We start from the raw sequence: 46717 nt of genomic DNA on the forward strand, positions 1-46717 counted from the left end.
ACCCGGCGGCGTGTGTGCCGTTGTTCCGTGTCAGTGGAGGCGCATTATAGGGAGTAATTCCGAAGCTGCAAGGATAAAGTGAAAATTATTTACTGACTGCTCACTTTCCAGGCGAAACGCATCCCAGACCTCAATTTTCGCCTGGTTTTTAAACAAAAACGAGCCGCAAGCGGCTCGTTTTTGCGTTTTGTGACTTACTGCACTGCCACAATGCGATCGTCGTTGGCTTCCAGACGGATAACTTTGCCCGGAATCAGCTCTCCGGAGAGGATCTGCTGCGCCAGCGGGTTTTCGATCTGCTGCTGGATAGCACGTTTTAATGGACGCGCACCGTACACCGGATCGTAACCATTCTCGCTCAGCAGCTTCAGCGCATCGTCGGAGATGTGAATTTCATAACCACGCTCTTCCAGACGTTTGTACAGACGCTGCAGCTGGATCTGCGCAATCGACGCAATATGTTTCTCACCCAGAGGATGGAATACCACCACTTCATCAATACGGTTAATGAACTCCGGACGGAAGTTATGGCTCACCACACCGAGCACCAGATCCTTCATATGGCTGTAGTCCAGTTCACCGAAACGTTCCTGAATCAAATCGGAACCCAGGTTCGAGGTCATGATAACTACCGTATTACGGAAATCGACCGTTCTCCCCTGCCCGTCGGTCAGACGACCATCGTCCAGCACCTGCAGCAGGATGTTGAACACATCCGGATGCGCTTTTTCCACCTCATCCAGTAGAATGACGGAATAAGGACGACGACGCACCGCTTCGGTCAGGTAACCACCCTCTTCATAACCAACATATCCCGGAGGCGCACCGACCAGACGCGAGACGGAGTGTTTCTCCATAAACTCGGACATATCGATACGCACCATCGCATCGTCGCTGTCGAACATAAAGTTAGCCAGCGCTTTACACAGCTCGGTTTTACCGACACCGGTTGGCCCCAAGAACAGGAATGAACCAATCGGACGATTAGGATCGGACAGCCCGGCACGGCTACGACGAATGGCATTGGATACTGCTTCAACCGCCTCGTCCTGACCAATCACCCGCTGATGCAGATCCTGCTCCATGCGCAGCAGCTTATCGCGTTCGCTTTCCATCATGCGCGCCACCGGAATACCGGTCCAGCGCGCCAGCACCTCAGCAATTTCCGCATCAGTCACTTTGTTACGTAACAGACGCATGGTTTTGCCTTCAGACTGCGTGGCGATTTCAAGCTGTTTTTCCAGCTCAGGGATTTTGCCGTACTGCAGCTCCGACATCCGCGCCAGGTCGCCCACACGTCGCGCCTGCTCAATGGCAATTTTTGCCTGTTCGAGTTCTGCTTTAATAGTCTGCGTGCCTGACAGGGAGGCTTTTTCTGCCTTCCATTCTTCTTCCAGCTCAGAATACTGGCGCTCTTTATCGTCCAGTTCCTCATTGAGCATATCGAGGCGTTTTTTACTGGCCTCATCAGACTCTTTCTTCAGCGCCTGCTGTTCCAGCTTGAGCTGAATGATGCGTCGGTCAAGTCTGTCCAGCTCTTCCGGCTTCGAGTCAATCTGCATACGAATGCTTGAAGCCGCTTCATCAATCAGGTCAATGGCCTTATCGGGTAACTGACGGTCGGCGATGTAACGATGCGAAAGCGTCGCCGCCGCAACGATGGCCGGGTCAGTAATCTGCACGTGGTGGTGCAGTTCATAGCGCTCTTTCAGACCACGCAGGATCGCGATGGTATCTTCAACGCTAGGCTCAGCGACAAACACTTTCTGGAAACGACGTTCCAGCGCAGCATCTTTTTCAATGTACTGACGGTACTCATCAAGCGTAGTGGCACCAACGCAGTGAAGTTCACCGCGCGCCAGCGCAGGTTTCAACATGTTCCCGGCATCCATCGCGCCGTCCGCCTTACCGGCACCCACCATGGTGTGCAGTTCGTCGATAAACAGGATGACGTTGCCTTCCTGTTTCGCCAGGTCGTTCAGCACGCCTTTCAGACGCTCTTCGAACTCCCCGCGATATTTCGCACCGGCCACCAGAGCGCCCATATCCAGCGCCAGTACGCGGCGGCCTTTCAGCCCTTCCGGCACTTCGCCGTTCACGATACGCTGTGCCAGCCCTTCAACGATGGCGGTTTTACCGACACCCGGTTCACCAATCAGCACCGGGTTGTTCTTGGTACGACGCTGCAGTACCTGAATCGTACGGCGGATCTCTTCGTCACGGCCGATCACCGGGTCAAGTTTGCCCTGCTCAGCGCGTTCGGTCAGATCGACCGTAAATTTCTTCAAAGCCTGACGTTGGTCTTCGGCTCCCTGATCGTTCACGCTTTCACCTCCGCGCATTTTCTCAATCGCCTGAGTCACATTGGTGGTGGTTGCACCGGCAGATTTCAGCAGGTCGGTCAAGGTACCGCGTGATTCAAGCGCCGCCAGAACAAACAGCTCCGACGAAATAAAGTTATCCCCACGTTTTTGCGCCAGCTTGTCGCAAAGGTTCAGCACTCGCACCAGATCCTGAGACGGCTGCACGTCGCCGCCGGTACCTTCTACCTGCGGTAAACGGCTCAGCGCCTGATCGATAGCGGTGCGTAACTGGCCAGCATTAATGCCAGCAGACGTTAATAAAGGACGTACCGATCCCCCTTCCTGATTTAGCAAGGCGCTCATTAAATGAAGAGGTTCGATAAACTGGTTGTCGTGCCCCAGTGCAAGGGACTGGGCATCGGCGAGAGCAAGCTGGAATTTATTAGTAAGACGATCCAGACGCATAACTCCTCCCATAACAGGTCAAATTTGCTACTGGAGATTAAATGAGGTCATCCCTCAATTATTCAAGGTTAATGACCTGAATTATGTGAAAAGAAAACGGCACGTGCCGGATCGTCTTGATTCTTTAGGTTATATCAGCCAAATGAAACTTGCCATACGCCCCGTCGTCTTGTCGCGGCGATAGGAGAAAAAATCACCCTTTTCGGTGAACGTACAGCGATCGCCACCGAAGATCTGCGTTACGCCAATATTATTCAGGCGCTGACGGGCAAGCTGATAAATATCCGCCAGATATTTTTCCCCGGCAGGCAGGAAGGCCTCAATGGCTTGCGGATCTTTATCTATAAAGGCTTCGCGAACCTCTGGCCCCACTTCAAAAGCACGAGGCCCAATCGCCGGACCAAGCCACGCCATGATATTGGCGGGATCATCATTAAAGCAGGCGACAGTCTCTTCCAGAACGCCCTCACACAGGCCACGCCAGCCCGCATGCGCGGCAGCCACTTCAGAGCCTGCGCGATTACAGAACAGAACCGGCAGACAATCGGCTGTCATGACGGCACAAACCGTGCCCGGTGTATTACTGTAAGAGGCATCGGCGCGTTTAGAAGCGCATGGTTCTCCCGTCAGCTTCAGTACCGCTTTACCGTGAACCTGCTCCAGCCAGACCGGTTTCGACGGCAGATTTCCCGCAGCAAAGAGACGCGTGCGGTTCTCTTCAACGTGCTCCAGGCTGTCGCCGCAGTGCGCGCCGAGGTTTAAAGACTCCCACGCGCCCTGGCTCACGCCGCCAATACGGGTCGAACTACAGGCGGCCACGCCTGCAGGCAGCGGCCACTCCGGGACAATCAGTTTGGTCATAGCCAGTCCACTTGATCCTTATGTTCTTCGAAATCGGCACGCATGGCGTCAATAAGTTCCACCATATCCTGCGGGATAGGCGCATGCCACTCCATCTGGATTCCTGTAATCGGATGATAAAGACGCAGCATGGTCGCGTGCAGCGCCTGACGATCGAATTTACGCAATACGCTGATGAACTCATCCGATGCGCCTTTTGGCGGACGCGGACGCCCACCGTACACCTGATCCCCCACCAGCGGATGGGTAATGTGCGCCATGTGAACGCGGATCTGGTGAGTACGCCCGGTTTCCAGGCGCAGACGCAGGCGGGTATGAATACGGAAGTGCTCCATAATGCGATAGTGCGTCACCGCAGGTTTACCCATCGGATGCACCGACATATGGGTACGTTTCGTCGGGTGACGGCTGATCGGCTCTTCTACAGTGCCGCCAGCAGTCATGTGCCCAATCGCCACCGCTTCATATTCGCGGGTGATTTCACGCAGCTGCAGTGATTCCACCAGACGAGTTTGAGCAGGAACAGTCTTCGCCACTACCATCAGACCGGTGGTGTCTTTATCCAGACGGTGAACGATGCCTGCACGTGGAACATCCGCGATCGGCGGATAATAATGGAGAAGTGCATTAAGCACCGTACCGTCAGGATTACCCGCGCCCGGATGTACAACCAGGTCGCGCGGCTTGTTGATCACCAGAATGTCATCATCTTCATAGACGATGTCCAGCGGGATATCCTGCGGCTCGAAGCGGATTTCCTCTTCGATTTCAGCATTGATGGCAACAGCTTCCCCACCAAACACTTTCTCTTTTGGTTTGTCCCAGATCTTGCCGTTTACCAGCACACGCTGGTCAAGGATCCATTCTTTTATGCGTGAACGCGAATAATCAGGGAACAATTCGGCCAAAGCCTGATCTAAGCGTTGACCGAGCTGATTTTCGGAGACTGTTGCGGTGAGTTCTACTCGTTGTGCCATAAACTGCTTCTTTGTTTAACGTTGGGTTTTACGGCTTTGCCGTTTAATATAGTGTGCTATTGTAGCTGGTCTTAATCGGGAGCAGGAACAGAGTTTCTCCCGGACAAACATTTGAGGAAAGTCAAAACGTCATGACGCGCATGAAATATCTGGTGGCAGCGGCCACGTTGAGCCTGGCTTTGGTGGGCTGCTCCGGTTCGAATGAACAGGTCCCTGACAATCCGCCGAATGAAATCTATGCGACTGCACAACAAAAGTTGCAGGACGGTAACTGGAAACAGGCGATAACGCAACTGGAAGCGTTGGATAATCGCTATCCGTTTGGTCCGTATTCGCAGCAGGTACAGTTAGATCTCATCTACGCCTACTACAAAAATGCCGATCTGCCGCTGGCTCAGGCAACTATCGATCGTTTCATGCGTCTGAACCCGACTCATCCTAACATCGATTACGTCATGTACATGCGCGGTCTGACCAACATGGCGCTGGATGACAGTGCGCTGCAGGGCTTCTTCGGCGTGGATCGTTCCGACCGTGACCCGCAGCATGCGCGCGATGCCTTCAATGACTTCTCCAAGCTGGTGCGCGGCTATCCGAACAGTCAGTACGTCACCGACGCAACCAAACGTCTGGTGTTCCTGAAAGATCGTCTGGCAAAGTATGAATACTCCGTTGCGGAATACTATACCCGCCGTGGCGCATGGGTTGCTGTGGTTAACCGCGTAGAAGGTATGCTGCGTGATTATCCGGATACTCAGGCAACGCGTGACGGCCTGAAGCTGATGGAAAATGCTTACCGTCAGATGCAGATGACCGCTCAGGCTGAAAAAGTGGCGAAAATCATCGCCGCGAACAGCAGCAACACCTGATATCGCTTCAATGCAAAACGGCAGCCAGAAGGCTGCCGTTTCTTTATTCATTTCAGACATCCGCTGAAGCGCTTTAGCCTCAACACATCCCGTCAACTATGACCGCAATTCGTACCTTCCACAAGGTAAATCTCACCTCTTCCTGCCCTGCCTCACAAAAAAGATTCCCTGACAAAAACCGACAAAATAACGTGATCTAAATCACACATTTTGACATTAGGTCGGGTATGCTGGAATCACCAAGACGGAAAGACAAGAGGTAAAATTTATGACAATGAACATTACCAGTAAACAAATGGAAATTACTCCGGCAATTCGCCAGCACGTCGCAGACCGTCTCGCCAAACTGGATAAATGGCAAACTCATTTGATTAATCCACATATCATCCTGTCCAAGGAGCCCCAGGGTTTCATCGCTGACGCAACTATCAATACTCCAAACGGCCATCTGGTCGCCAGCGCAAAACACGAGGATATGTACACCGCTATTAACGATTTGATCAACAAGCTGGAACGGCAGCTCAATAAAGTGCAACACAAAGGTGAAGCCCGTCGCGCCGCAACATCGGTGAAAGACGCCAGCTTCGCGGAAGAAGTTGAAGAAGAGTAATCCTTTAAATTGAGTGTACCGCCAACGCGCCTTCGGGCGCGTTTTTTATTGACAGGGTGAAAACAGTACGGGTACTTTAACGGTATCAATCACAGGATGACTTTATGAAACTTACGCCGTTCTTCTTCGCATTCTTTTTTACCTTCCCCTGAACGGGAGGCGTTTCGTCGTGTGATAAAGAATGCGAAGACGAACAACAAGGCCTCCCACACCGGGGGGCCTTTTTTATTGATAACGATAAAATGAGACAGGCAACACTATGACACCGGAAAACCCGTTACTGGATCTGCGAGTAAAAATCAGCGCGCTGGATGAAAAATTGCTGGCGCTGCTGGCCGAACGCCGCGCGCTCGCCATTGAAGTAGGCAAAGCCAAACTGGACTCCCATCGTCCGGTGCGTGATATCGACCGCGAGCGCGACCTGCTGGAGCGTCTGATCCAGCTAGGCAGAGCGCATCACCTCGATGCCCATTACATCACCCGGTTGTTCCAGCTCATCATCGAAGACTCCGTTCTCACCCAGCAAGCGTTACTCCAGCAGCATCTGAACAAAACCAACCCGCACTCGGCACGCATCGCCTTCCTCGGGCCTAAAGGCTCCTACTCTCACCTGGCCGCACGTCAATATGCCGCGCGCCACTTCGAAGAATTTATTGAGAGCGGCTGTGCGAAGTTTGCCGACATTTTTAACCAGGTCGAGACCGGCCAGGCCGATTACGCCGTCGTGCCGATTGAAAACACCAGCTCCGGTGCCATTAACGACGTCTATGATTTACTGCAGCACACCAGCCTGTCACTTGTCGGCGAGCTGACGATCCCTATCGATCACTGCGTGCTGGTCTCCGGCTCAACCGACCTGAGCACGATCGAAACCGTGTACAGCCATCCGCAGCCGTTCCAGCAGTGCAGCCAGTTCCTGAACCGCTATCCGAACTGGAAAATTGAGTACACCGAAAGCACCTCGGCGGCGATGGAAAAAGTGGCGCAGGCCAACTCCCCAACCGTTGCAGCGCTCGGCAGCGAAGCGGGCGGCGCGCTGTATGGACTGCAAGTGCTGGAACGCAACCTGGCAAACCAGACGCAAAACATCACCCGTTTCGTGGTGCTGGCCCGCAAGGCAATCAACGTGTCAGACCAGGTGCCGGCGAAAACCACGCTGCTGATGGCAACCGGCCAGCAGGCCGGCGCGCTGGTTGAAGCCCTGCTGGTGCTGCGCAACCACAACCTGATCATGACCAAACTGGAATCACGCCCAATCCACGGTAACCCGTGGGAAGAGATGTTCTACCTCGATATCCAGGCCAACCTGGAGTCAGCTTCCATGCAGAAAGCCCTGCGCGAACTCGGCGAAATCACGCGCTCCATGAAAGTGCTGGGCTGCTATCCGAGCGAAAACGTCGTCCCGGTTGACCCGGCTTAACGTTCGATAAACTGGCTTTTCTTCATCCCTGCTACGCTGACAGGCAGGGTGAAGATGCCGCCGGAGAGCGGATACTTCTCCACCTCCTCCGCATCCATATTTTCCCGCGTGGTGGTAATGAACAGCGTTTTCATGTCATCGCCGCCAAAGCAGACCATCGTCGGGCAACGCACCGGGATGCGGTATTCTTCCAGTTGCTCCCCTTGCGGAGAAAAACGCGCAATACGCCAGCCGTCAAACAGCGCGCTCCAGTAGCAGCCTTCCACATCCATCGCCGCGCCGTCGGGTATCCCTTCTCCCGCTTTAAACTGACGAAACACCTCGCGCCTGCCAGGGTCACCATGCTCATCAAGCGGCGTACGGTAAATTACGCCGTTTGGCGTGTCGGAGGTAAACATCCACCGCTTATCCGGGCTAAACGCTAAGCCGTTGTGCCCGTGAATATCGCACTGGATCACCTTCGGCGCCAGGTCGTTGTCGATGCGCATCAGCAGGGCACCGTTGTAATCTCCCGGCCCCCAGAACGTGCCCGCATAGAAGCGTCCCTGATGGTCGGTCCCCCCATCATTAAAACGTGCGAGCTGCGGGTTTGAGGGGTTATCGCACACCTTGCGCTGCAGGAGCCCATGCTTATCGGCAAGCCAGATGCCGTTGCGCATGGCGACAATAAAGCCGCCGCGCTCGCGCAGGGCAAAGCAGCCCACCTCTTCATGGAAGGAAAGCACGGTATGTTCCGCCGTTGACAGGTGGTAGCGGTGGATCTCCCCTTCCAGAATATCCGCCCAGTAAAGCGCATTTTCTTCTGCGCTCCACGTCGGGCATTCGGGCAGATGCCCGGTGTAGTTCAACAGCAGCTGCGGTTCAGCCATGACAGTTCCCCAAAATGAAAAAAGCCAGCATTGCTGGCTTTCAGTATATACATCATTGGATTACTGGCGACTGTCATTTGCCTGGCGCAACAGCGTGCGGCTTTCACTCTGGAAACGCGTGGCGTAATCGCCGAACCAGTGCTCCACTTTGCGGAAGCTGTCGATAAACGCCTGCTTGTCTCCGTGCTCCAGCAAGGTAATGGCTTCACCAAAGCGCTGATAGTAGCGCTTGATCAGCGCCAGGTTATTTTCAGACGACATAATGATGTCGGCGTAAAGCTGCGGATCCTGCGCAAACAGACGCCCGACCATCGCCAGCTCCAGACGATAGATAGGTGAAGAGAGCGCCAGCAGCTGTTCAAGCTGCACGTTCTCTTCCGCCAGATGCAGACCGTAGGCAAAGGTCGCAAAGTGGCGCAGCGCCTGAATGAACGCCATGTTCTGATCGTGCTCGACCGCGCTGATGCGGTGCAGCCTCGCGCCCCATACCTGGATCTGCTCCAGGAACCACTGGTAGGCTTCCGGCTGACGACCGTCGCAGTAAACCACCACCTGCTTCGCCAGGCTGCCGCTGTCCGGGCCAAACATAGGGTGCAGGCCCAGCACCGGGCCGGTATGTGCAGCCAGCATCGCCTGCAGAGGACCATTTTTGACGGAGGCCAGATCCACCAGAATGCAATCTTTCGGTAGAGGCGGGAGCTTTCCGATGATCTGCTCCGTCACGTGGATCGGCACGCTGACGATGACCATTCCGGCATCTTTCATGAGTTCCGGAGCATGCGCCCAGTCCTCTTTTTCCAGAATGCGCACCTGATAGCCAGAAAGCGTCAGCATTTTCTCGAACAGACGCCCCATCTGTCCTGCTCCGCCGACAATCACCACCGGCCGCAGGGACGGGCAGAGGGTTTTAAAGCCCTTGTCGTTTTCGCTGGAATAGGATTCCCGCATCACGCGACGCAGAACATCTTCAATCAAATCCGGCGAAACGCCCAGCGCCTGGGCCTCTTTACGACGGGAGGCCAGCATTGAGGCTTCGCGCTCCGGGACGTAAATCGGCAGGCCGTATTTGCTTTTCACCTCACCGACTTCGGCAACCAGTGCCATGCGGCGCGCCAGCAGGTCCAGCAGCGCCTTATCCACTTCATCAATTTGATCGCGCAGTGCGGTCAATTCAGCAACCATAACTACCCTCTTAAGCCAGACGCGTCGCCAGCTGGCCGCTTAAATCTTTATGGATCTCACGCAGCAGCGCATCGGTGGTTTCCCAGCTGATGCAGGCATCCGTGACGGAGACGCCGTGCTTCATCGCGCTGCGCGGCTGTTCTGATGACTGATTGCCTTCATGAATGTTGCTCTCAATCATCAGACCAATAATCGAACGGTTTCCGTCTTTGATCTGTGCAACCACGGATTCCGCAACCGCTGGCTGGCGACGGTAATCTTTATTCGAATTACCATGACTGCAATCTACCATCAGTGCCGGACGCAGTCCCGCCTGTTCCATCTCTTTTTCACACTGCGCCACGTCCGCCGGGCTGTAGTTTGGCGCTTTACCACCGCGCAGGATCACATGACCGTCCGGGTTGCCCTGCGTTTGCAGCAGACACACCTGGCCCGCCTGGTTGATACCGACAAAGCGGTGCGGCATGGCGGCGGCGCGCATGGCGTTGATCGCCGTCGCCAGGCTGCCATCGGTACCGTTTTTAAAGCCAACCGGCATCGACAAGCCAGACGCCATCTCGCGGTGGGTTTGCGATTCAGTCGTACGCGCACCAATCGCGGACCAGCTGAACAGATCGCCCAGGTACTGCGGGCTGTTCGGATCCAGCGCTTCGGTTGCCAGCGGCAGCCCCATGCTGACCAGCTCCACCAGCAGGCGACGCGCAATCTTCAGGCCTGCTTCCACATCAAACGAGCCATCCATGTGCGGATCGTTAATCAACCCTTTCCAGCCGACGGTCGTACGTGGCTTCTCAAAATAGACGCGCATCACCAGATAGAGGCTATCGCTGACCTCCTCCGCTAATGCTTTAAATCGACGAGCATACTCAATGGCGGTTTCAGGATCGTGAATAGAGCAAGGACCACATACCACCAGCAGGCGCGGATCGCGGCCGGCGATTATGTCAGAAATGGTCTGGCGAGAGTGCTCGATCTGAGCCTCCTGCGCGGCGCTCAGCGGAAACTCCGCTTTCAGTTGATCCGGGGTAATCAGAACCTGTTCGTCAGTGATATGTACGTTGTTCAGCGCGTCTTTTTGCATGATAGCGATCCTGTAAAGCTCGTTTGCGATAGTTGTTTTCCTCAGTGAGGTGAAACCACGATACCATAAAAAGTAAACATTTCAATCCAAAATACGTACACATTACTTTACACAAACCAATTAATTGCAAAAATTAGCCGCTAAAAACGTAAAGTTAAAATTACACCCTAACTTTCTTCCGCCAGGCTATGCTGAAGAAAAAGGAGAAGGATTATGCGATCGATTGCTCTCGTCCTGCTGTCGCTGTTTTTATCGGGCTGCCAGATTAATCCTTACACTTTCCAGCCCAACTGGACGAGCCCGGACTGGTTCAGTGCAGGTAAAGAAGACGCCATGAATGGCCTGCCGGTTAAAGATAATCAGACCCTGGCCGATAGTTTTAACGACCCCAATATCGATCGTAGTGAATATCTCCGTGGCTATGCTGATGGTCAGAAAAAAGTATGCGAAGAAGGCTTTATTCACGCATGGGGATTAGCGGGCAAATCTTATCCCGCCAGTTGTGATACCGTTGAAAATGCAGCGAAACTGCACGCGTCATGGCAAAAAGGAATGGATGAAAGTATGCGTTCCAGCAGGCTTAATTAAGTTTGCTTTTATTCTTTGGAAAATAAACAACTGTAGGATTTAGCTTAGGTCAGCCATGGGCTATTTCTGACATAATGACGGCTCTGATAAACAATGGTATTCTGCCCGCAACTCTTAAGGACATCTATTTCCGGAGCGGTACGGCGGATTCTGGTGAGAAATTTATACTTGAACTCTTTGTTCCGACTCACTCTGGTGCTAATGCTGTTCCTTATGGTGGGCCCGGCGATGGCAGGCGCGCTCACGGAGACAGATAAATCGGTACGTTCGATTGTCTCAGGCATAGTGAGCTATACGCGATGGCCGTCGCTTTCCGGTCAGCCTAAGCTCTGTATCTACGCCACTTCTCACTATACGCACGCGCTCAGCGGCGACCAGGGGAATAACGAGTTACCCTATACCCCCGTTATTGTCCGTAACGATCGGGAAGCCCTGGCCGCGACATGCGATGCTGTTTATTTCGGGACTGAACCACCTGCGAAACAACTTGAATTAATAAGTCAATATCAGGGCAGAGCATTGCTATTAATCTCAGAGCAAAATCCGGAATGTGTTATTGGCAGTGCCTTTTGCCTGATAATCGATCGTGGCCAGGTGCGGTTTTCCGTCAATCTGGATGCGTTGACACGCAGTGGCGTCAGGGTCAACCCGGATGTATTAATGCTTGCACGGAATAAGCAGCATGGATAAAGATTTCACCTCGACGCCACGTCCGACGTTTAAAAGAACGCTGAGGCGAAACAGCATGATAAGCGTCATCATCACGATGACGTTAATATGGCTGCTGCTCTGTTTTGCCTCGGTCGTAACATTAAAACAGTACGCGCAAAAAAATCTCGAATTAACCGGCGCCACAATGAGCCACAGCCTGGAAGCCTCGCTGGTTTTCAACGATTCACTGGCGGCCAACGAAACGCTCGCTGCGCTGGGTAAGCAGGGGCAGTTTGCCGTAGCAGAAGTCATCAACGGGCATAAAAAGCGCTTCGCCTACTGGTCCTGGAACCCGAAGGATAACAATGACACGCTGGGCGCGCTGGTGAGCCGCTGGCTTTTCCCCGTTCCGGTTGCACAGCCCATCATGCATAACGGCGCGGCAATCGGCGAAATTCGCCTTACCGCGCGTGACAGTCTGATCGGTCATTTTATCTGGATGTCGTTTGCCGTCCTCACCGGCTGTATTCTTTTTGCAACCGTCGTCGCGCTTACTATTACCCACTCTCTGCACCGCGGCATGGTAACGGCGCTGCAAAATATCACTGACGTTGTGCATGACGTGCGCACAAACCGCAACTTCTCCCGCCGGGTGAAAGATGGCCGTATCGAAGAATTTCACCAGTTTGGTGAAGACTTCAACAGCCTGCTGGATGAGATGGAGGAGTGGCAGCTTAAGCTCCAGGCCAAAAACGCCCAGCTGCTGCGTACCGCCATGCACGACCCGCTCACCGGTCTTGCCAACCGTGCGGCGTTTCGTAACAGCATTGCGGCCTTAATGAACGACCCTTCAGCCAGAAAAAACTCGGCCCTGCTCTTCCTCGACGGTGACAATTTTAAATTTATCAACGACACCTGGGGACACGCGGCAGGAGACTGCGTATTGATTGAAGTCGCCAGCAGGATGATGGAGTTTGGCGATAAACGCCATCAATCCTATCGCCTTGGCGGTGACGAATTTGCCATGGTGCTCTACGGTGTGCATTCTGAGACTGAGGTTCAACACATTTGTGCTGCGCTAGCGCAGCAGTTTATCCGTCCGTTTGATCTGCATAACGGACAAAAAGCATCGATGTCACTCAGCATTGGCTTTGCTCTGGCGTGGGAAAATGCGTCCGTTGAAGCATTACTGGAGAAAGCCGACCGCAATATGTACCAGGTTAAAAACCAGCGTACAAAAACAATAAGTTAGAAAGGAAATGCTATGTTAAAACGATATTTCGCGCCGTTAGTTATGGCCTCACTGGTTCTGGCTGGCTGCCAGTCGCCGCCCCAGGGCAAATTCACACCTGAACAAATCGCGGCGATGAAGTCATACGGTTTTAACGAACTGAACGGCGACTGGTCTTTGGGGTTGTCGGATACCATCCTCTTTGATAAAAATGACGCCAGGCTGCGCCCGGACAGTGAAGCACAGATCCAATCCATGGCCTCTCGCCTGGCGAAAACTGGCCTGAATCACGCGCGAATGGACGGTCATACGGATAACTACGGTGAAGAAAGTTACAACGAAGCACTGTCGTTAAAACGCGCCGATGCCGTTGCCGACGCGTGGGCGAAGGGAGCGAATATCCCGCGCACTAATCTCACCACCCAGGGATTAGGAAAAAAATACCCGATTGCGAGCAATAGTACTGCACAAGGGCGTGCTGAAAACCGCCGGGTGTCAGTGGTTATCAGCACGCCATAGGATTATTTAGCGGATGATTCGGTGAGCGACACGCCTGTTGCCGCTCGCCAGCGCAGCCAGTCAATCAGAACAAACAGTGTCAGACTCACGCCCATCACCGGCAAAGCCAGCCCCAGCAGTATGCTGATTATCACCGTAACGCCTCTTCCCCACCCTGACAGCGCAAGCCAGCTCTGAGAGAGCGTCTGCACCGGATTCATTGCAGATCGCGCCGGACGACGCATCCACCACATCCGGTATCCCCAGATGATGAGCACGCACAGGGCAAGGCCGAAGGCTACGAGCAGCAGCTGATTCACCAGCCCGAATAAGATCCCCATATGGAAATCCACGCCCCAGCGGGTCAGTTTTGCCATGAGCGGGAAATCTTCAAATCGGGTTCTGTCCAGGACCTGCATCGTACCGGGATCAACCGCAACGGCGTCCACCTGAGTCGGCCAGCTGCGGTCGATTTCCGTCACTGTCCATGCGCGATCCATCGTTTTCGCCGGGCGGATCTCCAGCCTGTTGGCATCAATCCCCGCCTTACGCGCCGCGCTTAACACGCCATCAAACTGCGCCAGATCCATCGCTATTTCAGGCATCACCATTCCGCCATGGTGACCACGGTGTTCAGCGTGCTCATCCACGTTCTCCGGCACGCCGGAAAGCGCCGTATTTACCTGCGGAGTTAGCCAGTTCATCTCAGCGCGCAGCTTATCAACGTTTCCCCCCGCCCACTGGGACCAGGTCAGGCCGGTTGCAGAGAAGAGCAGCATGCCCCCCAGTAATATCCAGCCGAGCGTCACATGCACCCGACGACGGTTCTGGAAGGAATTGTTAATCCGGCGTTTTGGCCGGGTATAAAACCACAGGGCAATCCCTCCCAGCGCGGCAACCCACATCCAGGAGGCGGCCAGTTCGCTATACAGTCGCCCGACATCGCCCAGCATCAGAGAGGTATGCAGATAATCAATGGTCTGACGCAGCGGTAAAATCCCGCTGGTGCCGTATACCGTCATATCCCCCAACACCGCCAGGCTTACCGGATCGATAAAGATCGCCCGGTTTTCCGAGGGCCCCAGCGTCGGATCAGCAAACATCACGCGGGTGGTTTCGCCTTCAACCAGCCCCGGACGAACGGCGTGCAAACGCAAATCTGAGCCAATGGCTTTTTCCGCCACGGTAATTTGTTCCGCCAGCGGCTTCGGCTCGCCCACAGAATCCGTATGGAGCGCTTGCCGGTAGAGCGCATTCTCGAGCTGCGGGGTCGCCACGTACAGCGTACCGGTCAGCGCGGCGAAGAAGATAAACGGGCCGACAAACAGCCCGACGTAGAAATGGAGGCGACGCAGCAGGTTTCCCCATGCCACGCGCGGCGTGCAGGTAGTCATACTTTTCCTTTTTAAGGCAAAAAGTTATCGATTTAGTTTTTAAAGGGAAAAAGCAGGCTGCCGCGGCGGCGCGCGGGTATCGGGGTAAAGCCAGGGGAAAAAGTGCCAGTGGCTGACCGCCTGACGCGGCGGCTTAACGCGAAGCCTCTGCAGCACTACGCTGAGCAGAACGATCAGCGCCAGCATCACGCCCGGCACGTGGGCTAACAGCACGCAATAGCCACAGGCTACAGCATGGTCGACAGGCATCGTGTGCGGCACATCGCTATGGTTCTCGTCCATCGACATCATACTCATGTCATGATGCATGCCCGGCATAGCGCTCATAGGGTCTTTCTGCAGCGAGACAGAGATAAGCGGCGCCACCACGATCAGCAGGATCGCAAACAGCGCGGTCAATGCCGCTGCGCGTTTCCTGTCAGGCTGATGCAGTACGTTATCCACTTCCCCTCCATTCAAGAGGCAAGCATTGTAAATGATTTATGACGAAAGGGTTAACGCGAGAGGTGCGATAGGATAAAAAAAGGGCCAGCCTTTCGGCCAGCCCTTTCTAACAGGATGTCGCTTAAGCGAATCTTAGTTCAGACGCTCTTTAATACGAGCAGACTTACCAGTACGCTCACGCAGGTAGTACAGTTTAGCTTTACGTACAGCACCACGACGTTTAACAGCAATGCTGTCAACTACCGGAGAGTGAGTCTGGAAGACACGCTCAACGCCTTCGCCGTTGGAAATTTTACGAACAGTGAATGCAGAGTGCAGACCGCGGTTACGAATAGCGATAACCACGCCCTCGAATGCCTGCAGACGTTTTTTGGAACCTTCAACAACCCATACTTTCACTTCCACGGTGTCACCTGGACGGAAGGAAGGTACGTCCTGCTTCATCTGCTCTTGTTCAAGTTGCTTAATAATGTTGCTCATAATTTAATCTCTTATCCTGGGTAAACTGATATTCGGGAGCGTATTACGCATTCCCATCATGTTCATGCTGCTGTTGCGCGTGTTCAGTTTTGAACTCGGCCAGCAACTTTGCTTGCTCTTCAGTCAGAGCCAGGTTTTCCAGAAGTTCAGGTCTTCTAAGCCAGGTTCGGCCCAGCGACTGCTTCAAACGCCAGCGACGTATCTCGGCATGGTTTCCAGACAGTAACACCGCCGGTACTTCCATCCCTTCTAACACTTCAGGACGAGTATAGTGTGGACAGTCCAGCAATCCATCGGCAAAAGAATCTTCCGTTGCCGAAGCTTCATGGCCCAGAACCCCCGGAATGAACCGGGCGACGGAGTCAATCAGCGTCATTGCGGGTAACTCACCACCGCTGAGAACGTAATCGCCGATAGACCATTCTTCGTCAATCTCGGTTTGAATTACGCGCTCATCTATCCCTTCGTAGCGTCCACAGACCAGAATCAGCTTTTGATTCGTCGCCAGTTCGCTCACGCCCGCTTGATCAAGCTTGCGTCCCTGAGGTGACAGATAAATCACCTTCGCGCCTTCACCTGCCGCGGCTTTTGCTGTGTGAATAGCGTCCCGTAAGGGTTGCACCATCATTAGCATCCCCGGTCCGCCGCCGTAAGGACGATCGTCCACGGTACGGTGCCGGTCATGAGTAAAGTCACGAGGACTCCAGCTCTGGATGCTCAGCAGGCCATTCTTTACTGCCCGGCCAGTTACCCCGTAATCGGTAATCGCGCGGAACATTTCAGGAAACAGGCTAATTATGCCAATCCACATAGCGCCGTCTTTTACCGTTTATCCGGAGAATTTAAAAACCAGGATCCCAATCTACTTCAATGGTTTGAGTAGTGAGATCGACTTTCTTGATAACCTGTCCATCGAGGAACGGAACCAACCGCTCCTTGATGCCAAATGCATCTTTCAGGTTTGCCTTAATGACAAGAACGTCATTTGACCCGGTTTCCATCATATCGATGACTTTCCCCAGGCTGTAACCTTCAGTGGTAACTACCTGGCAGCCCATAAGGTCTTTCCAGTAGTAGTCGCCCTCTTCCAGCTGTGGCAACTGCGACGAATCCACGACAATTTCACAATTAGTCAGCGCATTCGCGGCATCACGATCGTCAATGCCTTTCAGCTTGATGATGATGTCCTGATTGTGGTGACGCCAGCTTTCCAGCTCGACCTCTTCCCACTTACCGGCTTTCTGGATGAACCAGGGCTGGTAATCAAAAATGCTATCAGCGTCTTCAGTGGAGGAAAACACTCTGAGCCAACCACGGATACCGTAGCAAGAACCCATTTTTCCCAATACGATCGGTTCAACAGGTGCTTTATTGCTCATCATGACCACCGTGACAGATTAAGCTGCTTTGTTTGCTGCTTTGATCAGCGTAGCAACGCGATCGGAAACAGTAGCGCCCTGGCCAACCCAGTGAGCGATACGATCCAGATCCAGACGGGTTTCTTCTTCTGCGCCAGAGGCCAGTGGGTTGAAGAAACCAACGCGCTCGATGAAGCGACCGTTGCGTGCATTACGGCTGTCAGTCACAACAACCTGGTAGAACGGACGCTTTTTAGCGCCGTGACGTGCTAAACGAATAGTTACCATAACATCCTCTTGTGTGAATAAAACAACCGGGCCCCATCGAGGAACGGAGCCCGGGTGTCATATTAAAAGCCCGAAAATTTTACTGATTTTTGGGGAAAATGCAATCAGCAGTTGATAAGTCTGCAGTAAAAGGCCGTCGGCGAGCGCGCAGAAAGCGGAGCGTACACGTAGTACGTGAGCATTTACTCGCTCCGCTCGCCCTTCGGGCCGCCCTAAAGGGCGTTCAAAACACTATCGTGTTTTGTCGAGCACTCCCCGGCGTCAAAATGGCAAACAAGCCAGGCCGATCAACGTCCTGGGAATCCAGGGGGCATCATCCCTTTCATGCCGCGCATCATCTTCGCCATACCGCCTTTCTTCATTTTCTTCATCATGCGCTGCATGTCGTCGAACTGTTTCAGAAGACGGTTAACGTCCTGCACCTGCATGCCGCAACCGGCTGCGATACGACGTTTACGGGAACCTTTGATGATGTCCGGGTTAGCGCGCTCTTTCAGCGTCATCGAGTTGATGATCGCCTCCATACGCACCAGCACCTTGTCATCCATCTGCGCTTTCACGTTGTCTGGGATCTGGCCCATGCCCGGCAGTTTGCCCATCAGGCTTGCCATGCCGCCCATGTTTTTCATCTGACGCAGTTGCTCAAGGAAGTCGGTCAGATCGAAACCGTCGCCTTTTTTCAGCTTGCTGGCCAGCTTCTCGGCCTGCGCGCGGTCAACCTTGCTCTCGATATCTTCGATCAGCGACAGCACGTCGCCCATGCCGAGGATACGGGATGCGATACGGTCCGGGTGGAACGGCTCCAGCGCTTCAGTTTTCTCGCCCACGCCGAGGAATTTAATCGGCTTACCGGTGATGTGACGAATGGAGAGCGCCGCACCGCCGCGGGCGTCACCGTCCACTTTGGTCAGCACCACGCCGGTTAACGGCAGCGCTTCGTTAAACGCTTTCGCGGTATTCGCCGCATCCTGACCGGTCATGGCATCGACAACGAACAGGGTCTCTACCGGGTTGATAGAGGCATGCACCTGTTTGATCTCGTCCATCATCGCTTCGTCAACGTGCAGACGACCGGCGGTATCCACCAGCAGCACGTCGTAGAACTTCAGCTTCGCTTCTTTCAGCGCGGCGTTAACGATGTCGACAGGCTTCTGGGCAACGTCGGACGGGAAGAAATCCACGCCGACCTGCTCGGCCAGGGTTTCCAGCTGCTTGATCGCCGCCGGGCGATAGACGTCCGCTGAGACCACCAGCACTTTCTTCTTGTGCTTTTCACGCAGGAATTTACCCAGTTTACCGACGCTGGTAGTTTTACCCGCCCCCTGCAGGCCCGCCATCAGCACCACGGCCGGCGGCTGAGCGGCCAGGTTAAGCACCTGGTTCTCTTCGCCCATCGCCGAAACCAGTTCGTTACGAACGATTTTGACGAACTCCTGACCCGGGGTCAGGCTCTTGTTAACTTCATGACCAACCGCCTTCTCTTTTACGCGGTTGATAAAATCACGAACAACCGGCAACGCCACGTCTGCTTCCAGCAGCGCCATGCGCACTTCGCGCAGCGTTTCCTTGATGTTCTCTTCAGTAAGGCGTCCGCGGCCGCTGATGTTGCGCAGCGTGCGCGACAAACGATCGGTTAAATTATCAAACATTGTCTCTCGCCTGAGTAGAAACGTTGGGCCGCATTGAGCGACACATACACAGAATTTTGCCGGAGTATAACATGAAGGCGCCTTTGTTGTTATGCAACGGTTGGAGCAGGCGTCACGTAACGTTATACTGCTTCTCTTTCTTATTAAGACAACTGTCGATGCCTATATGCCTGTTTTCGCACTGATCGCCCTTGTTGCCTACTCTGTCAGCCTCGCGCTGATTATTCCCGGACTGCTGCAAAAAAACAGCGGCTGGCGGCGCATGGCTATTCTTTCGGCGGTCATTGCACTGATAAGCCACGCGTTTGCGCTGGAATCACGCATTATTCCCGGCGACGGCAGCGTGCAAAACCTGAGCGTCCTCAACGTCGGCTCGCTGGTCAGCCTGATGATCTGTACGGTAATGACCATCGTCGCGTCTAAAAATCGCGGCTGGCTGCTGCTGCCGATTGTCTATACCTTCGCGCTGATCAATCTGGCCCTCGCCACCTTTATGCCTAATGAATTCATTACGCATCTGGAGGCGACGCCGGGGATGCTGGTGCATATCGGCCTGTCGCTGTTTGCCTACGCGACGCTGATTATCGCCGCGCTTTACGCCATGCAGCTCGCCTGGATTGACTACCAACTGAAAAACAAAAGGCTGGCGTTCAACCATGAAATGCCTCCGCTGATGGTCATTGAGCGTAAGATGTTCCACATCACGCAGATAGGCGTGGTGCTGCTGACGCTCACGCTCTGCACGGGCCTGTTTTACATGAAGAACCTGTTCAGCGTGGAGAATATCGATAAAGCAGTGCTCTCCATCATCGCGTGGTTTGTCTATATTGTCCTGTTGTGGGGCCATTACCATGAAGGCTGGCGCGGTCGTCGCGTCGTCTGGTTCAACGTCGCGGGTGCGGGCATTCTCACCCTTGCCTATTTTGGCAGCCGCTTCATACAGCAATTTGCTGGCTAAGTAACAAAAGGAGTTCCCCCTGGAACACATCTCTACCACCACGCTGATCGTTATCCTGATCGTCATGGTGGTCATCTCCGCCTATTTCTCCGGCTCGGAAACCGGCATGATGACCTTAAACCGTTACCGGTTGCGTCATCGTGCTAAACAGGGTAACCGTGCCGCCCGTCGCGTTGAAAAACTGCTCCGCAAACCGGATCGGCTGATAAGCCTGGTGCTTATCGGCAACAACCTTGTCAACATTCTGGCCTCAGCCCTCGGCACCATCGTTGGGATGCGTCTGTACGGCAACGCCGGGGTGGCGATTGCCACCGGCGTGCTGACGTTTGTGGTGCTGGTGTTTGCCGAAGTACTGCCAAAAACTATCGCCGCGCTTTACCCGGAAAAGGTGGCCTACCCGAGCAGCTTCCTGCTGGCGCCGCTGCAGATCCTGATGATGCCGCTGGTCTGGCTGCTGAACATGGTGACGCGTGTTTTGATGCGGATGGTGGGAATCAAAGCGGACGTCACTATCAGCAGCGCGCTCAGCAAAGAAGAGCTGCGCACCATTGTGAACGAATCCCGCTCGCAGATCTCCCGGCGCAATCAGGATATGCTCCTGTCGGTGCTGGATCTGGAAAAAGTGAGCGTGAACGACATCATGGTGCCGCGTAACGAAATCGTCGGTATCGACATCAACGACGACTGGAAAGCCATTGTCCGCCAGCTGACGCACTCCCCGCACGGGCGCATCGTGCTGTATCGCGACTCGCTGGATGACGCCATCAGCATGCTGCGCGTGCGCGAAGCCTACCGTCTGATGACCGAGAAAAAAGAGTTCACCAAAGAGGTGATGCTGCGCGCCGCCGACGAGATTTACTACGTGCCGGAAGGAACCCCGCTCAGCACGCAGCTGGTGAAATTCCAGCGCAACAAGAAGAAGGTCGGCCTGGTGGTCAACGAGTACGGCGATATTCAGGGGCTGGTGACGGTCGAAGATATTCTGGAAGAGATTGTTGGGGATTTTACTACGTCAATGTCTCCTTCCCTTGCGGAAGAGGTCACCCCGCAAAACGACGGTTCGGTGCTGATTGACGGTAGCGCGAACATTCGGGAACTCAACAAAGCCTTTAACTGGCATTTGCCGGAAGATGAAGCTCGTACCATGAACGGGATGATTCTGGAAGCGCTGGAAGAGATCCCGGCGGCGGGCACGCGGGTGCGCATTGAGCAGTACGATATTGATATCCTGGACGTGCAGGACAATATGATTAAGCAGGTGAAGGTGCTGCCCGTCACGCCACTTCGGGAAAGTATTGCCGAATAAAACGTAGGCCGGGTAAGGCGAATGCCGCCACCCGGCACTACAGGTAGCAAATTACGCTTTCGCTTTCGCGACGGTCACCATCGCAGCGCGAATGGTACGGCCGTTAAGGGTGTAACCTTTCTGCATCACGCCCAGCACTTTACCGGCTTCAATCTCTTCAGATTCAACCATCGCGATGGCTTGGTGAACGTTTGGATCCAGCGGCACATCGGTATCCGCAATCACTTCCACGCCAAACTTACGCACCACGTCGAGCATGGATTTCAGCGTCAGTTCGATACCTTCGATCATCGCCGCGTTGTCCGGATTTGCTTTGTCAGCCACTTCCAGCGCGCGATCGAGGCTATCGATCACCGGCAGCAGTTCGTTGACGAATTTCTCCAGCGCAAATTTATGCGCTTTCTCAACGTCCTGCTCGGTACGACGACGCAGATTTTCCATTTCCGCCTTGATGCGCAGAACGGTGTCGCGTTCGCGATTCTGTGCTTCTACCAGTTGGGCTTCCAGATTCGCAATTTTTTCATCGCGCGGGTCCACCTGCTCAGCAGATGCGTCTGGCTCTACAGCCTCAACCTCATCGTGCTGTTCCGTGATAATTTCTTCAGGGGCTTGCCCCTCAGGCGTTTTCTGTTCTTTACTACTCATGAATTTCTCCGCGTTTTTCTGCATTCATCTCGCTAACTTCGCTTATTATGGGGATCAGTTTCCTGGATTCAAGGGAACAAGAGAGATTGTCATCATTCATCAGGCACAAGGACCTCCAGAAAATGAATAATCATTTCAGGTGTATTGGGATCGTCGGGCATCCGCGTCACCCTACCGCATTGACGACACATGAAATGTTGTATCGCTGGTTGTGTAGCAAAGGCTATGAAGTGATGGTCGAGCAGCAGATTGCGCAGGAGCTGCAGCTGAAAAGCGTCAAAACCGGCACGCTGGCGGAAATTGGCCAACAGGCCGATCTCGCCGTGGTGGTGGGCGGCGACGGCAATATGCTCGGCGCGGCACGCACGCTGGCGCGTTATGACATCAAGGTCATCGGTATCAACCGCGGCAATCTCGGTTTTTTAACCGACCTCGACCCGGACAATGCGCAACAGCAGCTGGCCGACGTGCTGGAAGGTCACTATATCAGTGAAAAACGTTTCTTACTGGAAGCGCAGGTGTGCCAGCAGGACTGTCAGAAGCGCATCAGCACCGCGATTAACGAGGTGGTGCTTCACCCCGGTAAAGTGGCGCACATGATTGAGTTCGAAGTTTATATCGATGAAATCTTTGCCTTCTCCCAGCGTTCTGACGGGCTGATTATCTCCACTCCAACCGGCTCAACCGCCTACTCACTTTCTGCGGGCGGCCCGATCCTGACGCCCTCTCTTGATGCCATCACCCTGGTACCGATGTTCCCGCACACGCTCTCCGCCCGCCCGCTGGTGATTAACGGAGACAGCACGATACGTCTGCGCTTCTCGCACCGCCGTAACGACCTGGAGATCAGCTGCGACAGCCAGATCGCGCTGCCGATCCAGGAAGGTGAAGATGTTCTTATTCGCCGGTGTGATTACCACCTGAATTTGATTCACCCGAAAGATTACAGCTATTTCAATACATTAAGCTCGAAGCTTGGCTGGTCAAAAAAATTGTTCTGATTTTGCATCCAGGACTTTACTGTATAAAAAACCAGTTTATACTGTATGAAAACACAGTTATGGTTTTTCATACAGGAAAACAATTATGCTGGCACAACTGACCATCAGCAACTTTGCCATTGTTCGTGAGCTTGAGATCGATTTCCACAGCGGCATGACGGCGATCACCGGGGAAACCGGTGCGGGTAAATCCATTGCCATTGATGCCCTCGGCTTGTGCCTTGGCGGCCGTGCAGAGGGCGACATGGTGCGCATGGGCGCAAACCGTGCCGACCTGTGCGCGCGTTTCTCTCTGAAAGACACCCCTGCGGCCCAGCGCTGGCTGGAACAGAATCAGCTCGAAGATGGACGTGAGTGTTTACTTCGCCGCGTGATCAGCAGCGACGGACGCTCACGTGGCTTTATCAACGGCACGGCGGTCCCGCTCTCCCAGCTCCGCGAACTCGGCCAGCTGCTTATCCAGATCCACGGTCAGCATGCGCATCAGCAACTCGTCAAACCAGAACAGCAGAAAGCCCTGCTTGATGGCTATGCGGGTGAGTATGCGCTTACTCAACTTATGGCGGAGCACTACCGCTTGTGGCATCAGAGCTGCCGCGAGCTCGCTCAGCACCAGCAGCAAAGCCAGGAGCGCGCCGCGCGTGCGGAGCTGTTGGCGTACCAGCTTAAAGAGCTGAACGAATTCAACCCGCAGGCGGGTGAGTTTGAGCAAATCGACGAAGAGTATAAGCGCCTGGCCAACAGCGGCCACCTGCTCTCAACCAGCCAGAATGCCCTCAACATACTGGCAGATGGCGAAGACGTGAATCTCCAAAGCCAGCTGTATAATGTCCGTCAACTGGTCACCGAACTGGCCGGCATGGACAGCAAGCTTTCTGGCGTACTGGATATGCTGGAAGAGGCCGCGATTCAAATCTCTGAAGCCAGTGACGAACTGCGTCACTACTGTGAGCGGCTGGACCTCGACCCGAACCGTCTGTTTGAGCTGGAGCAGCGCCTTTCCCGTCAGATCTCACTGGCGCGCAAGCACCATGTCACGCCGGAAGAACTGCCAGGCTACTATCAGTCTCTGCTGGAAGAACAGCAGCAGCTTGACGATCAGGCTGATTCGCAGGAAACCCTCTCTCTGGCCGTTAACCTGCATCATCAGCAGGCGCTGACCACGGCGAAAAAGCTGCATGAGATCCGCCAGCATTACGCTCAGGAGCTCGGCCAGCACATCACCGATAGCATGCACACGCTGGCGATGCCGCACGGCGTCTTCACCATTGATGTCCGTTTTGAAGAGAACCACCTGACGGCAGAAGGGGCGGATCGCATCGAGTTCCGCGTCACTACCAACCCGGGGCAGCCGCTGCAGGCAATCTCCAAAGTGGCATCCGGCGGTGAACTGTCGCGTATTGCGCTGGCGATTCAGGTGATTACCGCGCGTAAAATGGAAACCCCAGCGCTTATTTTCGATGAAGTGGATGTCGGCATCAGCGGCCCAACGGCGGCGGTGGTAGGTAAACTGCTGCGCCAGCTAGGTGAGTCGACGCAGGTAATGTGTGTCACCCACCTGCCGCAGGTCGCGGGCTGCGGTCATCATCACTTCATCGTCAGTAAAGAAACCGACGGCGAAATGACCGAAACGCACATGAAGCCGCTGGATAAACGTGCGCGTCTGCAGGAGCTGGCGCGCCTGCTCGGCGGCAGCGAAGTCACGCGTAATACCCTCGCGAACGCGAAAGAACTGCTGGCGGCATAAACTTTTTCGGGATCTCAGGGTCATACAGAACAATAAAAACGCCGCCAGACCGGTTTCAAAGTGGGGCAAGGTCTATTATCATCGGCATATTACATATGAGCCGCGTTCTGCTCGGGCCCGAAAAGGAATCAAATCACTATGCGTTGTAAAATGCTGACCGCTGCCGCAGCGGTTCTTCTGATGTTGACCGCAGGCTGTTCCACTCTGGAGAAAGTGGTTTACCGTCCTGACATCAACCAGGGGAACTACCTTACCCCTAACGATGTGTCCAAAATCCGTGTGGGGATGACACAACAGCAGGTCGCTTATACACTGGGAACCCCGATGATGACCGATCCATTCGGCACTAATACCTGGTTCTATGTATTCCGTCAGAAGCCGGGTCATGAAGATGCGACCCAGCAGACCCTGACGCTGACCTTCAGCAGCGCCGGCGTGTTGACCAACATCGACAACAAGCCTGCCCTGACCAAATAATCAGAAGTCAGAAATGCAAAAAGGTGCTCATTGAGCACCTTTTTTGTATTTCTTTTATCCCCTCGCCCCTTTGGGGAGAGGGTCAGGTTGAGGGGAAAACACGCTACTTACTCGCTTTCTCCGCACGCTGGCGACGCAGCTCTTTCGGGTCGGCGATCAGCGGACGATAAATCTCCACCCGGTCTCCCTCTTTCAGCACGTCGCCAAGCTTCACCGGACGGCTGTATATCCCGACCTTATTCTTCGCCAGGTCGATATCGCTACGAAGCTCAAGGATACCGGACGCGAGGATAGCCGCTTCTACGGTTGCCCCCTCTTCCAGCGTCACGCGCTGCAGATACTGCTTCTCCGGCAGCGCGTATACCACTTCAACAGCGATCTTATGCGACACTGTAAACCTCTTTGGCGCGGGTGGTGAACGCCTGAACCATATTCGACGCCAGCTCTTTAAAGATGCGGCCAAACGCCAGCTCAATCAGCTTATTGGTGAACTCAAAGTCCAGATGGAACTCAATGCGGCAGGCATCAGCGCTCAGAGGTGTGAACTTCCACCCCCCCATCAGCGTTTTAAACGGGCCATCCACCAGATGCATCAAAATACTCTGATTGTTGGTCAGCGTATTGCGGGTGGTGAACGTCTTGCTGATACCCGCTTTGGAGACATCCACCGCCGCAGTCATCTGCGTCGGGCCAGACTCCAGAACGCGGCTCCCGGTACATCCCGGGATAAACTCTGGATAAGACTGAACATCGTTCACTAACTGATACATTTGTTCCGCGCTGTAAGGCACAAGCGCAGTACGGCTAATCTGAGGCATAGCATTTTCCATGGTCACACAACGGACAAATAATAACATTTATCACCTGTTAAAAAAACGCTAAGGCTCATCTCGTGCTAAGATAGCGCGTTAGACCTCACAGGACGCAATGAGGTGACTTTTTGAAATCAGATTACCGACGGCTTTACGACACTTATGACGAAGAAAAAAGCACATAAACCAGGCTCGGCGACCATTGCGCTCAACAAGCGTGCTCGCCACGAGTATTTCATTGAAGAAGAATTCGAAGCTGGCCTTGCGTTGCAGGGCTGGGAAGTAAAATCGCTGCGCGCCGGGAAAGCCAACATCGGCGACAGCTACGTGATCCTTAAAGATGGCGAAGCCTTCCTGTTCGGCGCGAACTTTACGCCGCTGACCGTCGCCTCGTCACACTACGTATGTGACCCAACGCGCACCCGCAAGCTACTGCTGAACAAGCGTGAGCTGGAATCCCTCTACGGACGCATCAACCGTGAAGGTTTCACCGTGGTTGCCCTGTCACTGTACTGGAAAAACGCCTGGTGCAAAGTGAAAGTTGGCGTCGCGAAAGGTAAAAAACAGCACGATAAACGTACTGACCTGAAAGAGCGCGAGTGGCAGTTGGATAAAGCGCGCATCATGAAAAACGCAGGACGTTGATTCTGCACACTTATTGTACTATTCAATAAGTTAGCGTTCCGGGCTGGTATCCAGGAAGTGAAATCTGGTATACTCAGTTCAACACTATTGGGGCTGATTCTGGATTCGACGGGATTTGCGAAACCCAAGGTGCATGCCGAGGGGCGGTTTGCCTCGTTAAAAGCCGCAAAAAAATAGTCGCAAACGACGAAAACTACGCTTTAGCAGCTTAATAACCTGCTCTGAGCCCTCTCTCCCTAGCTTCCGCTCTTAAGACGGGGATCAAAGAGAGGTCAAACCCAAAAGAGATCGCGTGGAAGCCCTGCCTGGGGTTGAAGCGTTAAAACTAATCAGGCTAGTTCGTTAGTGGCGTGTCTGTCCGCAGCTGGCGTGCGAATGTAAAGACAAACTAAGCATGTAGTACCGAGGATGTAGAAATTTCGGACGCGGGTTCAACTCCCGCCAGCTCCACCAATCATGATTGGACAGTGCTAGGACAGCACTATAAAAAACAGGAAGTTAGCAGTCTCAGCAGGACACCGACCAGACGGTGAGGAGACTAAAAAGGATACGCAAAGGAGCCGCGGCTCCGGAGTGATACAAAACCCGCTTATGCGGGTTTTTTTGCATAGAGGTTCAAAATGTCTTCGTCAATCAAACAACAAATCAAAGATCGTGAAGAAAGCGTTGCCTCTATACATAAATGTTTCGCTAATGCATTACATTGCTATGTAATCCATTATTCATGCGAATCTTTTTATGATGTTCATGGCGGAAAGTCGACTAGGATAACATCGATAGCTGTGCGTAACTTAGGCAGTGCACAAACAGACCACTGGGCGCTTAATCGGTCAGCTGAGCTACTGAAACTCGACATATCAAATCCTGCTAATCTTGATATTCTCGAGAAGGACCTTCTTGATAATTTCTTCGCCTTTTTAAAGCGTTACGGAACTTGCACTTTCCTTCATTGGAACATGCGTGATAATAACTATGGTTTTCAGGCCTTGCAGCATAGGTATGCAGTGCTTGGCGGAGAACCATTTGTGCTGACAGACGATAGAAAGTTGGATCTTGCAAGAGCAACAACATCTATTTACGGACGTAACTATATAGATCATAAAGCAAAAAACGGCAGGGCCGGAAGATTGATGGCACTTGTTGAAAAGAATAATATTGCTGATAAAGACGTTTTGACAGGCCAAGAAGAAGCTGATGCATATGTTAATGGTGAGTATAGAAAACTAGAAATGTCCACTCTCCGCAAAGTGGATATCTTATGCAACATAGCCGAACGGATTAATGACAAAAGCCTCGAAACAAATTCTCGTTGGTTTAAACCAAGAAGCTTGCATCCATATTGGCTATTGACTAGGGCAAAAGAACACCCACTCATCATTGGTGCCGCTGTAATCAGTATCGTCATCGGAGTTGTAAATCGAGGATACGAGTTCTATTCCAATCTTCATCACTGACATGGGGTGTCGGGGGTCGGAGGTTCAAATCCTCTCGTGCCGACCAAAAACACATTGAAAACCAGCCTCTTATGGCTGGTTTTTTTATTGGTAATTTTCTTGTGGGGAAACATTGGGGAATAACTGGGGAATAACTACCGATAATTTTTCTTCAATCGGACGAAAAATCCCATCCTGTAGGTCGAATCCCTCGCTTGACACTGTATATTTTTACAGTAAAAATAAAACCTCCTCTCACAGAGATTAAGGAGACTGTTATGTTTGTTGAGTTGGTTTACGATAAGCGAAATGTTCAGGGTTTGGATGGCGCAAGAGAAATTATTTTGGCTGAGCTGACGAGGCGAGTTCATAGCATATTCCCTGATGCTGAAGTGAAGGTTAAGCCTATGCAGGCTAACGGATTGAATAGTGATGCCAGCAAAAGTGACCGTGAAAAGTTGAACCGTATGCTGGAGGATATGTTTGAAGAGTCTGATATGTGGCTTACTAATGAATGAATTTCCATATTGTCATCACAGCGAACCCAGATCCCCTATCGGATTTAGCGCTCTCTATTGGCAATGTCGCAACTTTGCGTAGCTCCTTCCAGTTTCACAACGTATCGCTTTACGCATTTCATCCTCATCAGCATAATCCCCGCGAATCCGTTTGTAAGACTTAACCAGCGCGCGCTACTTTTTCTCCCTGCCCTATACTTTCAGTCTGACTGACTGGAGGTTTCTATGTGTGGACGTTTTGCACAAGCACAAACCCGTGAAGAATATCTGGCTTACCTGGCCGACGAATCCGATCGTGACATCGCCTATGACCCGGAACCAATCGGCCGTTACAACGTAGCACCCGGCACCAAGGTCCTGCTACTGAGCGAACGCGACGAGCAGCTGCACCTCGATCCGGTGTTATGGAGTTATGCACCCGGGTGGTGGAATAAAGCGCCTCTGATAAACGCGCGCGTTGAGACTGCGGCCACCAGCAGAATGTTTAAACCGCTCTGGCAACATGGCAGAGCAATATGCTTTGCAGATGGTTGGTTTGAATGGAAACGGGAAGGTGACAAGAAACAGCCTTTCTTCATCCACCGCGCCGACAATCAGCCAATCTTTATGGCTGCAATCGGCAGCACGCCGTTCGAGCGTGGCGACGAAGCAGAAGGTTTTCTCATTGTGACGTCTGCTGCTGATAAAGGCCTCGTGGATATTCACGACCGCAGGCCGCTGGTTCTGTCACCTGAAGCGGCGCGCGAATGGATGCGCCAAGACATCGGCGAGAAAGAAGCTGAAGAGATAGCCGCTGACGGTTCCGTGCCAGCAGACAAGTTTATCTGGCACGCCGTCACGCGCGCCGTGGGAAATGTGAAAAATCAGGGTCCAGAGTTAATAGAGCCCATTACCTGACCACAAGCAGATCCGAAAACCGTGTGGTGTATCGTGGTGAAAGCATTTCTCGCTTCATCTGCCACTGCTGATGAATGCCCTGCCCGGCAAAGAAGAGTGTTCCTTTCCCGTCTTTCGCGTTCAAGTGATCGAGCACCTCCATCAACTTATCGCTTCCAGCGCGAGGCGCGTGCTCATCGAAAAGGTTAAGCTGCGCCACCCCTTGGCTGAAAAAATCTCCCAGCATGATTCCAGCCTTTTGATAGCGGTGGCCATCCCTCCAAATTTTGTCCAAGCACTTTATCGCGGCGTTGATGATGTCGCGGGAATCCTGAGTGGGGGTAAGAAGCTTCACTGACGCGCTGTTACCGTAATACGGCTCGTTCAGGGCAAAAGGTGACGTCTTCACGAACGCAGATATAAAACGGCAATACTGGTGTTCGCCGCGAAGCTTTTCAGCACCACGCGCCGCATAGCTGCAGATAGCCTGCCGCATCTGTTCGTATTCGGTAACGCGTTCACCGAACGACCTGCTACACACAATTTCCTGCTTAGCTGGTGCAAACTCCTCCAGATCCAGACATGGTTCGCCGCGCAGCTCCCGGACAGTTCGCTCCAGGACGACATTGAAGTGCTTTCGAATAATCCACGTACTCTGCTCAGAGAGATCCAGAGCAGTTTTGATACCCATCGCATTGAGCTTTTTGCTGATGCGTCGGCCGACGCCCCAGACATCCTCTACGGGCACGATCGCCAGCAGCCGACGCTGCCGATCAACATTTGACAGGTCAACTACCCCGCCCGTCTGCCGCTGCCATTTCTTCGCTGCATGATTGGCAAGCTTCGCCAGTGTCTTTGTCTGGGCAATGCCAACCCCGACAGTCAGGTGCGTACGCTTCAGAACTGTAGCGCGGATCTCTTTGCCAAAGTCAGTCAGGTCCCAGCAGTTCCTAACGCCCGTCAGGTCACAAAAAGCTTCATCGATACTGTAAATTTCGACGCGGGGGCTCATTTCTTCCAGCGTCGTCATTACTCTGTTCGACATATCAGCGTAGAGTTCGTAGTTGCTGCTGAAGCAAACAACACCAGCGCGCCTGAATAGTTCTTTCTGTTTGAAGAATGGCTCACCCATCGTTATTCCAGCTGCCTTTGCCTCAGCGCTACGGGCTATCACACAGCCATCATTATTCGAGAGAACGACAACCGGCCGTCCTTGCAGATCCGGTCTGAACACAGTCTCGCATGATGCGTAGAACGAATTCACATCACAGAGCGCAAACATATTCAGCTCGCAGATTTAACGATGAAAGTCACGACGCCGAAAACGTCCAGCGTGTCTTCGCTGCCCACAACAATTGGACTATAGGAGCTGTTCATAGGATTGAGTTGCACGGTCGGGCGCAGCTGCAGGCGTTTAACAGTGAATTCCCCTTCTACTGCGGCGATGACAATGTCACCGTGCTCTGCCGTGCGCGAACTGTCCACCACCAGCAGATCGCCGTCACTAATCCCAGCTTCGATCATAGAGTCGCCGGCAGCCTTAACGAAATATGTTGAGCTCGGATGAGCGACAAGTAACTCATTGAGATCGATGCGCTGTTCAACGTAATCAGCCGCGGGGCTCGGGAAACCACACTGAACTAAGTCACTGAAAAGCGGGAGAGTGATAATTTCTCGAAGTTCTGTTGGCCTGATGAATTCCATTGCACACACCTCAAATACTGTTTTTATATACAGTAGTTTCATTTGAGTGAGCGCGCAAGACAGAGGGACTACCCTGACTGCTTAAAGCTTCGCCGTTTCGTTTCTAAGTTTCTATGTCGCTTCGAATTATGAGTTTTGTAAATTTTATGGCAATAGCTCTTTGCGAGCAGATTTTAGCCGCCGCCCATTCTTGCATACGATGGGCAGCGGTTTTCTCATTATGAACCAGCAAAATTATTTCTAAGGTCTGCAAGTTCTTTCTGTGTAGCTTCCAGCTGCTTAATGACGAAATTCAGCGCCAGTACCGCATCAACTAACAGGACGTTGTTATCAAGCGCCAGGGTTGATGGCTTTTGTGTCTCGGTTCCATCCTCTTCAATTTCAATCCCTCCTGGCACCTCTTTCACGTAGTCCGGGTCAATCAGCATGATATCCTGGGCGATCACACCACGGCGAACGCGCTCCTTTTCATCGTTTTTGTAGATAAACGTAGTCGGTTTCATGGCTTTGATGTTTTCGACCGACGCTTTGCCATCTGTGTAAGTGATATCTTTTTTCAGGTTGGCATCGGATGTCGCTGATTTATTGAACACATAGTCACCAGCGAAACCGCCTGTTCCTGATACGTAGATATCGCCGGACACGAGATTAAATTGCCACGCTCGAGTACCTGCATTACCACCGTCGCCTAGAGTCATCATAACGATACTCGGCCAGGCTGATGCCCCATTCGCTACCGAACCGATTGCAGTCGCAGCATGATAGCCACCGGATGCGCCTGAGTGCCAACGCAGAGCAGGAACATATCCGCTGTCGTTATTCTGTGTCAGGTTAGGGCGGCTAAATGAAATATTGGTGTTGTCGGCATTGGCTATATCCATATACCCGCCACCGCCCCCCACACCAGGCGCCTGAACAGATTTACTACGGAATCGGCCATCAGAGTACCAGCGATAATCGGAATTTGTTGAAATGCCGTCGAAGATATTCATCTGTACGCGGTTTAAGTCGGTACCAGCTCCTCGAATGGCGCCCATTCTCCATATGCCCGCGTAATAGTTACCCGCAATCCAGTTTACATAGTTTTCTGTAGGTCCATCAGAGGACACATTTGACAGTGAGATAGATTTATTACCACCTGACCCACTCGCAATGCCGACTTGGTTCCCAGATGTTGCAATAACACTACCGGAAACCGTGCCGCCTGTTTTTCCGTTCACCGTAGTAAGGCGTGAATCGTCGCCTGCGGCCACCGTTCCCGCATCTGTTCCTACGTTCTTCGTGGCGCTGTTTCCCAAACCGAGGTTTGTGCGACTGCCTTCTGCCGTTGTTGCCCCGGTACCGCCCTGGTCAATCGGGAGAGCACCATTGGTACCTTTCTGAGCCAGTTTTCCGATACCTGGGATAGTTACGGGGGTGCCGTTGATCATAACGGTAATGTTCTGGTTGGCTGAGGTTGTGACGAACGTCTCCCACGCGCCAATGTTCTCGTCATACTCTTTGATGAGCTGCGACATTGCCTGTGCCAGTCCGTCGACAGAGATATTGTCGGACACCAGGATTCCATACTTCTGACCACTCAGTGCCGGAGCGGCGGCAGGTGTAACCGTCATCGAGGTGGAGCTATCCACGCTTGAGATCTGGAAAATTTGAACCGGGCTCGACATGACGATAATCGTCTGGCCAGCGCGGACCTGGCTGGCAGGTGCCGTCCAGTTAGTACCCGTCCCTGTGGCGGTATTTCCGTTGATAGCAATGATTCCAGTGTTATAAAGCATGAACTACCTCACGATAATAACGATCGTTTAAAGCGATCAATAATGTAAAATTGATCGCTCTTATCAATCTGACTATTTTTTAAACTCAAATAAAATGGATATTCACGCAGATACAGGAATGTAGAAATGAAACGATTATTTGCCGTGGCACTTTTGCTGGCGGCTGGCTGTGCTGATAAAGACAGAGACTATGCTTTCAAAATGGATTACCCGGTGGATGCGGCGCGCTTATCTCTTGGAGGAGATATTCACGTGAATATTGACTGTACCACGAGGGAAGTTAACGTAATTTCAGACAGCAGTAATGGCATCTTCAGCCGACATATAAATAAGCGGCTCAGCAATATCTGTTATAAGAAAACGGATAAGCTTGATGTCGTATACCGCTTCGAACCTGCAAAGGGTGTTAAGCAAGACATGATCGCTACTCACTACCCCCGCGTCCCGCCAGTATCAAATTCCGCCAAACTGAGCGATGGGAATTCGTAACCCTCGTCCCTGAAGTGTCTGGCTCCAGTTGCGCTGATTTTTGGATATATACCTGCCCTGCAACTGTGAGCCAGTCCATTTTAAAGCGATCCCTGAGTAACCCGTCGCCCCGCCATCATCACTTAGATTTCCCGGACAGTTGTTAACCAGAATCCACGGGTTAAATCCGAGGTTTATAGCAAAGGTGTTGTTCTGCAGATCATAACTCGCTGGCACGTCAAAAAAACCAACTACCCTGGGCATTTTCGATGCTGATGCAGCGCTCCAAATAAGGTTTCCTCCTGCGTCGAACACGTCCAGGTAACCGCTCTGCATTCCAATGTTTCGCGCCGTGCGTATCATCCTCCCTGCATTATCTTCAAGAAGATCGGCGCCGGGTAATCCATACTTATTTGTATCCAGTTGAAGCCAGCGTAAATTCCCGTCATTCCAGAATTGTTGCTGGGTAAATCCCAGCGTGCTTCCGTCACCAAACGGGCTGTCTACACTGTAAAACCCTTTTTCAGTTACAGCCCCCAGAGAGCGCTGATCATAAAAAAGGGTGGACCTGTTTTGCGAGTCAACAAGCAATTTCCCAGCACTGTTGTAAACTTCAAATCCACTCATTGAAAGTTATAAACCTCAACATTAAAAGTGAATGCCGGACTACCGGTGATAGGCAAATAGAATGCAGTAAAGCCGCCATTATAAGCACGGCAGTAATATTCGTTTGCAGTAACGCCAGCCGTGACAATCGATATAAATGTACCGTCCTGAGTAATGCCGGGATAAGAAACGTCCTTAGCCGTTTCCCCCGCCGCAAATGTTACTGAAGTGCTTCCAATATACCGAATAGCGTAATCACTTAAATCGACGGCAATACGGCCTGCGCCGTCCCAGCACTGTAAACCCTGTGGCATTACCATAACCCCATTCTGACGCGCAGCACGTTGTTGCTGTCATAGATTTGAATGAGCGTGCTGGATATCAGCATCCTTCCGCCGCCGCCCACACCGTTAATTTCAAACGTTCCCCCTTTATCGAGTCTCCAGCCGGCAGATCCCGCCACATAGTTATTGGATTGAATAAAGTTGCCGATTTTGGCGTTTTCAATGGTACCGTCCTGAATGAAGCTGGCCCTGATGAACGTCTGCCCATTCTGGATCACAAATGGCAACGCCACGCTATTTCCTGCTGCCGTAGTGACGGCAAAACGGTCGGCCAGGAAGATTACCTGCGACTGCATCCCTGATGGCGTATTCTCCACCCCGATCCCCATTCCTGCAGCGTAATACTGGCCATTACTCGTTACCCCAACCTTGATGTTGTACATCGCGCTGAGCTGGCCGTTTACGTTCGCAATGGCCTGGGCGTTCGTGGTTATAGAGGCAGTATGTCCATTGACTGTCGCCGTAATAGCATTTATCTGCGTGGCTGTAGACTGCTGATAATTCGAAACCGTCTGGCTCAGGCTATTGATGGATGCCGTATTACCGTTGACGCTCGTCTGCAAGCTCAGCAATGCACGTGCCGTTGCCTCCCTGTCATTGACGATCACCTCATCAATGCGGTCCAGCTGCGCGCTGTTACCGGCAACCGATGCCGACAGGGTTTTACGCGTGGCCACCTGAGCGAGGTTGGCCTGGATTATCGCAATTGCCGAGTTCTTCACGCCTCCTGTCATGCCGTCCATCGACACAGAAATCTCGTCTATTTTCACTTCGGCCTGCGCCAGCCCGTCAGCGTTCTCCTGGATGTCTTTCGCCTGCTGCTCGAGCTCGTCGGCATGCTTTTTGATTTCATCCACCATGCCTGCAACTTTTTCGTTGCTGTCCACCGCGTTCTCGATCAGGTCTTTGAATGTGTCGGAGTCTTTAATTTCCTCCAGGATCACATCGGTGATGTCGGAAACATCGATGCTGGCCTGACCTCGCACCCATTCAGTGAAACCTGATTCGTTGCCGGTTCGGTCCACCAGCTGCGCGCGGTACCAGAAAATCTGCCCTGCCTTAAGGCCCATTTGCTGATATTTGCGCTGCGGGTAAGGCACGTCGGCCAGCAGCATTGCATCGTCTTCGGTACCGGTCAGGCTGTACTGAATTTCCGTCTTCAGCGTGTCGTCGGTATTCGCCGGGAATCCCCAGTTCAGCTCGATACCGAATACCACGTTCTCAGAAGCGATGAAGCCAACCGGCTTCGGTGGATTGCCCACTTTACCCGTCAGCGTTTTCTCTTCTGAATAGCCCCATCCAGATGAAATTTCGGCGGCATTGATTGCGCGCACGCGTACCAGGTAGCGACCGGCATAAATTCCCGGGACGTCAAATGACGTAGTGGAGCTGCGCGGCACGTTAACCCAGTTCCCGTCATTGCGGCGCCATTGCGCTTCATAGGCGATAGCGTTCTGCGCCTGCTCCCAGCTGACGCGCATGGTCTCAACACTGATATTCTGCTGAACCACCGAAAACGAACTGATCGTAATATTGGCTGGCGGGGACTGACTACCAGGCGGAATAACACTTATTGGCCGCTGGTCGATGATGGCGCCGGTATCGATACGGGCATACTTATCCGGATCATGAAAAGCACCAGTAATCGAAAACGTGCCGTCGTTATTATCAGCGACGCTGATAACACGATATTGCTGTGCATAAAGCTCGTCGGATTCGACAATCCATACCGCTTCGACTGCCGGTGTTTCGCTGTAGGCCGTGGTCACGGTGACAGCCCGACCGTTAACGCTCTGTATCGTCCTGCTCTGCGATGCGCCGGACGATAGGTTAACCATAAGGCGGCTTCCGGGTGCGGCTGCCGAATCACGATCAAGCGTGATAACGCGACCGTTAACCGCGCTGATGCGCCCTCCCATCACTTTTCCGGAAAGCAGCTCATCGGCAACCGCGATGATATAACCAGGCTGTGGGATCTTGCCGTCAAGACCAACATCGAACGACACGATGCGATCCTTGTTATTGGTCAGGATACCCCAGCGCCCCTTACGGTTTGCCTCTGACTGCCGGGTACAACCAATGGCTGTCATTTCGAGCTGGTTTGTGCCAAAGCGAGCAACGAGATCCTGTTCAAATACCGGCTCCATCGCATCCGCATAGGCATTACCCGGATCAGACCAGGAAACCAATGCTGTGGTATAGCGGGTTTTCGTGGTGCTGCCCGAATAGGTAAAGCGCCCATTAACCACGTTTGCACGCGTGTAGCTGTAATCCACATCGCGGGGCATATCCGCCAGCGCAACGATTTGATCGCCACCCCAGTACGTCATGCCCCGGAATATCGCCGCAAAATCACGTAACACGGTATAGGCGTCATTCCTCTCCTGCACGTACACGTTACAGGTATAGCGAGGCTCAGTGCCGCTACCGCCTTTACCATCAGGAACCGGCTGATCGCAATATTGCGCAACCTGGTAAAGCGTCCATTTATCAATATTGGCCGCCGTCAGGCGATTGCCCAGCCCAAAGCGGTCGCTCACCACCAGATCGTAAAAAATCCAGGCTGGATTATCCGTCCACGCCCACTTAAACGCCCCAGTCCATGTGCCGCTATAGGTGCGGGTCTCCGGGTCATACGTATCCGGAACGCGGATTACACGCCCTCGCGGTTCGCAGGATATTTGCGGGATGGAGCCGTTAAACTGGCTTGAATCGAATTCAATGTACAGCAGCGCGGTGTTTGGATAGCGCAGTTTGGCATCGATTACCTCCGTGTAGCTCTGCAGCGTCATCGTGTCGCCAATTTTCGCACTGTTCGCATCCGCGGTGAGCTTGCGAAGGCGTACCGTCCAGGTGCTTCCCGCCTGCGGTAAGTCGATACGGTGGCTGCGTTCGTAGCCTGATGTGGTTTTCCCGGTGACGCTGGTATTAAGCACGGTCTGCCAGGTACCGCCATCTGTCTGCAGATCGATAGCGTAATTAATCGAATAGCCGACCAGATCGCCGTCGTCCTCCTGTTTAAACAGTGATGGCCATTTGAGGCGCAGACGAATGGCTGACAGCTGGGTGTTGGTAAAAGTATGCGTCCAGGCCGTAGTGCTTGATACTTCGGTACCAACGCTGATTTCATTCTCGGTACCAGGGATGCCCTGAATATACTTTTGAGCCTGAGTCCCCGGCCGGAACTCCCATGCCACGCCGCTGAAGTTTTGCGATCCGTCTGCGTTCTCCAGTGGCGTGCCGTCAAGATAGATATCTTTAGCCGTTAACTGCCCCGCAAATTCCCCCTCTCCCAGCGCAACAAGAATCTTGGCCTTCGCTACGGACTGGAGATCATCTGGCTGTTCGGTAGGGGTGCGGGAGCTGGAACTGCCGCCCTTGCGGCCTCTAATCTGAGTAGAAGTAGCCATATTGTGCCCATAAAAAAAACCACCCTGAGGTGGCCTGAAAGAAGGTTTTATTTACTGCTGATCTTCGACATATATCCCGGCAGAAATAATCGCGCCGCCGATTCGCCGGCGACCATAAAGGAGTGGTACCGGGTAGCCCTGCGCAGCGGTGTTTGTGACACCGCCAAACGCGTAGGAGGCGCGGTTATCAGAGCTTTGTTTGCTGGCCAGACCCGCTGGTTGAGGGGAAAGCATCTGGACAACCCCACCAATCATCATCGCAGCACCTAATTTAGCAGCCGCAAAACCAGCGGTTGATAACGTACCACCCGAAAAATAACCAACTGCCACACCGACAACGACGAGTACAGCACCCAGAATTGTTTGTAATAAACCAGATTTTTTGCTGCCAATTATTACCGGAACAATGCGAATAACCTCACCGGTAACCGGAAAGCCCAGGTCATCCACACCGATGTTTTTTTTACCCTTAAACACGGAGTAAGTGAGCCCACGGCGTTGGCTGGAAATCATAAACTGTTCAAATCCCGGAACAGTCTTTGCGAGCGATACTCCCGCCTCACTGACGCGGGAAATAAGACGGTGATGAACTTTCCCAAAAGTTTTTCCCAGCACACCGCCAAGCTCAATTCTGGTCATGACCTCTGGCATATATATCTCCGGCATAAAAAAACCACCCGAAGGTGGTCAACTTAATTTCTTCACAGACACGAATGAACTGCTTTTCCCCAGTGATCATTCCATCCTTTCGCCACTGCATAAACCTTAACATCACTGCCGCCACTGGATGATGAATCGATATTCACTACTGATAATGCCCCAAATATGTCATCGGAGGCCGTTATTTTATATCCAGTCTCGGTAGGAATGCTTGTGCTTGATGAACGCAATTCAACCCATTTAGGCGCTATGCATCTGTTAAGTTGATCAACACTTTTTTGTGAATGACCAGAAAATATGGGCTTTTGGGATTCAAGCGAGCTAACAGAACAACCAGCTGCACTAATAATCCCTAACGCCAATATGAATTTTTTCATATACCTATCCCCTATGTTTTACCAAAAGATTAACACAGAGATTTGTAACGAAAAATCTTCATTGTTCTTTCCTGCCAGTATCCGCCATAAGGAACACGTTGACTCAAATGCCCGTAAAGATGGTGCAGCAGCATGTTTCCCTCCAGCAATATCCCGGCATGATTCCACTTATCGGCCTGCACCTGCATGATGACCAGATCACCTTCCTGGGGCGGGCCATCAAACTCCCTGAATCCGCACTCGTACCAGCACTCCTGATAGAAATTGTCCGGGTAGTCGTTTTCCCACCAGGGATAATCCACCCGATAATCGTGGAGCTCGATACCGTGGGTCTGCCGGAAATAGCTCATTACCAGACCCCAGCAATCGAAATGGCCAAGGACGAACGGACGCTCCAGCAATGGCAGCTCCCCGCGTGGCTGAATGGTACGTAAATCCCCCTCTGGCCAGCTCACAATATGCCAGGGCAGCAGCGTTGCATCACACTGTGCCTTATCCAGCTCGCTGGCCTGCGTCGTCGCATCAGGATGGCTGTGAACAATGGCCACCACCGTCCCCCAGTCTTCTGCCGCTGCGTAATCTTCGGGGGACAGGTGAAAATGTTCAGTCGGCTCAGCTGCGAGATTACGACAGGGAAAATAGCGCTCAACCCGGCTTTTCTGTGCCACCACGCCGCAGCACTCGCGCGGATATTCCGCTGCAGCGTGTGCCATGATGGCATCAATAGTTTTCTGGCGCATATCAGCTCCTGATAAGAGATGTACCCGGGAAACCGCCGAACGGCAGCTCGTTGCTGTCTCCGTGCCGGAGCTTGCAGGCCGTCAGCGTGCCGTTGCAGACATCCAGCGAAGGATCGTCAACAGGATTATTGTTTTTGTCGAAGTAGCGCGTTCCGGCATAGTCGCAGCCGTCGCCGGTCCGGTACTTATTCCGGATGCACCAGCTGCATAACGAATGCAGCTGCCGCGTCGGTATCATCTGGCCCTGTAAATCCATCGGACTGGAAAGCGTAAACTCGACAACTTCATCCGTCTCAGTGCTTCTGGCATCGATATAAAAGACCTTCAGCTTTTCCTGTGACGGGTCAGCAGTGGGATTGCCCTGCGGAAAATTTCTGGCGTCCAGATACTGTGCCAGCGTGTCGTGAATACTGACTTTCGCCTGCAGCAGATCGTCATACGCCAGACAGAGCGCTGAGATCGAACTGTCCAAGTTCGCCACACTCAGTTTTGGCTGTGGGCTGGTACCGTCCGTGGTCGCTTCAATACCCTCAACCTGACACGGCCAGGCTTTATACTCCTCCCCCTGCCACCAGATGGACTTCGCCGGAAGTTTATTCTCATCCCCGCCTGCAGCCTCAATCTCTTCCGGGGTATGCGCAATGTTATGTGCGTGGAAGCGGAGCACATCTGACATACCGAACGCTGTGCCATCGACAGAAAAAAGCCGGACTTCATTGCCCGGCTCAAGCTTTTGATAATCAGCATTAAGACTCATGGTGCAAATGCCTGTTCAAACGTTGCGGTTACGGTTATCACTTTTACGTTTTTAACCACCTTTTTGAGGCTGTCAGCCTCGACACGCCACAGCGCCATATCGCCAAAAGGCGGAGTGAAAATAAACGACTTCACTTTATGCCGCCGAAGGAAGGCATGAATTTCATTCGCAGTAGTCGGATCACCGGAAAAGGAAAACTCATAGGTGCGAATCTCGTCATTCAGACCTGAGCCGCTCACCTGTGCGTACCCGTCGCCGAACTGGACCTTCCTGACGGTGTCTTTGCTTCCCTCGGTGGGCTGGCTGGAGACCTTAATTCCCCAGGAGAATGTTTCTATCGTCATAACTGTTACCTGCGATTGGTCGCATTCCAGATAAGCCCACCGGGCTGGATTGCCCTGGCGATACCATCGTTGACAGATTTATTAATCACCTGCTGATACGCTTTACCCAGCCGGTCTCCGTCGTTTTGCTGCTGTGCGTTACCGGGAGCATTTTCGACCGTCACCGGGGCATATACACTGACACCGAAAGGTGCTGCAGCTGGACCTGTACCACCGCCCCCGACATACCCACCCGTGGCATACCCTTTCATCATCCGGTAAAGATTGCCGACGCCGATCCGGCTGGTAGCCTCTTTGGTGAAAACAAATTCACCACGGTGAACGACACCTGCAGGTTCATATTTCCCGCCTGAACCGGTATAACCGCCACCTGCAAATCCCAGCGCGCTTGTCGCTGAATCCACCAGACCGACCATCGCCTGTTTCAGCAGGATCTGTGTCAGCATGGAGAGCGTGGAGCGGGTGAAGTCAGCCCAGTCAGCCTTTCCGCGCGTCAGCATGTCAGCCATATTTTGCCCTATGCCATCAAACGCACTGGTTGCAATCGACTTCATCTGGCCATAAGAATCTGAAGCAGAATCAACATAATCTGCCCATGCGGATTTGGCCCCGGATTGCCAGTCGTCTCGCAGCTTATCCTGCTCGGCGTAATACGCCTGCAGCGCCTGCAGCTCATTCTGATAACCAGCGTCGTTCTCCGAACCGCCACCATTTTTCCAGCCCTGAAGAAGCTGGGCCTCCTCATTGCGGCGTTGTGCTGCACGACTGCTCATACCAGCACTTTCCGCAAGGGCTCGAGTTTTCTCGCCGATCTGCGTGACGTATTTTTGGGACGTATCCTGCAGGCGATTAAGCCGCTCCTGCGCCACTATCTGATCACCAAGCTTCGCATTCAGCTCCGCACGGGATAGCACCTCGCTTTTACTGTCCAGCAGGGATTTTTCCTCAGCAGAAAGCGTCCGGGTCTTCGCGGCCTCTTCCAGAACCGTAAAGCGGGACTGCTGACGCCACAGCTCCTGACGCTGCTGGCTGATGGTGTCATTGATGCTCTTATGCTCCTGCAGGGTGCGCAGCTGTGCCTGCAGCTCCAGCGTCTGGGCGCTGGCCGTATCGGTGGCACGGGCACCTGCGGGGGTTCTGATTGCCGGGGTCGTCTTCGGCTTTTTAAGGGTGTCTTCGTACTCTTTTTTCGCGGCAGCCAGGTTGATGTTGTAGTCAGCCTGGAGGATCCGCCCCTCTTTCAGCGCCTTGTTGAGCTCGCTCTGCCTGGCCGTGTATTTCTCCAGTGCCGTCTGCGTTTTGGCATAGTTTGCCTGAGCCTGCGCAGCATACTTCTGGCGATCCGATTCCGCTGCCGCTTCGCGCGATGCATTCTCTTCATTCGCCCTGGCAATTCCCGCTTGCTGCTGCGCCATGTCCAGCGCCAGCCTGGCCGTTTCGCGGTCATTCCAGAATCGGGCGCGGGCCTCATCATTGACATATCGGTCACCTTTACGCAGGTTCCAGATTTCATCGGCTTTTTTGAACGCGGCTTCGGCTTTTGCCACCATCTCCTGCGCGGTGTCAGGTCGGCCAATATCGAGGGCTGCATCCCACATCGACTTGAAGGCGCGCTTCAGGGAGTCCGCTGAAGATTCAATCGTCCCCATATTGTCGCGGATGGCTTTTGTCTGATCGTTGAATCCGGCTGTAGCAGCCTCGTTAGCCGCCTGCAGTGCGCCAGCCTCATCACCGGCACGCTGCATCTGCGCCACATGGGCAATCTGTTCAGCGGTAACGTTATGGAACTGCTGGGCCATCGCGATCAGGCCCGATGTCGGGTCAGTTGCGAGCTTGCCATAGGCTGCTGCTACCTTTTCCACCGGCACGCCGGAGGCATCGGTAAACCGCGCCACCGCCTCGCTCATGTCATCAAAGCGCGAGCCAGCACGCACACCCGCGTTGATAAGCTCGGTCAGCGCTTCACTGGTCTGGTTGAAGGTCAGCCCCGCTGCCTGTCCGTTCCGCGCCAGTGCCAGCATGCGGTCAGCTGTCAGTCCGGCTGTGTTCCCCGACAGTACCAGCGTTTTGTTGAAATCAGACAGAGTGGAAGAGCCCTGGTACCAAGCATAGAACAACGCGCCCGTTGCAACGGACAATGCACCAATGCCGACCATCAACGGGGAAACCGTCCCAATCAACGCCCGGAATGTCGGGATGATCCCGCCAAAAGAGTCCTTAACCTGACCGCCCTGCTGAAGCAGAATCAGCCAGGGGTTCTGCCCACCTGCCAGCTGCGTGGCCACATCGGTAAACTGCGCCGGGAGCATACGCATTGCGGCGTTATACTGACCCACTGAAATACCGGCCTTACGCGCGGCGTTCTCCTGGCGGCTGAAGGACTGCTGGATACGTAACGCTTCGTCGTTTGCCGCATTGCCGGTCTGTTTTAATTCTTTTTTGACGTAGTTAAGCTGCTCGCTGAATTTCGACGAGTTAACGTCAAGGTTAACGACCAGATCACCGACTGCCGTCTGGGCCATAGCGCACGCCTCCTGAAATACCTGCAGCCTTCGCCATCAGCGTATTGTCATCCGGTTCATCAATGTCGATGGGTTCCGGTGCAGTATTAAGAATGCTGAAACTGTCCGGGGTTAACTCCGGATCGGCAAAAAACAGGGTTGAGATGGTGTAGAGCAAGCCGGAGAAGTGTGCGTCCAGCTGCGCATCATGAAAGTAATTGTCCTGGTAGAAGATTTTCCAGTCGCCGTACTCCGTTGAGGACATGCCAGCAAGCATGGTACGCCAGTCCGGGCGACCGAACTCACGCGCCAGTTTCATGGCAAATTTCAGCTCACTGGCGAGGGCTTTTCCGCAGTAACGGGTTCAGCGGGTTTATAACCTTCTTCGCCGGACGCTGCCTGGTCATCAGTTACCGGCGCAATCATCCCGGACAGGAGCTTCACCTTATATTCCGCTTCGGCAACCAGTTCGGTCGGCCATGACTGCATGACCTCATCCTGAATCTTTGCCACTTCCGCCGCCGCATTTTCTCCCTGTGAGCCTTTCAGTTCGTGGCCGTGCCAAAGCGACATCGCCACGAGGAACGCCCCACTTTTTACGGTGAGGGTGATGGCCGCCTGGAAATCGCCAGCTTCAACTGCCTCCATCTGTTTCAGGTATTCGAGGTATTCAATACGTTGAAGCGCCGAAAGCTGGAACAATGTGACGCTGCTGCCGTTACTTTCCAGCTGTTCGCTCTTTAGAAACATATTTACTCCGGGTCGGAACGGGGCTCACGCCCCGGTTATCAGGAAACAGTGACTTTGCAGATCGCCACAAAGTTGCCGTCATTGCTCATAACGATGATTTCTACGGTGCCCGCCGCCACGCCGGTGACAATCAGGGTATTGCCATTAACGGTAACCGTTGCTTTTGAAGGATCAGAGCTGGCTACGCGGAAGGATTTATCTGACGCACTGGCCGGAAGGACTGAAACCACCAGTTGCGTTGTGGCTGCGACCGCTACAGCTGCAGTGGATTTATCTAAATTGATCCCCGTGACAGCAATCGGCGCGGTACCGCTGTCTTCTGCCAGCGATGGTTTGCCGTTGTTTGTGATTTTGGCCGTGCGGGTCATTACCTCTTTGGAAGTAATGGTTTTACCAAGGCTGCTCACCCAGCCCTTAAACACATCGACGACACCATTTGGGTATTTGATTTTATATCCCCTCACGATCCCCTCATCGAACCAGTTCACCAGGTCCTGCTGACCTGAATCTCCCGGCATCCACGCGAGCGTCAGGTTAGTTTCACCGGCTGATTTCTGCCCCTGCATGGTTGATGTCCAGTCGGCATTCTCATCATCGATGTAGGTGTCATCTTCAGATTCAGCCGTCAGTTCACCGGGCTGCAGGTCTTTAATCTTTGCGAGGCGCAACCAGTCAACGTCTGAAAGCGGATTGGCATAGGGGTCACCGGTTCCGGTGTAAACCCAGAGAGTGGTACCGGCACCTTTTGTTGGCACCAGCGGGTTTGGTGTGGCCATAGGATCCTCACATTACATAGCTGATTGAATAATTGAGATCGGCTGATCCCCACATCATCACTTCCTCATCTCGCTGATAGTCATAGCCATTTGCATTCATCAGTTCGATTAGGGGCAGCAATTCTGGGATATTAGCCAGAGCGGGGTACACTTTTTCTTCCATCCAGGCATCCAGAGCGGAATCGGTCTCTTTTGCCTTCAAAAAGACCTCGATATGCAGCAGTGCAGTCCACATATCTTCATCCACGCTATCTTCTGTAGCTCTCGCATCAGTCAGATAGACGGCTACAGCAGGCAAATCTTCTTCTTCCAGAAATCCCGGACGGCCGTCGAACCAGGTTATTTGTTCTGTAATACTGCGTTTCAGGGCCGTCAGAACGGCGGCCCGTATCTGCGGGTGTTTCATCGTTTGAGTATCAACCTCAGTTGGTTTTGCAGGTTCTGGCGCATAACTGCTGGCATGTTTTCGTCCATCAGGCGGGGTAGCTCCGCACGGAAGGCCTCTGTAAGGGGAACAGCCAGTGGAATGCTGACCACTTCAATGGGGTAGCGGTTCTTTGTGGTGCGTCGCAGCACATGCCATCGACCATTTGCCAGTTGCTGGATAAAAGCGCCTGGAAAACGAAACGGGCCTATTCTGAGCACACTGTTTGCACCCGACTTATCCCGTTTTCTGCGGGACAGACGAACACTCGCAGGACCGAGTTTTATGGCGGGGAGATTTCCCCGGTTCACCCGAATAAGTGCGCGTGGTTTACTGACGGTAGCCCGCCGTAACCGGGCACGTTGCTTAACCAGTTTTCGAGGTACACGAGTCGATTTTGAAACGACAGAAACGCTTCGATTGATGGCCTGCCCGGCAATACGGTTAACCGACTGGGCAGAGGCACGTGGTACGGCCGTTTTGCTGATGCTGTTGAGGTTTGCGATAGCCTGCTCGAGGCCTTTGATCGACATAGCCCCTCCTACTCAATGAAGATACGAGGTTTCCCGTTAAACAGTTCGTGACGTGTGACGGTCCAGTTTTTGCCTTCCCAAACCACTTCATCGTTTCGCCGCGGGGTATATTCTCCACTGAATACCACCAGAGACCGTAAATTCCCTGATAACGGCCCCATCTCTTCAAGCAACTCAGCAGAAATAACGTCGTATGTGATTCCGTTAATAAGAACCGTTTTCCCCATCTTTTTTATGGTGGCCGCGTCCATGCGAGCCGCCATCCGGTCAAAGGGATTAGACATTAATCTTCACTTCAACAACGGTGGTGTTTGCCCCTGCATCTTCCCAGGCGATGCCCGCGGCAACGGCGTCCGTTTCTTCGATCGTGATTTTGCCGTCCTTCAGATACACCTGCGCCCCGGCAGTAACCGCATCTGCGGATACTTTTGGCAGGAGGAAAACACCCTCAGTAAAACCGTCCCCGGTATCGCCAGCCGGGATATCGGTAATTGCCACCGCGATAAGTTTTCCAACAACAACCGGGTCGCCGCTGTGAACATCGGTTGCACCACTGTTTACCAGAGGGATCGTTTTCCCGTCCTGCGCATAGTTCTTAGCCATAACTTCTCCATTCAGCCCCATGCGGGGCTGGTTTCACGTATAAAAAAAGCCCTTACGGGCGTCTGTTTGTCAGGACTGTTTTTTTACTGACCAGAGGATTTGGTCATGCCGCGATAGTCCAGCGGCGCCACACCTGCATCAATACGCACTTTCGTGGCGATACCATCAGTGGTGAAGCCTTCCTGCTGATCGATGTATGGCGTGTCGACGCCGTTGAGATAAGCGACCTCGATGGTGTCGGTGCCCTTCGCGGCAGCCAGATACCAGGCTTTTGCATCAGCTTCATCTAGGCGTGGTTCGGCAATG

General features: G+C 53.2%; 51 protein-coding genes, 1 tRNA gene, 1 other RNA gene, 2 pseudogenes and 1 other annotated feature. Of the genes and pseudogenes, 19 read left to right on the forward strand and 36 right to left on the reverse strand.

The window, feature by feature from the left end:
* Window positions 1–194: 194 nt before the first annotated feature.
* The 3 genes from clpB to rluD form a co-directional block, all read right to left on the reverse strand.
* Complete coding sequence (clpB, locus tag AB8818_RS21830; RefSeq protein WP_116343782.1) at window positions 195–2768, reverse strand: ATP-dependent chaperone ClpB; 2574 nt, start codon at window positions 2766–2768, stop codon at window positions 195–197.
* A 129-nt stretch (window positions 2769–2897) separates the two neighbouring features.
* Entirely contained in the window at window positions 2898–3629 is a 732-nt protein-coding gene (gene yfiH / locus AB8818_RS21835; RefSeq protein WP_163330193.1) for a purine nucleoside phosphorylase YfiH, read from the reverse strand.
* Window positions 3626–4606: a 23S rRNA pseudouridine(1911/1915/1917) synthase RluD gene (rluD, locus tag AB8818_RS21840; protein ID WP_080330260.1), complete on the reverse strand. Its 981-nt coding sequence runs from the start codon at window positions 4604–4606 to the stop codon at window positions 3626–3628. Before rluD ends, yfiH begins: the two co-directional genes overlap by 4 nt.
* 131 nt (window positions 4607–4737) lie before the next feature.
* Between rluD and bamD the strand changes: the two genes are divergently transcribed.
* The 4 genes from bamD to pheA all read left to right on the forward strand — a co-directional run bounded on the left by bamD (window position 4738) and on the right by pheA (window position 7505).
* Window positions 4738–5475 carry an outer membrane protein assembly factor BamD gene (gene bamD, locus AB8818_RS21845; RefSeq protein WP_023308867.1) on the forward strand — a complete coding sequence of 246 codons (738 nt, stop codon included), beginning with the start codon at window positions 4738–4740 and terminating at the stop codon, window positions 5473–5475.
* A 268-nt stretch (window positions 5476–5743) separates the two neighbouring features.
* Window positions 5744–6085 (forward strand): ribosome-associated translation inhibitor RaiA, encoded by a 342-nt coding sequence (gene raiA, locus AB8818_RS21850; protein ID WP_003863162.1) that lies wholly within the window; start codon window positions 5744–5746, stop codon window positions 6083–6085.
* A gap of 103 nt (window positions 6086–6188) precedes the next feature.
* Window positions 6189–6314, forward strand: a sequence feature (Phe leader region).
* Entirely contained in the window at window positions 6190–6237 is a 48-nt protein-coding gene (gene pheL / locus AB8818_RS21855) for a pheA operon leader peptide PheL (RefSeq protein ID WP_100249759.1), read from the forward strand. (Overlaps the previous feature by 48 nt.)
* A gap of 30 nt (window positions 6315–6344) precedes the next feature.
* On the forward strand, window positions 6345–7505 hold the full coding sequence (pheA, locus tag AB8818_RS21860) for a bifunctional chorismate mutase/prephenate dehydratase (RefSeq protein ID WP_116343784.1): 1161 nt from the start codon (window positions 6345–6347) through the stop codon (window positions 7503–7505).
* On the opposite strand, the gene AB8818_RS21865 is transcribed toward pheA, so the two are convergent.
* The 3 genes from AB8818_RS21865 to aroF are packed head-to-tail and all read right to left on the reverse strand — an operon-like array spanning window position 7502 to window position 10637.
* Window positions 7502–8374 carry an SMP-30/gluconolactonase/LRE family protein gene (locus tag AB8818_RS21865; protein WP_371200013.1) on the reverse strand — a complete coding sequence of 291 codons (873 nt, stop codon included), beginning with the start codon at window positions 8372–8374 and terminating at the stop codon, window positions 7502–7504. The two genes, pheA and AB8818_RS21865, sit on opposite strands and share 4 nt — an antisense overlap.
* Before the next feature lie 60 nt (window positions 8375–8434).
* Entirely contained in the window at window positions 8435–9556 is a 1122-nt protein-coding gene (tyrA, locus tag AB8818_RS21870) for a bifunctional chorismate mutase/prephenate dehydrogenase (RefSeq protein ID WP_163330166.1), read from the reverse strand.
* A 10-nt stretch (window positions 9557–9566) separates the two neighbouring features.
* On the reverse strand, window positions 9567–10637 hold the full coding sequence (gene aroF, locus AB8818_RS21875) for a 3-deoxy-7-phosphoheptulonate synthase AroF (protein ID WP_041908638.1): 1071 nt from the start codon (window positions 10635–10637) through the stop codon (window positions 9567–9569).
* Window positions 10638–10850: 213 nt separating this feature from the next.
* Between aroF and AB8818_RS21880 the strand changes: the two genes are divergently transcribed.
* The 4 genes from AB8818_RS21880 (at window position 10851) to AB8818_RS21895 (ending at window position 13626) form a co-directional block, all read left to right on the forward strand.
* On the forward strand, window positions 10851–11225 hold the full coding sequence (locus tag AB8818_RS21880; RefSeq protein WP_116343787.1) for a DUF2799 domain-containing protein: 375 nt from the start codon (window positions 10851–10853) through the stop codon (window positions 11223–11225).
* A 228-nt stretch (window positions 11226–11453) separates the two neighbouring features.
* Window positions 11454–11915 (forward strand): YfiR family protein, encoded by a 462-nt coding sequence (locus tag AB8818_RS21885; protein WP_370552321.1) that lies wholly within the window; start codon window positions 11454–11456, stop codon window positions 11913–11915.
* On the forward strand, window positions 11908–13128 hold the full coding sequence (gene dgcN / locus AB8818_RS21890; RefSeq protein ID WP_166712103.1) for a diguanylate cyclase DgcN: 1221 nt from the start codon (window positions 11908–11910) through the stop codon (window positions 13126–13128). The genes AB8818_RS21885 and dgcN overlap by 8 nt, the downstream gene beginning before the upstream one ends.
* Before the next feature lie 12 nt (window positions 13129–13140).
* A complete protein-coding gene (locus AB8818_RS21895; RefSeq protein ID WP_166712105.1) occupies window positions 13141–13626 on the forward strand; it encodes an OmpA family protein in 486 nt (161 codons plus the stop codon).
* A gap of 2 nt (window positions 13627–13628) precedes the next feature.
* On the opposite strand, the gene AB8818_RS21900 is transcribed toward AB8818_RS21895, so the two are convergent.
* The 7 genes from AB8818_RS21900 to ffh form a co-directional block, all read right to left on the reverse strand.
* The gene (locus AB8818_RS21900; protein ID WP_192985126.1) at window positions 13629–14999 is read right to left on the reverse strand and encodes a PepSY domain-containing protein; all 1371 of its coding nucleotides are present in this window, start codon (window positions 14997–14999) and stop codon (window positions 13629–13631) included.
* A 39-nt stretch (window positions 15000–15038) separates the two neighbouring features.
* Complete coding sequence (locus tag AB8818_RS21905) at window positions 15039–15443, reverse strand: DUF2946 domain-containing protein (RefSeq protein WP_371200014.1); 405 nt, start codon at window positions 15441–15443, stop codon at window positions 15039–15041.
* A gap of 132 nt (window positions 15444–15575) precedes the next feature.
* Window positions 15576–15923 carry a 50S ribosomal protein L19 gene (gene rplS / locus AB8818_RS21910; RefSeq protein ID WP_002914145.1) on the reverse strand — a complete coding sequence of 116 codons (348 nt, stop codon included), beginning with the start codon at window positions 15921–15923 and terminating at the stop codon, window positions 15576–15578.
* Between the two features lie 43 nt (window positions 15924–15966).
* Window positions 15967–16734: a tRNA (guanosine(37)-N1)-methyltransferase TrmD gene (trmD, locus tag AB8818_RS21915; RefSeq protein ID WP_008502493.1), complete on the reverse strand. Its 768-nt coding sequence runs from the start codon at window positions 16732–16734 to the stop codon at window positions 15967–15969.
* Between the two features lie 31 nt (window positions 16735–16765).
* A complete protein-coding gene (gene rimM / locus AB8818_RS21920) occupies window positions 16766–17305 on the reverse strand; it encodes a ribosome maturation factor RimM (RefSeq protein WP_003863136.1) in 540 nt (179 codons plus the stop codon).
* A 15-nt stretch (window positions 17306–17320) separates the two neighbouring features.
* Window positions 17321–17569, reverse strand: coding sequence for a 30S ribosomal protein S16 (gene rpsP, locus AB8818_RS21925; protein ID WP_022649067.1), 249 nt, complete (start codon window positions 17567–17569; stop codon window positions 17321–17323).
* Between the two features lie 287 nt (window positions 17570–17856).
* Window positions 17857–19218, reverse strand: coding sequence for a signal recognition particle protein (gene ffh / locus AB8818_RS21930; RefSeq protein WP_014884878.1), 1362 nt, complete (start codon window positions 19216–19218; stop codon window positions 17857–17859).
* 166 nt (window positions 19219–19384) lie between these two features.
* Here ffh and AB8818_RS21935 point away from each other — a divergent pair, with 166 nt between their 5' ends.
* Complete coding sequence (locus AB8818_RS21935) at window positions 19385–20176, forward strand: inner membrane protein YpjD (protein ID WP_116343829.1); 792 nt, start codon at window positions 19385–19387, stop codon at window positions 20174–20176.
* A gap of 19 nt (window positions 20177–20195) precedes the next feature.
* Entirely contained in the window at window positions 20196–21482 is a 1287-nt protein-coding gene (locus tag AB8818_RS21940) for an HlyC/CorC family transporter (protein ID WP_032644905.1), read from the forward strand.
* A gap of 51 nt (window positions 21483–21533) precedes the next feature.
* Here AB8818_RS21940 and grpE read toward each other — a convergent pair whose 3' ends face one another.
* Window positions 21534–22127, reverse strand: a complete 594-nt coding sequence (gene grpE, locus AB8818_RS21945; RefSeq protein ID WP_032644906.1) for a nucleotide exchange factor GrpE — start codon at window positions 22125–22127, stop codon at window positions 21534–21536.
* A 122-nt stretch (window positions 22128–22249) separates the two neighbouring features.
* On the opposite strand from grpE, the gene nadK reads away from it, so the two are divergent.
* The 3 genes from nadK to bamE all read left to right on the forward strand — a co-directional run bounded on the left by nadK (window position 22250) and on the right by bamE (window position 25352).
* Window positions 22250–23128, forward strand: coding sequence for an NAD(+) kinase (nadK, locus tag AB8818_RS21950; protein WP_008502500.1), 879 nt, complete (start codon window positions 22250–22252; stop codon window positions 23126–23128).
* A gap of 85 nt (window positions 23129–23213) precedes the next feature.
* On the forward strand, window positions 23214–24875 hold the full coding sequence (gene recN / locus AB8818_RS21955) for a DNA repair protein RecN (RefSeq protein WP_192985122.1): 1662 nt from the start codon (window positions 23214–23216) through the stop codon (window positions 24873–24875).
* 138 nt (window positions 24876–25013) lie between these two features.
* Entirely contained in the window at window positions 25014–25352 is a 339-nt protein-coding gene (gene bamE / locus AB8818_RS21960; RefSeq protein ID WP_116343796.1) for an outer membrane protein assembly factor BamE, read from the forward strand.
* A 103-nt stretch (window positions 25353–25455) separates the two neighbouring features.
* Here the strand turns inward: bamE and AB8818_RS21965 are convergent, their stop codons facing one another.
* Window positions 25456–25743, reverse strand: a complete 288-nt coding sequence (locus AB8818_RS21965) for an RnfH family protein (RefSeq protein WP_192985120.1) — start codon at window positions 25741–25743, stop codon at window positions 25456–25458.
* Window positions 25733–26170 carry a type II toxin-antitoxin system RatA family toxin gene (locus tag AB8818_RS21970; protein ID WP_008502504.1) on the reverse strand — a complete coding sequence of 146 codons (438 nt, stop codon included), beginning with the start codon at window positions 26168–26170 and terminating at the stop codon, window positions 25733–25735. Before AB8818_RS21970 ends, AB8818_RS21965 begins: the two co-directional genes overlap by 11 nt.
* 156 nt (window positions 26171–26326) lie before the next feature.
* On the opposite strand from AB8818_RS21970, the gene smpB reads away from it, so the two are divergent.
* From smpB to AB8818_RS21995, 5 genes are all read left to right on the forward strand, one after another.
* Window positions 26327–26809 carry an SsrA-binding protein SmpB gene (gene smpB, locus AB8818_RS21975; RefSeq protein WP_008502505.1) on the forward strand — a complete coding sequence of 161 codons (483 nt, stop codon included), beginning with the start codon at window positions 26327–26329 and terminating at the stop codon, window positions 26807–26809.
* 89 nt (window positions 26810–26898) lie between these two features.
* Window positions 26899–27262: a transfer-messenger RNA gene (ssrA, locus tag AB8818_RS21980) on the forward strand.
* 952 nt (window positions 27263–28214) lie between these two features.
* Window positions 28215–28309, forward strand: a tRNA-Pro gene (locus tag AB8818_RS21985).
* A 211-nt stretch (window positions 28310–28520) separates the two neighbouring features.
* Window positions 28521–28760, forward strand: coding sequence for a DinI family protein (locus tag AB8818_RS21990; RefSeq protein WP_063157299.1), 240 nt, complete (start codon window positions 28521–28523; stop codon window positions 28758–28760).
* Window positions 28761–28985: 225 nt separating this feature from the next.
* Window positions 28986–29657: an SOS response-associated peptidase gene (locus AB8818_RS21995; protein WP_371200015.1), complete on the forward strand. Its 672-nt coding sequence runs from the start codon at window positions 28986–28988 to the stop codon at window positions 29655–29657.
* On the opposite strand, the gene AB8818_RS22000 is transcribed toward AB8818_RS21995, so the two are convergent.
* The 3 genes from AB8818_RS22000 to AB8818_RS22010 all read right to left on the reverse strand — a co-directional run bounded on the left by AB8818_RS22000 (window position 29650) and on the right by AB8818_RS22010 (window position 33118).
* Window positions 29650–30918, reverse strand: coding sequence for a Y-family DNA polymerase (locus tag AB8818_RS22000; RefSeq protein WP_371200017.1), 1269 nt, complete (start codon window positions 30916–30918; stop codon window positions 29650–29652). The two genes, AB8818_RS21995 and AB8818_RS22000, sit on opposite strands and share 8 nt — an antisense overlap.
* Before the next feature lie 2 nt (window positions 30919–30920).
* The gene (locus AB8818_RS22005; RefSeq protein ID WP_248035603.1) at window positions 30921–31340 is read right to left on the reverse strand and encodes a translesion error-prone DNA polymerase V autoproteolytic subunit; all 420 of its coding nucleotides are present in this window, start codon (window positions 31338–31340) and stop codon (window positions 30921–30923) included.
* 218 nt (window positions 31341–31558) lie between these two features.
* Window positions 31559–33118 carry a tail fiber domain-containing protein gene (locus AB8818_RS22010; RefSeq protein ID WP_371200018.1) on the reverse strand — a complete coding sequence of 520 codons (1560 nt, stop codon included), beginning with the start codon at window positions 33116–33118 and terminating at the stop codon, window positions 31559–31561.
* Between the two features lie 126 nt (window positions 33119–33244).
* On the opposite strand from AB8818_RS22010, the gene AB8818_RS22015 reads away from it, so the two are divergent.
* Window positions 33245–33607, forward strand: a complete 363-nt coding sequence (locus tag AB8818_RS22015) for a hypothetical protein (RefSeq protein WP_371200019.1) — start codon at window positions 33245–33247, stop codon at window positions 33605–33607.
* On the opposite strand, the gene AB8818_RS22020 is transcribed toward AB8818_RS22015, so the two are convergent.
* The 17 genes and pseudogenes from AB8818_RS22020 to AB8818_RS22100 all read right to left on the reverse strand — a co-directional run.
* A complete protein-coding gene (locus AB8818_RS22020) occupies window positions 33572–34213 on the reverse strand; it encodes a hypothetical protein (RefSeq protein WP_371200020.1) in 642 nt (213 codons plus the stop codon). The two genes, AB8818_RS22015 and AB8818_RS22020, sit on opposite strands and share 36 nt — an antisense overlap.
* On the reverse strand, window positions 34210–34512 hold the full coding sequence (locus tag AB8818_RS22025) for a hypothetical protein (RefSeq protein WP_023618263.1): 303 nt from the start codon (window positions 34510–34512) through the stop codon (window positions 34210–34212). Before AB8818_RS22025 ends, AB8818_RS22020 begins: the two co-directional genes overlap by 4 nt.
* Window positions 34506–37946 (reverse strand): host specificity protein J, encoded by a 3441-nt coding sequence (locus tag AB8818_RS22030; RefSeq protein WP_371200021.1) that lies wholly within the window; start codon window positions 37944–37946, stop codon window positions 34506–34508. Before AB8818_RS22030 ends, AB8818_RS22025 begins: the two co-directional genes overlap by 7 nt.
* Before the next feature lie 51 nt (window positions 37947–37997).
* A complete protein-coding gene (locus tag AB8818_RS22035) occupies window positions 37998–38597 on the reverse strand; it encodes a tail assembly protein (RefSeq protein ID WP_371200022.1) in 600 nt (199 codons plus the stop codon).
* Window positions 38598–38647: 50 nt separating this feature from the next.
* Window positions 38648–38983, reverse strand: a complete 336-nt coding sequence (locus AB8818_RS22040) for a hypothetical protein (protein ID WP_371200023.1) — start codon at window positions 38981–38983, stop codon at window positions 38648–38650.
* Window positions 38984–39012: 29 nt separating this feature from the next.
* Window positions 39013–39723 (reverse strand): C40 family peptidase, encoded by a 711-nt coding sequence (locus tag AB8818_RS22045; protein ID WP_371200024.1) that lies wholly within the window; start codon window positions 39721–39723, stop codon window positions 39013–39015.
* 1 nt (window position 39724) lies between these two features.
* Window positions 39725–40480, reverse strand: a complete 756-nt coding sequence (locus AB8818_RS22050) for a phage minor tail protein L (RefSeq protein WP_193144360.1) — start codon at window positions 40478–40480, stop codon at window positions 39725–39727.
* Window positions 40477–40824, reverse strand: a complete 348-nt coding sequence (locus AB8818_RS22055; protein WP_337256836.1) for a phage tail protein — start codon at window positions 40822–40824, stop codon at window positions 40477–40479. The genes AB8818_RS22050 and AB8818_RS22055 overlap by 4 nt, the downstream gene beginning before the upstream one ends.
* 5 nt (window positions 40825–40829) lie before the next feature.
* Complete coding sequence (locus AB8818_RS22060; protein WP_371200025.1) at window positions 40830–43346, reverse strand: phage tail tape measure protein; 2517 nt, start codon at window positions 43344–43346, stop codon at window positions 40830–40832.
* Window positions 43330–43644: pseudogene (locus AB8818_RS22065) on the reverse strand (phage tail assembly protein T); the annotation flags it as partial. The gene AB8818_RS22060 and the pseudogene AB8818_RS22065, both read right to left, overlap by 17 nt.
* A gap of 8 nt (window positions 43645–43652) precedes the next feature.
* Window positions 43653–44075: a phage tail assembly chaperone G gene (gene gpG, locus AB8818_RS22070; RefSeq protein ID WP_371200026.1), complete on the reverse strand. Its 423-nt coding sequence runs from the start codon at window positions 44073–44075 to the stop codon at window positions 43653–43655.
* 38 nt (window positions 44076–44113) lie between these two features.
* The gene (locus AB8818_RS22075; RefSeq protein ID WP_371200027.1) at window positions 44114–44851 is read right to left on the reverse strand and encodes a phage tail protein; all 738 of its coding nucleotides are present in this window, start codon (window positions 44849–44851) and stop codon (window positions 44114–44116) included.
* A gap of 7 nt (window positions 44852–44858) precedes the next feature.
* Window positions 44859–45257, reverse strand: coding sequence for a phage tail terminator protein (gene gpU / locus AB8818_RS22080; RefSeq protein ID WP_371200028.1), 399 nt, complete (start codon window positions 45255–45257; stop codon window positions 44859–44861).
* On the reverse strand, window positions 45254–45808 hold the full coding sequence (locus AB8818_RS22085; RefSeq protein WP_013096336.1) for a phage tail protein: 555 nt from the start codon (window positions 45806–45808) through the stop codon (window positions 45254–45256). The genes gpU and AB8818_RS22085 overlap by 4 nt, the downstream gene beginning before the upstream one ends.
* A gap of 8 nt (window positions 45809–45816) precedes the next feature.
* Window positions 45817–46092 (reverse strand): DNA breaking-rejoining protein, encoded by a 276-nt coding sequence (locus AB8818_RS22090; protein WP_371200029.1) that lies wholly within the window; start codon window positions 46090–46092, stop codon window positions 45817–45819.
* A complete protein-coding gene (locus AB8818_RS22095; protein ID WP_044067055.1) occupies window positions 46085–46411 on the reverse strand; it encodes a DUF2190 family protein in 327 nt (108 codons plus the stop codon). The genes AB8818_RS22090 and AB8818_RS22095 overlap by 8 nt, the downstream gene beginning before the upstream one ends.
* A gap of 83 nt (window positions 46412–46494) precedes the next feature.
* Window positions 46495–46717 (reverse strand): annotated as a pseudogene (locus AB8818_RS22100) (Clp protease ClpP); the annotation flags it as partial.

Source organism: Enterobacter sp. KB-280D8 (assembly GCF_041399405.1).
In the GTDB taxonomy this organism is placed as follows: domain Bacteria; phylum Pseudomonadota; class Gammaproteobacteria; order Enterobacterales; family Enterobacteriaceae; genus Enterobacter; species Enterobacter cloacae_N.

Coding starts and splice junctions, on each gene's coding strand:
- trmD (WP_008502493.1), bottom strand. CDS start 16,734: ATGTGGATTGGCATAATTAGCCTGTTTCCTGAAATGTTCCGCGCGATT.
- recN (WP_192985122.1), top strand. CDS start 23,214: ATGCTGGCACAACTGACCATCAGCAACTTTGCCATTGTTCGTGAGCTT.
- AB8818_RS21935 (WP_116343829.1), top strand. CDS start 19,385: ATGCCTGTTTTCGCACTGATCGCCCTTGTTGCCTACTCTGTCAGCCTC.
- nadK (WP_008502500.1), top strand. CDS start 22,250: ATGAATAATCATTTCAGGTGTATTGGGATCGTCGGGCATCCGCGTCAC.
- bamD (WP_023308867.1), top strand. CDS start 4,738: ATGACGCGCATGAAATATCTGGTGGCAGCGGCCACGTTGAGCCTGGCT.
- rplS (WP_002914145.1), bottom strand. CDS start 15,923: ATGAGCAACATTATTAAGCAACTTGAACAAGAGCAGATGAAGCAGGAC.
- AB8818_RS21895 (WP_166712105.1), top strand. CDS start 13,141: ATGTTAAAACGATATTTCGCGCCGTTAGTTATGGCCTCACTGGTTCTG.
- AB8818_RS21880 (WP_116343787.1), top strand. CDS start 10,851: ATGCGATCGATTGCTCTCGTCCTGCTGTCGCTGTTTTTATCGGGCTGC.
- AB8818_RS22010 (WP_371200018.1), bottom strand. CDS start 33,118: ATGCTTTATAACACTGGAATCATTGCTATCAACGGAAATACCGCCACA.
- AB8818_RS22060 (WP_371200025.1), bottom strand. CDS start 43,346: ATGGCCCAGACGGCAGTCGGTGATCTGGTCGTTAACCTTGACGTTAAC.
- raiA (WP_003863162.1), top strand. CDS start 5,744: ATGACAATGAACATTACCAGTAAACAAATGGAAATTACTCCGGCAATT.
- AB8818_RS22020 (WP_371200020.1), bottom strand. CDS start 34,213: ATGAGTGGATTTGAAGTTTACAACAGTGCTGGGAAATTGCTTGTTGAC.
- AB8818_RS21990 (WP_063157299.1), top strand. CDS start 28,521: ATGTTTGTTGAGTTGGTTTACGATAAGCGAAATGTTCAGGGTTTGGAT.
- AB8818_RS22015 (WP_371200019.1), top strand. CDS start 33,245: ATGAAACGATTATTTGCCGTGGCACTTTTGCTGGCGGCTGGCTGTGCT.
- rpsP (WP_022649067.1), bottom strand. CDS start 17,569: ATGGTAACTATTCGTTTAGCACGTCACGGCGCTAAAAAGCGTCCGTTC.
- AB8818_RS22040 (WP_371200023.1), bottom strand. CDS start 38,983: ATGAAAAAATTCATATTGGCGTTAGGGATTATTAGTGCAGCTGGTTGT.
- AB8818_RS22075 (WP_371200027.1), bottom strand. CDS start 44,851: ATGGCCACACCAAACCCGCTGGTGCCAACAAAAGGTGCCGGTACCACT.
- AB8818_RS22050 (WP_193144360.1), bottom strand. CDS start 40,480: ATGAGTCTTAATGCTGATTATCAAAAGCTTGAGCCGGGCAATGAAGTC.
- gpU (WP_371200028.1), bottom strand. CDS start 45,257: ATGAAACACCCGCAGATACGGGCCGCCGTTCTGACGGCCCTGAAACGC.
- AB8818_RS22005 (WP_248035603.1), bottom strand. CDS start 31,340: ATGGAATTCATCAGGCCAACAGAACTTCGAGAAATTATCACTCTCCCG.
- AB8818_RS21900 (WP_192985126.1), bottom strand. CDS start 14,999: ATGACTACCTGCACGCCGCGCGTGGCATGGGGAAACCTGCTGCGTCGC.
- AB8818_RS22095 (WP_044067055.1), bottom strand. CDS start 46,411: ATGGCTAAGAACTATGCGCAGGACGGGAAAACGATCCCTCTGGTAAAC.
- clpB (WP_116343782.1), bottom strand. CDS start 2,768: ATGCGTCTGGATCGTCTTACTAATAAATTCCAGCTTGCTCTCGCCGAT.
- AB8818_RS22035 (WP_371200022.1), bottom strand. CDS start 38,597: ATGCCAGAGGTCATGACCAGAATTGAGCTTGGCGGTGTGCTGGGAAAA.
- AB8818_RS21865 (WP_371200013.1), bottom strand. CDS start 8,374: ATGGCTGAACCGCAGCTGCTGTTGAACTACACCGGGCATCTGCCCGAA.
- bamE (WP_116343796.1), top strand. CDS start 25,014: ATGCGTTGTAAAATGCTGACCGCTGCCGCAGCGGTTCTTCTGATGTTG.
- rluD (WP_080330260.1), bottom strand. CDS start 4,606: ATGGCACAACGAGTAGAACTCACCGCAACAGTCTCCGAAAATCAGCTC.
- AB8818_RS22025 (WP_023618263.1), bottom strand. CDS start 34,512: ATGGTAATGCCACAGGGTTTACAGTGCTGGGACGGCGCAGGCCGTATT.
- gpG (WP_371200026.1), bottom strand. CDS start 44,075: ATGTTTCTAAAGAGCGAACAGCTGGAAAGTAACGGCAGCAGCGTCACA.
- grpE (WP_032644906.1), bottom strand. CDS start 22,127: ATGAGTAGTAAAGAACAGAAAACGCCTGAGGGGCAAGCCCCTGAAGAA.
- yfiH (WP_163330193.1), bottom strand. CDS start 3,629: ATGACCAAACTGATTGTCCCGGAGTGGCCGCTGCCTGCAGGCGTGGCC.
- AB8818_RS22085 (WP_013096336.1), bottom strand. CDS start 45,808: ATGTCGATCAAAGGCCTCGAGCAGGCTATCGCAAACCTCAACAGCATC.
- AB8818_RS22055 (WP_337256836.1), bottom strand. CDS start 40,824: ATGACGATAGAAACATTCTCCTGGGGAATTAAGGTCTCCAGCCAGCCC.
- rimM (WP_003863136.1), bottom strand. CDS start 17,305: ATGATGAGCAATAAAGCACCTGTTGAACCGATCGTATTGGGAAAAATG.
- AB8818_RS21995 (WP_371200015.1), top strand. CDS start 28,986: ATGTGTGGACGTTTTGCACAAGCACAAACCCGTGAAGAATATCTGGCT.
- AB8818_RS22030 (WP_371200021.1), bottom strand. CDS start 37,946: ATGGCTACTTCTACTCAGATTAGAGGCCGCAAGGGCGGCAGTTCCAGC.
- pheA (WP_116343784.1), top strand. CDS start 6,345: ATGACACCGGAAAACCCGTTACTGGATCTGCGAGTAAAAATCAGCGCG.
- AB8818_RS22045 (WP_371200024.1), bottom strand. CDS start 39,723: ATGCGCCAGAAAACTATTGATGCCATCATGGCACACGCTGCAGCGGAA.
- tyrA (WP_163330166.1), bottom strand. CDS start 9,556: ATGGTTGCTGAATTGACCGCACTGCGCGATCAAATTGATGAAGTGGAT.
- AB8818_RS22000 (WP_371200017.1), bottom strand. CDS start 30,918: ATGTTTGCGCTCTGTGATGTGAATTCGTTCTACGCATCATGCGAGACT.
- smpB (WP_008502505.1), top strand. CDS start 26,327: ATGACGAAGAAAAAAGCACATAAACCAGGCTCGGCGACCATTGCGCTC.
- dgcN (WP_166712103.1), top strand. CDS start 11,908: ATGGATAAAGATTTCACCTCGACGCCACGTCCGACGTTTAAAAGAACG.
- AB8818_RS22090 (WP_371200029.1), bottom strand. CDS start 46,092: ATGTCTAATCCCTTTGACCGGATGGCGGCTCGCATGGACGCGGCCACC.
- ffh (WP_014884878.1), bottom strand. CDS start 19,218: ATGTTTGATAATTTAACCGATCGTTTGTCGCGCACGCTGCGCAACATC.
- aroF (WP_041908638.1), bottom strand. CDS start 10,637: ATGCAAAAAGACGCGCTGAACAACGTACATATCACTGACGAACAGGTT.
- AB8818_RS21885 (WP_370552321.1), top strand. CDS start 11,454: ATGGCAGGCGCGCTCACGGAGACAGATAAATCGGTACGTTCGATTGTC.
- AB8818_RS21970 (WP_008502504.1), bottom strand. CDS start 26,170: ATGCCTCAGATTAGCCGTACTGCGCTTGTGCCTTACAGCGCGGAACAA.